The organism is Solimonas flava DSM 18980 (assembly GCF_000426685.1).
GTDB classification, from domain to species: Bacteria; Pseudomonadota; Gammaproteobacteria; order Nevskiales; family Nevskiaceae; genus Solimonas; species Solimonas flava.
Genome location: NZ_AUFV01000014.1, coordinates 55,816 through 112,312 on the forward strand (window position 1 = coordinate 55,816; position 56,497 = coordinate 112,312).

Genomic DNA, 56,497 nt, shown 5'->3' on the forward strand with positions numbered 1-56,497 from the left:
CGGCGGCCAGCGCCAGCGTCACGACGTCGGCATCGAGGCCGTCGATGACGGCGCGCGCCTGCTTGCCCGAGCCGCCGTGCGACTGCTGGATCGTCACCGTGTCGCCGGTCTTGACCTTGTAGTCGGCGGCGAACGCGGCATTGACGGCCTTGTACAGCTCGCGGGTCGGATCGTAGGAGACGTTCAGCAGCTGGTAGCTGGCGGCGAACGAAGTCGCCGGCACGGCGACGGCCAGCGCGGCCGCGGCGAGGATTTTCTTGATCATGACAAGCTCCTGGCGTTCGTCGGGTTCAGAACGCGATCTGGAAACGGGTGAGCAGCAGTTTTTCGTCTTCGCGGTCACCGCTCGCGGCGCCGCCGTCGAAGCCGGTCTGCGCGTAGCTCAGGGCGACCTTCAGGTTGTTGACCGGATACCAGTTGGCGCCGGCCGCCCAGGTCGTGGCCTTGCTCGCCGACTTGCTCGGGTCGGCGAAGATCGGGAAGGCGTCGTCGTCGATGTCGAGCACGCCGTAGCGCGCGACCAGCTCCCAGGCGCCGAAGCCGCCCTTGTCGATCGGGTTCTTCGGCTTGCCCAGGCCCGAGAAGCTGGCGTCCTCGCCGGTCAGGACGTAGCTGGCGACCGCCTGCCAGGCCTTGTTGTCGAGCTTCTCGCGGCTGGCGCCGAGCACCACTTCCTGGCGCGCGACGATGTACTCGGCGAGCAGGCCGAAGCCGTTGCGGTAGAAGTACGCCTGCGGGCTGATGCGCGTTTCGGCGCCGTCGTAGCCGACCGTGCTGCCGGTCGCCGCCCGATAGCTGAAGAAGGTGTTCTGGCCCGGCGAACGGTACTTGAGCTGCGTCGCTTCGGCGCTGCCCTGCTTGTCGCCATACGAGGCGCCGACGCCGAAGCCCAGACCCTGGAAGAAGCCCGGGTCGTTCTTGAACGGCTCGGCGAACAGGCGCGCGGCGAGTTCCTTGCGGTTGTCGCTGTCCGGCTGCTGCTTGCCGTCGCGGCCGTCCGGCGCGCCATTGAACACGCCGATCGCGTAGCTCGTGGTGCCCGACAGGAACGTGCCGCCGAGCTGCACACCGTAGTCGCGGTTCGGGCCGAGTTCGTTCGGAAAGCCGCGTTCGTTGAACTCGATCGCGGCGCTGGCCTGCAGGTTCTCGAGCACGACCGGCGCCTTGAACTTGCCGGCGCGGATGTTGAAGGCCGGCGACAGGCGCAGTTCGCCGTAGACGTCGGAGACCGTCGCACTGTCCGGCGCGAAGTTCGGCTGGATGCGGAAGAACAGCGACTTGCCGAGCGTCAGCTCGAAGGTCGGCTCGACGCGGCGCAACAGGAAGCCGTCGTTAGTGCGCGGTGCCTGATCGCCGAAGTACCAGCGGCTGTCGGCCTGCAGCAGGCCGCGGAACTTGAATTCGTAGTCGCCCTTGGCCGACTTGATGCTGAAGCCTTTCTCGCTGGCCGACACGGTCGCCGCGGCTTTGGCCCTGGCGTCGCTTTCTTCCTTCTGGATCTCGAGCTGGCGCTCGAGCACGCGGATGCGCTGGTCGAGCTGTTCGGTGCTCGGCGCCTCCTGGGCCTGGGCGCCGACCGCCGCCGCCAGCAGCGGCACGACGCTGAGCCGCGGAATGCTCCGCTTGATGTGCGTATTGAGGTGCTTCGGCATGAACGCGACTCCCTGGTCACGAGGTCTGAAAGTGCGCACATGCTGCCGGGCCGAAGTCGGCCAGTAAAAGAATATGTGGAGACTTTTATAGTTCTGTAAGTTTTAAGAGTGCCAATGGAACACCCGCTCCGGCGTCCGCAGCGGTCTGCGCCGTGGCGGCGGTGATCGAGGGTGGTTTCGGCCGCAGCGGCCGATTCGCGGCCTGCGCGGCCGGTTTCAGGCTGGGCCGCGGGGCAGGGCGTGGTCGCGCGCCGGATCGTCGCCGCGCGGCGCCGGGCGTGGTGCCGGGCACGGCGCCGGGGAGGGTGCCGGCGGGGCGGCAAGTGTGCGGACCGTCGGACGCGGGGCCGGCCGGCCGGTTCCGCCGCTTGCCGCGGGCCAGGCGCGCGGCTGCGGCGAGCGCTTCAGTAGCGCGGCACGCCGGGGTCGACGTCGGTCGACCACGCGTCGATGCCGCCGGCGACGCTGGCGACGTCGGCGAAGCCGTTCTTTTCCAGGAAGCGGCCCGCCATTTCCGAACGCACGCCGTGGTGGCACAGCACGGCGATCGGCGCCGCCGGGTCGAGCTCGCCGAGCCGCTGCGGCAGCTCGTGCATCGGCATGTGCCGGGCGCCGGCGATCGCCGCGAGGGCGAGTTCGTCGGCGCTGCGCACGTCGATCAGCGTGACGGCCTGCGCCGCCAGCTGCGCTTTCAGTTCGGTGACGGAAATGATCTTCATGGCGGCAGTGTAGGGCGGGCGCGTGCGATGCCGGTAGGGGGCGTTCGGCGCGGCGGCCGCGCGGCTACTCGACGCGGAAACGCACGACGCCGATCAGCTGGTCGCTCTGCGTGACCACACGCACTTCCCAGCGTCCGCGCGGATCGGGCGGGAACGCGGTCTTGTGCGTCCAGGTCCGGTAGCCGGATTCGCGGCTGCCGCGGATCTCGATCGGAATGCTGTCGATCAGCCGGCCTTCGTGCCACCACTGGTGGACAATGCGTTCCTCGACGCCGCGCGGTGCGTGGATCGGCGTCCACACGTAGAGGCCGTCATCGCGCAGCGCGTCGGCGCCGAGCCGCTCGACGGCCGGGCCGGCGCCGCGGTGCTCGGCATCGAGCGTCTGCGTGGCATGGGCGTCGTAGACGCGCAGCGTCGACGGCGGAATCGCGAAGCGCAGCGCGCTGAGCGTGCCGGCGAGCAGCAGCGCGCCGGCGAGCGCGGCCGGCCAGCGCAGCCAGCGCCCGCACGGCAGCGCCGCAGCGAAGGCCGGCAGCGACAGCAGCGCGGCGGCGCCGATCGCCAGCCACAGGCTGGTCGCGGTGGTGATCTGCCACAGCATCGGCGCCGCCGTCAGCACGGTCGTGAAGCCGGCCGCGGCGTGAAAGCTCCACAGCAGGGGCCGGCTGACGACGACGCGGCCGAAGTACAGCGGGTCGATCATCGACACCAGCGAGAAGGCGGCGAGCAGCAGCACGAACAGCGGCTGCGTGCTGGTCCAGGTGGTCGTCGCCAGGAAGAACGGCAGCGTGAAGAAGAAGGACTCCTGGTGCAGCGCCTGCAGCAGGTAGCGCAGCAGCGCCGGCGAGTAGCGCGCCCAGCGGCCGCGCTCGGCGAGGCGCATCCAGTACGGTTCGGTCAGCGCCGCCAGCCACGACAGCGGCAGCAGGATCACCAGCATCTGCGCGACTTTCTCCTGGCGCTGGATCAGCAGCAGGCTGGCGACGCCGGCGAGAAAGCTGCCCAGCGCGACGAGATGCTTGTAGCGCGCCCACAGCGCGGCGAGCCGCGCGCGGGCGTCGAAGCGGGCGTTCATGAGTCCTGCGTCGGCGCCGCTTGCGGATGCACGAGGTTGGCCAGCTCGGTGCGGCTGTAGACGCCGAGCTTGCGGTAGACGCGGTACAGGTGATTGGCGACCGTCGACGGCGCCACGCCGATCTTCTTCGCCGCCTGCTTGAACGACAGGCCCTGCGCGACGCAGTAGACGATCTCGCGCTCGCGCGCGGTCAGGCGGTCGAGCGGTCCGGCCGGCCACATGACGACCAGGTAGAGATCGCTGAGCCGCTCGCAGCGCACCATCAGGTCCGCGTACGGCGCGATCTCGCCGGGCGCCGGCAGCGCGAACGGCAGGCGCTGCGGCTCGCGGTTCGGCAGGCGCTCGTCGAGCAGGTCGAGAAACCGCGGCTGGGCCTCGTGGAAGATGCCGGCGCCGTCGACCACCGCGCCGGCCGCGCCCGGCGGACGGTCCGCGTGCGTGCGCGCCAGGTGCAGGAAGAACGAGTGCGAGGCGGCGTTGAACAGGTGATAGATGACGCGCTTCTGGCGCTGCCGGTCGAGCTCGCTGAACGGCGCGTCGCGGTCGCGCCGGTACAGCGTCAGCAGCGAATACAGGCCGCTGCGCCGGTCGAGATGGCCGGTCGACAGGATGCGGTGGATGCCGTACGGCGCGAAGGTGCTCGCGTACAACTCGGAGGCGAAGAATTCGGCGTCCGGGAACACGTCGCGCATGTCGACCGGCGTGTCGAGGTTCTGCAGGATCTCGGCGATGATCGGGTTGATCGCGGTGGTCGACTGCAGCTGCCGCGGAAACTCCGCCGGCAGGCCGTGCACGGTGACGGTATGGAAGCGCAGCTGCGAGACGCTGCCGGTGCCCCACAGCGCGCCGTCGCAGGGCACGACGCGCGCGAGCTGCGACAAGGCCCATTCGCGGAACTGGCCGGCCGGCACCTGCAGGCCGGAACGGTAGGCGCGGGCGATCAGTCGATCGACCGGATCGATGGCGTCGACGGGGGAGGGCTTTTGCATGCCGGCTTCGAGCGCTTCCTGCTTTTTTCGGACGACGGGCCTGTCCGATTTCCGTGGGCGGTTTTTACTATCGGGCAGTGCGTGGGCACTGCCCATACTAACAGCATAGGAGACGCGCACTCATGCGCGAGGAGCCAGAACGATGAGAACGCTCGGTCAATGGCTGGACGAGTACAACGCCAGCCACCGCAACCCGGTCAACAAGACGCTGCACTGGATCTGCGTGCCGCTGATCGCCTTCACGATCGCCTGCGCGCTGAAGCTGATTCCGGTCGGCCACGGCTACCTCAACGCGCTGAGCGTGGTCGGCGTGCTGGTGCTGCTCTACTACTTCCGTCTGTCGTGGCAGCTCGCGCTCGGCATGAGCGCGGTGTTCTTCGTCGGTTACCGCCTGGTGCTCGCCGCCGAGGCAGCGTTCGGCGCGCAGCTGATCTGGGTCGCGCTGGCGATCTTCGTCGTCGCCTGGATCGGCCAGTTCATCGGCCATCACGTCGAGCGGGCGCGGCCGTCGTTCTTCAAGGACCTGCAGTTCCTGCTGATCGGGCCGCTGTGGCTGCTCGACGCGGTCTACCGGCGCATGGCGATTCCGACCGGGCGCCGGCTCGCCGCCGGCTGAGGCGCGTCGTTCCCCTCGCCCCGTGACGGCCCGCTCCGGCGGGCCGTTTGCGTTGGCGCCGCCGCGCTTGCGGGCGCGTGCGCCGAACTGAAAGAATCCTGTCACGCCTGTCACGTTCGGAGCCCATGCAAAAGAAGCGCTGCCGCGGCGGGCAGGCCGTGACGATCCGCGAAGTCGCTGCGCGCGCCGGCGTCTCGCCGATGACGGTGTCGCGCGTCATCAACAACGGCGCCAACGTCACCGACGCGACACGCGCCGCGGTCAACGCGGCGATCCGGGAACTGCGCTATGCGCCGAATCCGGCCGCGCGCCGCCTGGCCGGCTCGCAGGCCCACCGCATCGGCCTGCTCTACAACAATCCCAGCAGCGCCTTTCTCAGCGAGTTCCTGCTCGGCGCGCTCGACGCGAGCAGCCGCGGCGGCTGCCAGCTCGTCGTCGAGAAATGCGGCATGACGGCGGCGGCCGAGCGCGCCGCGGTGCAGAAGCTGCTGAACGACGGCATCCGCGGCGTGATCCTGCCGCCGCCGCTGTGCGAGGCGGCCGCCGTGCTCGACGCGCTCCGCGCCGCCGGTGCGATCGCCGTCGAGGTCGGCGCCGGCCGCGCCGGCGCGAGCTTTCCGAGCGTGCGCGTGGACAACTACAAGGCCGCGCGCGAGATGGCCGCGTACCTGATCGGGCTCGGCCATCGCCGCATCGGCTTCATCCGCGGCCATCCGAACCAGTCGGTCAGCGCGCAGCGCCTGCAGGGTTTTGTCGACGCGCTCGCCGCGGCCGGCCTCGACGCCGCCGACGCGCCGGTCGAGGCCGGCCTGTTCAGCTACCGCTCCGGACTCGCCGCCGCCGAAAAGCTGCTCGCGCGTCGGCCGCGGCCGACGGCGATCTTCGCCGCCAACGACGACATGGCGGCGGCGGCGCTCAGCGTCGCGCATCGCATGGGCCTGCAGGTGCCGGCCGAGCTGTCGATCGCCGGGTTCGACGACAGCCTGATCGCCGCGACGGTGTGGCCGGCGTTGACGACGGTGCGCCAGCCGATCGCGGCCATGGCGCGCGCCGCCGTCGAGCTGCTGGTCGACGAGCTGCAGCGGCGTCCGCGCGCCGGCGCCGGCGCCGGACCGGCGCAGCGCCTGCTGCGCCACGCGCTGGTGCGCCGCGAATCGACCGCGGCACCCTGAAGCGTCGCGCCGGCACAAACCAGGACGGCGCCTCGCGGCGCCGTCCGGTGATGAAGCGCGAGACCTGTTACTTGCTCGCGTTCGCCTCCAGCACCGTCAGCGCCGTCATGTTGACGATGCGCCGCACCGTCGCCGACGGCGTCAGGATGTGCACCGGCCGCGCCGCACCGAGCAGGATCGGGCCGATCGCGACGTTGTTGCCGGCGGCGGTCTTGAGCAGGTTGTAGGCGATGTTGGCGGCGTCGAGGTTCGGCAGCACCAGCAGGTTGGCGTCGCCGTGCAGCGTCGTCGCCGGCAGGATGCTCTTGCGCATGTCCTCGTCGAGCGCGCAGTCGCCGTGCATCTCGCCGTCGACTTCGAGCCCCGGCGCGCGCTCGCGCAGCAGCGCCAGCGTTTCGCGCATCTTCACCGCCGACGGCGCGTCGGAGGTGCCGAAGTTCGAGTGCGAGACCAGCGCCGCCTTCGGCTCGATGCCGAAGCGGCGGATCACGTCGGCCGCCATGATCGTGATCTCGGCGAGCTGTGCGGCGCTCGGATCGAGGTTGACGTGCGTGTCGACGAGGAAGACCTGGCGGTCCGGCAGGATCAGCGCGTTCATCGCGCCATAGGTGCAGGCGCCGGCACGGCGGCCGATGACCTGGTCGATGTAGTGCAGGTGGCGGCCGGTCGTCGAGATCGTGCCGCAGATCATGCCGTCGCCTTCGCCCTTCTTCAGCAGCATCGAGGCGATCAGCGTGGTGCGCCGGCGCATCTCGAGGCGCGCGTACTGCTCGGTGATGCCGCGGCGCTGCATCAGCTCGTGGTAGGACTGCCAGTACTCGCGGTAGCGGGTGTCGTGGTCCGGGTTGACGACCTCGTAGTGCTGGCCGGCCTTCAGGCGCAGGCCGAAGTGGGCGATGCGGCTCTCGATGACCGACGGGCGACCGACCAGGATCGGCCTGGCGAGCTTTTCGTCGACGGCGATCTGCACGGCGCGCAGCACGCGCTCTTCCTCGCCCTCGGCAAAGATGATGCGGCTCTTCTCCGGGGCCAGCTTGCGCGCCGCCGAGAAGATCGGCTTCATCAGCGTGCCGCTGTGGTAGACGAACTGCTGCAGCTTCTGGCGGTAGGCGTCGAAGTCCTCGATCGGCCGCGTCGCGACGCCGGCGTCCATCGCCGCCTTCGCCACCGCCGGCGCGATCTGCACGATCAGGCGCGGATCGAAGGGCTTGGGGATGATGTACTCGGGGCCGAACGACAGGTCCTCGATGCCGTAGGCCTGGGCGACGACGTCGCTCTGTTCCTGGCGCGCCAGCTCGGCGATCGCGTGCACCACGGCGATCTCCATCGAACGCGTGATCGTCGTCGCGCCGACGTCGAGCGCGCCGCGGAAGATGAACGGGAAGCAGAGAACGTTGTTGACCTGGTTCGGGTAGTCGGTGCGGCCGGTGGCGATGATCGCGTCGTCGCGCACGGCCTTGACCTCTTCCGGCCTGATCTCCGGCGTCGGGTTGGCGAGCGCGAGGATCAGCGGCTGCGCCGCCATCTGCGCGACCATCTCCGGCTTGAGCACGCCGCCGGCCGAAAGGCCGAGGAACAGATCGGCGCCGCCGATCACCTCGGCCAGCGTGCGCGCGGACGTCGGCTGCGCGTACTGCGCCTTGTTCGGGTCCATCAGCTCGGTGCGGCCCTCGTAGACGACGCCGGCGAGGTCGGTCAGCCAGATGTTCTTCTTCGGCAGGCCGAGATCGACCAGCAGTTCGACGCAGGCCAGCGCCGCGGCGCCGGCGCCGGACACCACCAGCTTCACCTCGTCGATCTTCTTGCCGACCACCTTCAGGCCGTTGGTGACGGCGGCGCCGACGATGATCGCGGTGCCGTGCTGGTCGTCGTGGAAGACCGGGATCTTCATGCGCTTGCGCAGCTCGCGCTCGATGTAGAAGCACTCCGGCGCCTTGATATCCTCGAGGTTGATGCCGCCGAAGGTCGGTTCGAGCGCGGCGACGATCTCGATCAGCTTGTCCGGATCGCGCTGGTCGAGCTCGATGTCGAACACGTCGATGCCGGCAAACTTCTTGAACAGCACCGCCTTGCCTTCCATCACCGGCTTGGCGGCGAGCGGGCCGATCGCGCCGAGGCCGAGCACGGCGGTGCCGTTGCTGATGACGGCGACCAGATTGCCGCGCGCGGTGTAGCGGAAGGCGTTGACCGGATCGGCGACGATCTCCTCGCAGGCGGCCGCGACGCCCGGCGAGTAGGCGAGCGCCAGATCGCTCTGGTTGGTCATCTGCTTGGTCGGCGTGACCGACAGCTTTCCGGGCGTCGGGAACTCGTGGTAATCGAGGGCGGCTTTGCGTAGGGCTTTGAGATCGCGCATGGGTTCTGGGGGAGGCTCTGCGGTAAGGTGGACGCGTACGGCGCCCATCGCGGGGTTCGGGGTGGGCGGATTATAGGCAAGCGGCAGGCACGGGGAGGCTTGCATGGCGCAGGACACAGCGGCCGGCGCGGCGCCGCGCACGGCGGCGTGGCGCCTGCGCTCGATCTTCAGCGGCTCGGCCGGCAATTTGGTCGAGTGGTACGACTGGTACGTCTATTCGGCGTTCTCGCTGTACTTCGCCAAGGCCTTCTTTCCGGCCGGCGACCGCACCACGCAGCTGCTCAACACCGCGGCGATCTTCGCCGTCGGCTTTCTGATGCGCCCGCTCGGCGGCTGGCTGATGGGCTGGTACGCCGACCGCCGCGGCCGCAAGGCGGCGCTGCTGCTGTCGGTGACGATGATGTGCGCCGGCTCGCTGGCGATCGCCTGCACGCCCGGCTATGAAACCATCGGCGTCGCCGCGCCGATCCTGCTGCTGGTCGCGCGGCTGGTGCAGGGTCTGTCGCTCGGCGGCGAATACGGCACTTCGGCGACCTATCTGTCGGAAATGGCGACGCACGAGCATCGCGGCTTCTATTCGAGCTTCCAGTACGTGACGCTGATCGCCGGCCAGCTGCTGGCGATCGGCGTGCTGCTGCTCCTGCAGTTCGTGCTGCTGACGCCCGAGCAACTGGAGCGCTGGGGCTGGCGCGTGCCGTTCGCGATCGGCGCGCTGCTCGCCGTGGTGGCGCTGGTGCTGCGCCGGCACATGGCCGAGACCGAGTCGTTCCGGCGTCAGGCAGCGCCGCGCGGGCACAGCCTGATGCGCGAGCTGCTGCGCCATCCGCGCGAGCTGGCGACCGTCGTCGGCCTGACCATGGGCGGCACGCTGGCCTTCTACACCTACACCACCTACATGCAGAAGTATCTGGTCAACAGTGCCGGTTTCTCGAAGACCGATTCGACGCTGGTCTCGGCGGCGACGCTGTTCTGCTACATGCTGCTGCAGCCGCTGGTCGGCGCGCTGTCCGACCGCATCGGCCGGCGGCCGATCCTGATCGCCTTCGGCGTGCTCGGCACGGTCTGCACGGTGCCGATCCTCGGCGCACTGCAGAACGTGCACGACGTGGCCGGCGCGTTCTGGCTGATCATGGCGGCGCTCGTCATCGTCAGCGGCTATACGGCGATCAACGCGGTCGTCAAGGCGGAGCTGTTCCCGACCGAAATCCGCGCGCTCGGCGTCGGCCTGCCGTACGCGGTGACGGTGTCGGTGTTCGGCGGCACCGCCGAGTACCTGGCGCTGTGGTTCAAGCACATCGGCCACGAGAGCGGGTTCTACTGGTACGTCAGCGCCTGCATCGCGATCTCGCTGCTGGTCTACGCGACCATGCCGGACACCCGCCGGCATTCGCGCATCGTCGAGCACTGACGGCGGAACGAGCGCGCTCAGTGCCCGGCCGGCGCGGCGGCCGGATAGTCGCCGCTGCCCGAACCGGGGCCGTCGAGCTCGCGGCGCAGCTGCGCGACGTCGAGCTCGCGCTCCCAGCGCGACACGACGATGGTCGCGACGCCGTTGCCGATGATGTTGGTGATCGCGCGCGCCTCGCTCATGAAGCGGTCGATGCCGAGGATCAGCGCCAGGCCGGCGACCGGCACGGTCGGCACCACGGCCAGCGTCGCCGCCAGCGTGATGAAGCCGGCGCCGGTGACGCCGGAGGCGCCTTTCGAGGTCAGCATCGCCACCGCCAGCAGCGTGATCTCCTGCATCAGCGTCAGCTCGACGTTGAGCGCCTGAGCGACGAAGATCGCCGCCATCGTCAGGTAGATGTTGGTGCCGTCGAGATTGAACGAATAGCCGCTCGGCACGACCAGGCCGACGACGGCCTTCGGGCAGCCGAGCTTTTCGAGCTTCTGCATCAGCGGCACCAGCGCCGATTCCGACGACGAGGTGCCGAGCACCAGCAGCAGTTCCTCGCGGATGTAGCGCAGGAACTTGAGGATCGAGAAGCCGGTGAGGCGGGCGATCGTGCCGAGCACGATCAGCACGAACAGCGCGCAGGTCAGGTAGAAGCTGCCCATCAGCTTCATCAGCGGGCCGAGGCTGTCGATGCCGTACTTGCCGATCGTGAACGCCATCGCGCCGCCGGCGCCGAGCGGCGCCAGCTTCATCACCATCGCGATCATGCGGAAGAAGGCCTGCGACAGCGAATCGAGCACGGTGACGACCGGTCGCGCCGCCTCGCCGATGTGCATCAGCGCGAAGCCGAACATCAGCGCCAGCAGCAGCACCTGCAGCAGATCGCCGTTGCCGGTGAAGGCATCGACGAAGGTCTTCGGGATGATGTGCAGCAGGAAGGCGACGGTCGACTGCTCGTGCGCGGCCTGCGCGTACTTGGCGACGGCGCCGGCGTCGAGCGTCGCCGGATCGACGTCGAAGCCGTGGCCGGGCTTGAGCGTGTTGACGACGATCAGGCCGATGACCAGCGCCACCGACGACACCACCTCGAAGTAGAGGATCGCCTTGGCGCCGACGCGGCCGACTTTCTTGACGTCGGCGACACCGGCGACGCCGAGCACGACGGTCAGGAAGATCACCGGCGCGATCAGCATCTTGACCAGCGCGATGAACGCATCGCCGAGCGGCTTGAGCTGTACGGCGATGTCCGGCGCGAAATGCCCGAGCAGGCCGCCGGCGACGATCGCCGCCAGCACCAGCAGGTAGAAACGAGAGGCTTTCGAGCTCATGTCGGCGGCGTTCCTCGGCGCGCTTGCGGAGGTCCGGAGCATGGCAGCGGGGCGCCGGCCTGCCTATAACACCTTCGCGCTACGCCGCCGGTCCGTGCGCCGGCAGGGCCCTAGAATGCGGCGATGGGCATTGGCAGGCGAGCGGGACGGTGGCGGGCGCGGCTGCGCACGATGCGCTCGCGCGCCGTCGTCGGCCTGATCGCGCTCGGCGCCGGCGGCACACTGCTGGCGGCGCTCGCCGCCGGGCAGCTGGCGACGCAGCGCGCGCTGCACCAGGACGGCGCCGAGGCCCGCGAACAGCTCGGCCTCTACGCCGACGCGCTGCAGCGCTACATCGACCGCTACCGCACGCTGCCGGCGGTGCTGGCGCTCGATCCCGAACTGCGCGCCGCGCTGGCGGCGCCGGTCGACGCGGCCGCGCAGGCCCGTCTCAACGCGCGCCTCGAGGAGGTCAACGGCGTGACGCGCTCGTCGACGCTGACGCTGCTCGACCGCGACGGCATCAGCGTCGCCGCCAGCAACTGGCGCGAGCCGGCGAGCAACGTTGGCCACGACTACGCGTTCCGCCCGTACTTCCAGCGTGCCGCGGCGCAGGGCAGCGGTCGCTTCTACGGCGTCGGCGCGACCACCAACGTGCCGGGCTACTTCCTGTCCGAGGCGATCCGCGCCGACGACGGCAGCCTGCTCGGCGTCATTGTCATCAAGCTCGATCTGCAGGAACTGGAGGCGCAGTGGGCGGCGGCACGCGACACGGTGCTGGTCAGCGACGAGCACGGCGTCGTGATCCTCGCCAACCGCCCGCGCTGGCGCTATCGCGAGCTGCGTCCGCTGGCCGCCGTCGAGGCGCAGGAGATCGCGCGCACGCGCCAGTACGCCGGCCGCGCGCTGGCGCCGCTGCGCGTCGGCGCGCAGGACTCGCTCGGCGACGACGGCCGCCGCGTGCGGCTCGACGATCCGGCCCGCGCCGGCGCGGGCCGCGACGTGCTGTGGCAGACGCTGCCGCTGTCCGGCGAGACCTGGACGCTGCACCTGCTGCGCGATCCGGCGCCGGCGCTCGGCGCCGGCCGCGTCGCCGCGCTGGCCGCCGCCGGCGCCTGGCTGGCGCTGCTGTTCCTGGCCCTGTTCGCGCAGGGCCGCGTGCGTCTGGCGCGCCTGCGCAAGCGCAGCCGCGAGGAACTGGAGCAGATGGTCAAGCAGCACGCCGCGGCGCTGCGCACCGCGCAGGACAGCGTGGTCGAGGCGGCGCGCCGCGCGGCGCTCGGCCAGAGCGCCAGTCTCGAACACCTGCCGCAGGGCGTCAGCGTGGTCGACGCCGAGCTGCGCCTGGTCGCCTGGAACCGGCGCTACGTCGAGATCTTCCGTTACCCGCCCGAGCTGATGCAGGTCGGCCGTCCGATCGAGGATCTGTTCCGCCACAACGCGCGCCGCGGCCTGCTGGTCGCCGGCGGCAACGAGGAGGAGGCGATCCGCCGCCGCCTCGACCATCTGCGCGCCGGCACCGCCTACCTGCACGAGCGCGAGCGTCCGGACGGCACGGTCATCGAGATTCGCGGCAATCCGCTGCCGGGCGGCGGCTTCGTCACCAGCTACGCCGACATCACGCAGTACAAGAACGCCGCGCGCGATCTGCGCACGCTGGCCGGCACGCTGGAGCGCCGCATCGAGGCGCGCACCCAGGATCTCGAACTCGCCAAGGGCGAGGCCGAGCGCGCCAACCGCTACAAGACGCGCTTCGTCGCCGCCGCCGTGCACGATCTGCTGCAGCCGCTCAATGCCGCGCGCATGTTCGTCTCGGCGCTGCGCGGGCGCGGCACCGACGCCGAGGCGCGCGCGCTGCTCGACAGCATCGACGGCGCGCTGGCCGCGCAGGACGCGATCCTCGGCGGCCTGCTCGACATCTCGCGGCTCGAATCCGGCGCGCTCGAAGTGCGGCGCCGCGACGTCGCGCTCGGCCCGCTGCTCGGCGCGCTGGCGCGCGAGTTCGGCGTGCTGGCGCAGGCGCGCGGCCTGAGACTGCGCGCGGTGCCGACGCGCGCCGTCGTGCACACCGATCCGGACCTGCTGCGCCGCATCGTGCAGAACTTCCTGTCGAACGCGATCCGCTACACGCCGGCCGGCCGCATCCTGCTCGGCGCGCGCCGCGCCGGCGGCGCCGTGCGCATCGAGGTCTGGGATACCGGCATCGGTATTCCGGAGGCGCAGCGCGCGGCGATCTTCGAGGAGTTCCGCCGCCTCGACACCGGGCGCAACGCCCAGGACCGCGGCGCCGGCCTGGGCCTGGCGATCGTCGAGCGCGTCGCGCGCCTGCTCGGCCATCCGGTCGGCCTGCGCTCGTGGCCCGGCCGCGGCAGCGTGTTCTCGGTGACGGTGCCGCGCGGCAGCGTCGCCCAGCTCGACCCTGGCGCCGAAGCGGCGCCGGCCGCCGCCGACGATTCGCCGCTGCACGGCCGCCGGATCTGGTGTCTCGACGACGATCCGGCGGTGCGCGCGGCGACGCGCGCGCTGCTGCAGGGCTGGGGCTGCGCGGTGACGCTCGCCGCCGGCGGCGACGAGGCGCTGGCGCAGGCGGCGCCGGAGACGGCGCCGGATCTGCTGCTGCTCGACTACCGGCTCGGCGACACGATCGGCCCCGATGTGCTGCCGGCGCTGTTCGCGCGCTGGCGGCGCGAACCGCCGGTGATCGTCGTGTCGGCCGATCGCGAGGCGGCGCAGGCGGCGGCGCGCGCCGGCGGCTGGAGCTTTCTCGCCAAGCCGATCCGCCCGGCGGCGCTACGCGCGCTCGTCAGCCGTCTGCTCGTCGCCGGCGCCTGAGTCGCCGCTTTCGCGTTCCGGCGGCGGGTCCGGCTCCAGCGCCTTGACCAGCAGCGCCGCCTGCGTGCGGCTGTGGCAGTCGAGCTTGCGCAGGATCGCGGTGACGTGGACCTTCACGGTGTTTTCGGCCAGGCCCAGCTCGTAGGCGATCTGCTTGTTGAGCAGGCCGTCGGCCAGGCACATCAGCACGCGCACCTGCTGCGGCGTCAGCTGCGCGAGGCGCGCCGCGAGCCGGGCGTCGTCCTCGCTCTTCTCGGCGGCCAGCGGCGGGAACCAGACGCCGCCGTCGAGTACGGTGCGCACCGCCTCCAGCATGCGTCCGACCGGCGCCGACTTGGGGATGAAGCCGGCGGCGCCGAACTGCTGGGCGCGGCGGATCGTGCGCGGATGGTCGTTCGAGGAAATGACGATCACCGGCACTTCCGGCCGCTCGCTGCGCAGGAAGACCAGCGACGAGAAGCCGCGCGCGCCCGGCATGTGCAGATCGAGCAGCACCAGATCGAGCTCGGCCTGCGCGTGCACGGCGTCCTCCAGCGTGCGCAGGCTCGACGCTTCGAGCGGCGCGAGCGCGCCGGTGATCTCGCGCAGCGCATGCGCAACGGCGGAGCGGAACAGCGGGTGGTCGTCGGCGATGACGATCTTCATGGCGGCCTCGTCGCCCTACCTTGTGGCAGCCGCGGCGACGATGCAAGCCGGCCGCTGCGCCGTCGCCTAAGCCTTCAGCGGTGCCTTCAGCGGCGCAGGCCCAGCGTCAGCGCCGCGCCGCTGCCGTCGGCCGGCACGAAGCCGTAGACGCCGCTGCCGTACAGCAGCCAGCCGGCCGGCGTGCCGCTGGCCTGCACGACGCCGGCGACCGGCGTGTCGTAGGCCAGCGTCGCGCTGCCGCTGCCGTCGCTGAAGGCGGTGCCGCTCCAGCTCGCGCTGCCGCTGGCGCCGTTGCTGTCGAGGCTCGCGTAGTCGCCGTCGGCGCTGCCGGCGGCGAGCGCCGCCTGCGGTGCGTAGAGACGCAGGCCGACCTCGGACGCCGACGTGCGCAGCAGCTGCAGCGGCAGCGCCGCGCCGTCGACCAGGCCGATCACCATCGAGCCGGCCAGCGTGCCGCCGCTGGTGCTGGCGCCGCCGGCCGGGTCGGTGGCGTAGAGATCGAAGGCGCCGCGCGTGGCGTTGTAGTTCAGATAACCCTTGGCGGTGTTCGCGCAGCCGGCGTCGTAGCTCATGAAGCCGCCGTTGGCGGTATCGACGCAGAGCTGGAAGGTGCCGGCGTTGCGGATGCGGCCGGCGCCGCCGTACGGCGCGTCGCTGGCGCCGCTGCGCGTCACGCCGATGACGTCGTAGATGGCCGCGACCGGATTGAACACGGTCGGCGTGTCGGCGTTGCTGAAGGTCGTCGCGAACGCCAGCAGCGGCGTCGCCGCCGAACCCTGCGGCGCCGCGATGCCGCCGAGCAGCACGCCGCCGGTGCCGATCGTGAAGCGCGCGCCGTTCTCGGCGCTTTCGTAAGTGCAGCCGTCGACCGCGACCAGCGTGCCGCTGCGCTGCGTGCCGGCGCTGCGCTGCAGGCTGGCGTCGACGGTGATGGTGTAGGCGAGCGTCGCCGGATCGAGCGCGACGCTCAGCTCCTCGCCGAGCGCATCGCCGCCCTTGTAAGTGGTGGCCGCGGCCGGCAGTGCGGCGCAGACGCCCGGGTCGGTGCTGCCGCCGCCAGTCGTTTCGCCGCCGGTGCTGCCGCCGGTGCTGCCGCCGTCGGTGCCGGCCGGGCCGTCGCGCTCGATGCAGCCGTGCAGGCCGAGGCAGAGGCCGGCGAGCGCGGCGATCGGCAGCAGGCGGGTCCGCAGGGTGTGGGTGTCCTTCATCGTTGTGCTCCTCGTGCCGCCGCTCACCAGACGACCTGCGCGCGCACGCCGATCGATTTGCCGGAGTCCGGCCCCTTGTAGTCGCCGACGCGGTTGTCGGTGCTCCAGTCGACGTAGTCGAACATCAGGCGCGACCAGTCGTTGAGATACCAGTTGATGCCGATCGTGCTGCCGCGGCCGTTGCCGCCCTTGGGCAGATCGCGGAAGTCGTAGCGGTCGAAGCGCGCGGCGAGCTCCCAGGCGCCCCAGCCGCCGGAGGTCACCGGGTTCAGCACCTTGGTGCCGGCCCAGATGCCGGAGCGGCGCGAGAAGCCGGGCTTCTCGCCGGTCAGCAGCCAGCCGGCCGAGACCGAGGTGGCGACGCGTTCGCTGACGTCGGTGGTCGCCGAGTCGATCGTGCGCTTGGTGTATTCGCCGAACGTCCAGAAGCTGCGCCACACGCCGCCGAGTTCGTAGCCGTAGGCCTCGTCCTGGGTCGGGCTGGCGATCGAGCTGGCCGACACGCGCAGGTTGTCGTTGAAGTCCTGGCCGATGCGCGGCGTGTTGTTGATCGAGGTGACGTCGTCGGCGAGCTTTTCGTACCAGTACCAGCTGCCGACGTGCACGAAGCCCTGCGCGCCCTTGAGCGGGTTCCAGTGAGCGCGCACGGCGTACATGATCGAATCGCTGTCGGTGCCGGTGTTGTCGAGATCGTCGCCGGTGATGCTGGCGCCGAGGTGCCAGCCGTCGCCGTACAGCTTCACGAAGCCGCCGACGCCGTAGTAGCCGTTGACGCCCTGGCCGACCGAGGCGACCGCGTTGCGCTCCATGAACGGCTGCCGCGACAGCGTGCCGGAGCCGTCGATGCTGCGGTCCTTGAGGCGGTTGCCGAGCGTGAACGTCGCCGGGATGCCGAGCAGGCGCGTGTCGTAGGCGATCCAGGCGTCCTTGACCGAGGTCGTCTGGTCGGAGAAGTCGACGTCGATCTTGTAGTCGAGCGCGCCCATCGAGCCTTCGGCGCCGAGGCGCAGGTCGCGCGCTTCGGTGCCGCTGATGTTGCGCGCGTCGTAGGCCGAGCCGTCGGTGTGCGAGAAGTCGAGCAGCACGCGGCCGCGCGGATGGAAGCTGAAGAAGCCGTCGGCGCTGCGGAACTCGGGACCGCCGGCGGTCCAGCGCACGTTGCCGCCGCCACCGCTGACCCCGCCGGCGGCGAGCTGCGCGACCTGCGCCTGCAGCGCGTCGAGCTGGTTCTGCCGGGTGTCGGCGATCGCCGCGTCGATCTGCGCCTGCGTGCTCGCGGCCTGCGTCGCCGGTGCATCAGCGGCGGGCGCCGCGGCGCTGGCGGTCGCGGCGCCATGCGCCTGGGCCTCGACGGCGGCGAGCCGCGCTTCGAGCTGCTGGATCTGTGCGGCCTGCTGCCGGACCAGCCGGAGCAGTTCGGCGTTGCTGACGTCGGCGGCGTGCGCCGGCAGCGTGCACGCCAGCAGCGTGCCGCCGATCGTCGCGGCCAGCGCGGTCTTGCGAAAGGGAATCATCGGAATGCCTGGTCTGGTGAATGCGGTCGATGTGCGGACGAGCGTCACTCGTCGCGCAGCGCGCTGCGGTCGTCGTGGACCTGCGCCTTGGCGGCGGGCGCGAGCGGCACGGCGTAGCCCGTGCCGGCCATGAAGCCGTGGCTGCGGGCCCAGGTCGCGAACAGGCGCGGCCACTGCGCGACCAGCGTGCCCGGCATGCCGAGCCCCCAGCCGTGGCCGCCGGCTTCGAACACGTGCAGCTCGGCCGGCACCGAGGCCGCGTGCAGGGCCTTGAACATCGCCAGGCTGTGGCCGACGTCGGCGATCGGATCGTCGGCGGCGTGCGCGAGGAAGGTCGGCGGCGTGTCGTGGGTGACATGCCGCTCGGCCGAGTAGGCCTCGACGGCGTCCTTTTGCGTCGACAGCTCGCGCTTGCTGCGCGTGGTGTCGAGCGGCGCCTGCAGCGAAATCACCGGGAAGATCAGCGCCGCGAAATCGGGCCGCGCCGAGACCTGGTCGATCGCGTCGAGCGGCGCGTAGAACGGATCGGCGAAACGCGTTGCGGTGATCGCCGCGAGGTGGCCGCCGGCCGACATGCCGAGCATGCCGATCTGCCGCGGGTCGATGCCGAGCTCGCCGGCGCGGCTGCGCAGGATGCGCATCGCGCGCTGCGCGTCGGCGAACGGTGCGCTGGCCGGCCAGCCGTCGGCCGGCAGCCGGTAGTAGAGCACCGCGGCGGTGACGCCGAGCGCCGCCAGCCACTTCGCGGTCGGCGCCGCTTCGTTGCCGATCTGGATGCGGAAGTAGCCGCCGCCGCCGGCGATCAGCACCGCCGTGCCGTTCGGCGTGGCCGGGCGGTAGAGCTCCAGGCGCGGCGTGCGGATGTTGGAAATGGCGCCGGTGCCCTTGCCGTCGCGGCCGACACGCTCGGGGCCGCGCACCGGCGCGTCGGCGAGCGCCGCGTCCGGCCACAGCGGGATGACCGTCGGCGCGGCGCCGGCGGCGGCGACCGCCGGGCCGGCGCCGCCCGCGAGCACGAGGATCGCGAGCGCGCGGCAGGCGCGGGAAATCGAAGGCATGGTGACGCTCCTCCTGCGCCGCGGACGGCGCGTTTGTGGTTCTTGTCTCCGCCGCGGGGCGGGGGCCGCACGTGGCGCGCTGTGCGCCCGATCGGCATGCGGCTTTGTAACGCGCGCGCCGCTGCCGACCCAATAACACCTTGGTGTTAGGGCCTTGGTGTTAGGGCCTTGGTCTTAGGGACGGTCTGAAGCAGCCCTGTCCCGTCATGGCGAGGCGCCGCCGGCGACGAAGCCATCCAGTAGCGCCCTGCGCAAGCGATATATCTGGATCGCCGCGGCCGCTGCGCGGCCTCGCGATGACGGCGTTATTCAGCGGCTCCTTGGGCCTTGGCGCCCGGGGGCCGGCGGCGACGCCGGCGTGAGGGCTGCGGCGCGGCCGGCTGCGGCGCGGGCCTGGCCGGCGGTCTTCAGGTCTGGCGTTGCCAGAACGCGCGCAGGCGCGGCAGATCGAGGATCTCGATGCGGTTGTACGACAGCGCCAGCAGGCCCTGCGTTTCGAGCGCGCGCAGCGCGCGGTTGACGCGCTGTCGCGACAGGCCGGTCAGCAGGCCGAGTTCTTCCTGCGACAGTTCCAGCACCGTCGCGGTGAACGGATACAGCTGCGGATTGAACAGCTGCGCGAGCGCGCCGGCGACCTGGCCTTCGACCGACAGCAGGCGCTGGTTCTGGATCGCGGCGATGAACTCGCCCATGCGCTCGTTGAGCTGGCGGATCACGAAGCCCGAAAACGGCAGGCTGGCGGCGAGCAGCTGGTGGAAAGTCTCGGTCGGCACCAGGATCACGTCGGACGGCCGCACGGCGATGACGTCGTAGCGGCGCAGCTCGCGCTTGAGCACGCTGCCTTCGCCGAACCAGCCGCCGGCCGGCACGCCGGAGAACGTGCAGCTGTCGCCGGCGGCGTTGTAGACGGCGAGCTTGACGAGGCCGCGATGCACGCCGATCCAGTCGGCCGACGGCGCGTTGCGGCGCGCGACGAACTCGCCGGCGTCGAAGTGCACGAGCCGCGCCGTGTCGAGGACCAGCGCGCGGTGCGCGTCGGCCAGCTCGCCGAACCACGGATGGGTCCGGAGGGCGGCGGACAGGCTGGCGGGGGACGCTTCGGACATGGACCGGATCGGCGCTCGGGGAGCTTCGATTGTCGTCCAGATGACAGAGCAGGGGGTAGCCTTGTCGCTAAGCTCGCCGCGCCCGGCGCGCCGCACGCAGCGGCGGCGGGCCATGACATCGAAACCGTTCCCGCGCCTGCGGGACATGCCAAGCGCCGGCCGCGGCCGGGGAGAGAGACGCAGATGACCACTGCCTACGAACAGGGGCTCGCGCGCAGCGAAGCCAACTATGCGGCGCTGACGCCGATCGATTTCATCGCCCGCGCCGCCGCCGTCTACGGCGAGCGCACGGCGGTCGTCTACGGCGCCGAGCGGCGCAGCTGGGCCGAGACCTATACGCGCGCACGGCGTCTGGCGAGCGCGCTGCAGAAGGCCGGCATCGCCCGCGGCGAGACCGTCGCCGTGCTGCTGCCGAACACGCCGCCGATGGTCGAGGCGCACTTCGGCGTGCCGATGGCCGGCGCCGTGCTCAACACCCTCAACACGCGCCTCGACGAGGCCAGCCTGCGCTTCATGCTGAGCCACGGCGAGGCGCGCGCGCTGATCGTCGATACCGAATTCGCGCCGCAGGTGCGGCGCATGCTCGGCGAGCTGCGCGGCCTGCAGATCATCGCCGTGCACGATGCCGAATCCGGCGCCGCGCCGGTGCCGGAATGGACGCAGTACGAGGATTTCCTCGCCGGCGGCGATCCGGCGTTCGCCTGGCAGCTGCCGGCCGACGAGTGGGACGCGATCGCGCTGAACTACACCTCGGGCACCACCGGCGACCCGAAGGGCGTCGTCTACCACCATCGCGGTGCGGCGCTGAACGCGGTCAGCAACGTGCTCGAATGGGACATGGGCAAGCACCCGGTCTATCTGTGGACGCTGCCGATGTTCCACTGCAACGGCTGGTGCTTTCCGTGGACGGTCGCGGCGCGCGCCGGCGTCAACGTCTGCCTGCGCAAGTTCGAGGCCAGGAAAGTTTTCGAGCTGATCTGCGATGAGCGCGTCACGCACTACTGCGGCGCGCCGATCGTGCAGAGCGCGCTCGCCAACGCCCCGGCCGAATGGCGCGAGGGCATCACGCACACGGTGCGCACGATGGTCGCCGGCGCTCCGCCGTCGCCGTCGGTGATCGCGCAGATGGCGGCGATGGGCTTCGAGCTGACGCACGTCTACGGTCTCACCGAGGTCTACGGACCGGCCGCGGTCTGCGCGCAGCAGGAGCGCTGGCAGGCGCTCGACGGCGAGGAGCGCGCGCGACTCAACGCCCGTCAGGGCGTGCGTTACCACCTGCAGCGCGAAGTCAGCGTGCTTGACCCGACCACCCTGCAGCCGGTGCCGGCCGACGGCCGCACGATGGGCGAGATCGTGTTCCGCGGCAACATCTGCATGAAGGGCTACCTGAAGAACCCGCGCGCGACCGAGGAAGCGTTTCGCGGCGGCTGGTTCCATACCGGCGACCTCGGTGTGATGGCGCCGGACGGCTACGTGCAGATCCGCGACCGCAGCAAGGACATCATCATCTCCGGCGGCGAGAACATCTCCAGCATCGAGGTCGAGGACGCGCTGTACCGCCATCCGGCGGTGTCGGCGGTCGCCGTGGTGGCGATGCCGGATCCGAAGTGGGGCGAGGCGCCGTGCGCGTTCGTCGAGCTCAAGCCGGGCGCCGAGGTCAGCGCCGAGGCGCTGATCGCGCACTGCCGCGAATGGCTGGCCGGCTACAAGCTGCCGCGCGCGGTGCGCTTCGGCGAGCTGCCGAAGACCTCGACCGGCAAGATCCAGAAGTTCGAGCTGCGCAAGCTGGCCGGCTCGCAGCAGGCGATCGATCTCGCCGGCAAGCCTCAGTCCTGAGTGTCGCGCCGTGCCGCCGCCGCGTCCTGCGCGCGGGCGTCGCGGCGGGCCAGCCAGCGGCCGCTCGTCACCACCAGCAGCGCGCCGGCGAGCGACGAGACGTAGTGCGTCCACGCCGGCAGCGCGGCGGCGTGCGTCGCCAGCGCGCGGTCGCCGAGCCACATCTCGCCGGCGATCCAGCCGAGCAGCGCGGCGCCGAGCGTGATGACGGCCGGGAAGCGGTCCATCAGGCGCAGCACCAGCTTGCTGCCCCAGACGATGATCGGCACGCTGATCAGGATGCCGGCGGCGACCAGCGCGATGTGTCCATCGGCGGCGCCGGCGATCGCGACCACGTTGTCGAGGCTCATCACCGCGTCGGCGACGATGATGGTGCGGATCGCGCCGAGCAGATGCGTGCTCGCCGGCACCTCGGCGTGGTCTTCGTCCTGCGGGCGCAGCAGCTTGACGCCGATCCACAGCAGCAGCAGCGCGCCGGCGATGCGCAGGAACGGCAGCGCCAGCAGTTCGAGCGCGAAAAACACCAGCAGCGTGCGCAGGCCGATCGCGCCGAACACGCCCCAGAAGATGCCGCGGTTGCGCAGATCGGGCGGCAGCTTGCGGCAGGCCAGCGCGATGACGACGGCGTTGTCGCCGCCGAGCAGGACGTCGATGGCGATGATCTGCAGGATCGTGACCAGCAGTTCGCTGTCGAGGACGATGTCGGGCATGGCGCTCACGGCGCGCCGGGCGGCGTGACCGCGTGTGGAAATGTCGGCCGATTGTACGGGAGCGCCGCGGCGCCCGGCGTCCTCAGGCGAACAGCCGGCCGGCGTAGACGCCGAGGCCGCGCGCGACGCTCGCGAACTTGTCGCCGTTGACCAGCGCGCTCGACGGGAAGGCCGCGGCGATCGCCTCGCGCAGCGCGCGGACGCCGGTCGAGCCGCCGGTGAAGTAGATCGCGTCGATCGCCGCCGGCGCGACGCCGGCGCGGCGCGCGGTCTGCAGGCCGGCGTCGACGATGCGGGCGACGCCGGCGGCGATCGCGTCGCCGAGCCGCGCGGCGTCGAGCGGCGCGGCCAGCGCTGCGGCGATGAAGCCGAGATCGATCATCGTGTGGCCGCCGTCGGCGACCTCGACCTTGGCGTCTTCGACGAGGCCGGCGATGCGATGGCCCTCGCGCTCGCGCAGCACGCGCATCAGGCGCTCATGCAGCGCGGCGTCGGCGAAGAACGGCCGCAGCGTCTGCGCCTCGGACAAGGCGCGCGGCGTGTAGAGGAAGTTGATGCGGTGCCAGGTCGCCAGTTCGAAGTAGACGTGCGAGGGCACCGGCTTGCCGCTGGCGGCGACGTGGCCGAGGCCGAGCACCGGCATCACGCTGGCGAGGCTCAGCTGCTGGTCGAAGTCGGTGCCGGCGATGTGCACGCCGCCGCTGGCGAGCACGTCGGCGCTGCGCTCGTCGCGCTGCGCCCGCGCCGGGCCGAGGCGGACCAGCGAGAAATCCGAGGTGCCGCCGCCGATGTCGGCGACCAGCACCAGCGCCTCGCGATCGAGGGCGCGCTCGTAGTCCATCGCCGCGGCGATCGGCTCGTACTGGAAGTGCACCTCGCCGAAGCCGGCCTCGCGCGCGATCTCGGCGAGCGTGCTTTCGGCGAGACGGTCGCGTTCGGCGTTGTCGTCGACGAAGTGCACCGGCCGGCCGAGCACCAGCCGCTCCGGCGCCGCTTCGCTCTCGGCCTGCGCGGCGTCGCGCAGGTGGCGCAGGAAGCCGGCGATGATCTCGCGGTAGGCGACCGCCTTGCCGTTGATCTGCGTCGTCTCGTCGAGCAGTTCGCTGCCGAGCAGGCTCTTCAGCGAGCGCATCAGGCGGCCGGCGTAGCCGGCCTGGTACTCGTGGATCGCCTGGCGGCCGAACGCCGTGTGGCGCTCGTCGGCGTTGTAGAACACCGCGGTCGGCATCGTCTCGCGGCCCTGTTCGAGCGCGACCAGCTGGCCGTGCGGGCCGCTGCCGACGCAGACGGCGGAGTTGGAAGTGCCGAAGTCGATCGCGGTGTAGGCGCGCATGGGCAAAAGAGAGCGCGCGGGGCGCGGCGGCGAAAATGGGGGCGCGAGTCTACTGGCTCGCGCGGCGGGCACAAGAGGCCCGGGCTGCGAGGCATAATGTGGCGCATGTCGATTCGTACGCTGTTCCTGTCGCTGGGGCTGTTGCTGTCGTCCGCCGCCTGGTGTGCCGATCCGCCGCCCGCCGCGCCTGCCGCGCCGGCACCGGCACCGGCGGCCGAGCCCGCACCGGCGCCGCAACCGGTATTCCCGCGCCTGATGAGCGAACGCGAGGCCGCGCAGCCGCCGGCGGCGCCGGCGCGGGTCGATGAATCCGCGGCGCTGCGCGAGCGCGTGCTGGCCGCGGCGCGCTCGCTGCGCAACATGGGCATGCTGACGCTGTCGGCGGTGCTCGGCCTGTTCGGCTCGGCGCTGGCCGGCGTGCTGATCGCGCTCGCCGTGCACCTGACGCGCGAACGGCGCGCCGCCCGCAAGGCTGCCGGCTGAACGGCGCGCGGCGGAAAACCCGTATGGCCCGACGGGGCGTGCCGCGCCACACTGGCGGCGATCCCGGCGCCGCGGCGGATATCCGCTCCTTCGACGAGGCGCCGTGCGCGATGCCGCCCCGGCCGCTCGCCCGGACGCGCGGCGCGCGCGCCATTTCCCTGGAGTCCGCATGAACGATGCAAGCATTTCCGCGCCGGCCGTCAGCGCCGGCACGCTGTCCGCCCTGTTCGCGGCGCGCGTCGCGGCGACGCCGGACGCGCCGGCTTATCGGCAGTTCGACGCTGCGCGCGGGCAGTGGCAGGCGCTGAGCTGGTCGACGATGGCGGCGCGCGTCGACGGCTGGCGCCGCGCGCTCGGCGGCCTGCAGCTGGCGGCCGGCGCGCGCGTCGCGATCCTGCTGCCGAACGGTCTCGATGCGGTCGCCGTCGACCAGGCCTGTCTGGCCTGCGGCTACGTGCCGGTGCCGATGCACGCGATCGACAATCCGGCGAGCATCGCCTACATCCTCGGCGACAGCGATGCGTCGGCGCTGATCGTCGCCAGCGCCGCGCAATGGGCGGCGATCGCCGCCGCCGGCGGGGCGACACCGCAGCTGCGCCAGGTCGTGCTCGCCGGCGCCGATGAGACCGTGCCGGACGGCGCCGCGGTGCCGGTCACGCGCGCCGCCGACTGGCTGACGGCGGCTGCCGCGCTGCCGCTGCCGCCGTCGCCGGCGCAGCCCGACGATCTGGCGGCGATCGTCTACACCTCCGGCACCACCGGGCGGCCGAAGGGCGTGATGCTGACGCACCGCAACGTGCTGTCGAACGTCGAGGCGGTGATGGCGCATTTCCGCGTTGAGGCCGGCGATGTGTTCCTGTCGATCCTGCCGCTGTCGCACACCTTCGAGCGCACGATCGGCTATTACCTGCCGGTCGCCGCCGGCGCCGAAGTGGTCTACGTACGTTCGATCGCCAAGATCGCCGAGGACCTGAGGACCGTGCGGCCGACGATCGTCGTCGCCGTGCCGCGCATCTACGAGCGTCTCTACGCCGCGGTGCAGGACGCGCAGTCGCGCTCGAGCGCGCTGGCGCGCTGGCTGTTCGCGCGCACCGAGGCGGTCGGCTGGCGTCGGCATGCGCCGAACACGAGCGGTGCCGCGCGGCGCGCGCTCGACGCGGCGCTGTGGCCGCTGCTCGACCGTCTGGTGGCGCGCCGGCTGCGCGCCGTGCTCGGCGGCCGCGTGCGCATCGCCGTCAGCGGCGGCGCGCCGCTGGCGCCGGCCGTCGAGCACTGCTTTGTCGGCATGGGCGTGCCGCTGCGCCAGGGTTACGGCATGACCGAGAGCAGCCCGGTGGTCGCCGCGAACACGGTCGACGACTACCGGCCGGGCACGGTCGGCCGGCCGCTGGCCGGCGTCGAGGTCCGCCTCGGCGAGCGCGACGAGCTGCAGGTGCGCGGTCCGAACGTGATGCGCGGCTATTGGAAGCGGCCGGAGGACACGCAGCGCACGCTGCTCGACGGCGGCTGGCTGCGCACCGGCGATCAGGCGGCGCTCGAGGACGGCCGCGTGCGCATCGTCGGCCGCATCAAGGAAATCATCGTCACCTCGACCGGCGAGAAGATCGCGCCCGGCGATCTGGAGACGGCGATCATCGCCGACCCGCTGTTCGAGCAGGCTTTCGTGATCGGCGACAACCGTCCGTTCATCGCCGCGTTCGTGGTGCTCGAGCCGGGTCGCTGGCAGGCGCTCGCCGCCGAGCTCGGCGTGCCGGCCGACGCGAGCGGGCTGGCGTCGAAGGCGGCACGCGACGCGGCGCTGCAGCGCATTCACGCGGCGACCACGTCGTTCCCGCGCTACGCGATGCCGCGCCAGGTGCGTCTGACGCTCGACAAGTGGACGATCGAGAACGGCCTGATGACGCCGACGCTCAAGCTCAAGCGCAACGCGCTCGAGGCGCGGCTGGCCGACGCGATCGCCGACGTTTACCGCGCCGGCTGAGCGCGCGCCTCAGCTCACCGACACGCCGAACAGCATGCCGGCGCCGTAGGTCACGGCCGCCGCCGCACAGCCGATCAGCACCTGGCGCAGCGCCGAGTACAGCGGCGTGCGGCCGCTGAACAGCGAAGTGACGAAGCCGATGGCGGCGAGCGCGACGGCGCTCAACGCGATGCTGATACCGATCGCCGTCGCGCCGCCGCTCCACAGGAACGGCAGCACCGGGCAGATCGCGCCGGCCGCGAACAGCGCGAACGAGGTGATCGCCGCACGCCACGGATTGCCGCCGCGCTCGGCGGGATCGATGCCGAGTTCCTCGCGCGCCAGCGTGTCGAGCGCGACGGTCTTGTCGCGCATCAGCTCGGCGGCGATGCGCTGGGCGTCGGCGCGGTCGATGCCCTTGGCCTGGAAGATCAGCGCCAGTTCCTTCTGCTCGGCCTCCGGCGTCTGTTCGATTTCCTCGCGCTCGCGCGCGATCTGCGTCTCGGCGAGTTCGCGCGCGTTGGTCACCGACAGCCATTCGCCGAGCGCCATCGAGCAGGCGCCGGCGGCGAGTCCGGCGAGGCCGGTCAGCAGAATCTCGCGGCCGCCGGTGCCGGCGCCGGCGACGCCCATCACCAGACAGAAGTTCGAGACCAGACCGTCGTTGGCGCCGAGCACGGCGGCGCGCAAATCGTTGCCGGAACCGCCGCGATGCCAGGGCTCGGCGCGCGCGATCTCGCTGCCGGCGATGCCCTTGCCGCCGGCGCCGGCGGCCGCGGCCTGGACCACGGCGGCATGGCCGCGTTCCTCGCTCGACAGCGCCGCGGCGTCGGCCTGGCCGGCGTATTTGTCGCGGTCGGCGAACTCGGCGGCGGCGATCGACGGCAGCACGAAGCGCGGTCCGAAGCGGCGCGCGAGGCGCGTGAGCAGGCGCGTGCGCAGGCTCGGCGCATAGGCCGGATCCTTGATGCCGAGCGCGGCGAGCTTGGCGTGCCAGACCTGGGCGTGTTCGGCCTCGGCCTGCGACAGCTGGGTGAACAGATCCTTGCGCACCGGATCGGATTCGGCGGCGGCCAGCGCCGCGTACAGGCTCGCGCCGTCGCGCTCGTCCTGAAGATTGCGCCGGTACCGTTCGACCTCGCTGTCGCTCACGCACATGCTCCCGGGATGGTGGCCGCGGCGCCGGACGAGGGCCGCAGGCGGTGATGCCATAATGTCGCATGCCGATGCCTTCCGTCGCCTCTCCCGCTCTTCAGCCCTGCGCGCACGCGCGCGGCGGCCGCCTGCGTCACTGAGCGGGGCGCGCGATGCAGCTGGCGCTGGCACCGATGGAAGGCTTCGTCGACGATCTGCTGCGCGACGTGCTGACGCGCGTCGGCGGCATCGACTGGTGCGTCAGCGAATTCATCCGTGTCAACGACCGCCGCCTGCCGGCCTCGGTGTTCCGCCGCTATGCGCCGGAACTCGCGCACGGCGCGCGCACGCCGGCCGGTACGCCGATGCGCGTACAGCTGCTCGGCTCCGATCCGGCCTGCCTGGCCGACAACGCGGCGTTGGCATGCGCGCTCGGCGCGCCGGTCATCGATCTGAACTTCGGCTGCCCGGCCAAGACCGTCAACCGCTCGCGCGGCGGCGCGGTGCTGCTCAAGGAGCCGGAGCTGATGGGACGCATCGTCGGCGCCGTGCGCGCGGCGGTGCCGGCGGCGATTCCGGTGACGGCGAAGATGCGGCTCGGCTACGAGAACGCCGACGCCGCGCTCGACTGCGCGCGCGCGCTGGTCGACGGCGGCGTCGCGCAGATCGTCGTGCACGCGCGCACCAAGGTCGACGGTTACCGGCCGCCGGCGCACTGGGAATGGGTCGCGCGCGTTCGCGACTGCGTGCCGGCGGCGATCGACGTCTACGCCAACGGCGAGATCTGGTCGGTCGAGGACTGGCAGCGCTGCCGCGCGGCGAGCGGCGTCGAGCACTTCATGCTCGGCCGCGGTCTGGTCGCGCGGCCGGATCTGGCGCGGCAGATCGCCGAAGCGCGCGCCGGCCGCGTGCCGCAGCCCATGGCCTGGAGCGAGGTGCTGGCGCTGCTGCAGGACTTCTGGCAGCAGCTGCGTCACCGCGCGCCGCCGCGCTTCGCGGCCGGACGGCTCAAGCAATGGCTGGTCTGGCTGGCGCGCGGCTATCCGGCCGCCGATGCGCTGTGGCAGCGCGTGCGCGCCGAAGCGGACTGCCGCGCGCTCGACGCCCTGCTCGGCGTCAGTCTGGATCGCCCGCAGCGGCCGGCGCCGACGGCGCAACGGCATGCGCTGCCGCCCACACCAGCTTCTGCGCTCGACGCAGCCGCTTGAGCCGGTACTCGGCGCTCGACGCCTGCGCCCGTGAGGCATGCGCCTGCTGCGCGACGAGGCGCTGCGGCCGGTGCGCTCGCGTGTAACGGGCGCCGCGCCCGTCGAGGTGCTGCTGCAGGCGCCGCCGCGGATCGGGGCTGATGCCGGCGTAGAGACTGCCATCCTCGCATTCGAGCAGGTACAGGAACCAGATGCGGTCGGTTTCGGCAGCGTCGGCCATGCGGGACGAAAGGGTGGGCAGCGCGCAGTATGCCGGCTGGCATCGTCCTGGGGGGAGAGTTTTCCTACGCGCGAATCGGATTTTCCGGCGTTGCCCGGTCGCCCGCGCGGCGTGCACGCTGGTCTGTCCGCGGCGGCGACCGCGCGTTCGTCTGTCACGGACGATCCATTACGACAGGAGAGCAGGCATGGACGCTGGAAAACTCGTTGCACGCAGTAGCGGCATCGCGCTGGCGCTGGCGCTCGCGGTCGGCAGCATCGACGGTCACGCCGGCCTGTTGAAGACGACGACCGGCACCGTGCTGCGCACGCTCGCCGATATCTCCGGTACCGTCACCAGCCCGATCGGCGATGTGCTGGTCGGCCTGACGCAGAACGCCGGCTCGCTGATCGCGCATACCGTCGTGCGCATCCAGGGACGCTACCTGCTGCTGACGCGCGGCACCTCGGCCTTCGACATGACCTTCACGCATGATGGCCAGATGCGGCGCGTGCTGGTCGTGCGCCCGCAGAATCCGGTCGCCGGCGCGCCGATCCTGATGATGCTGCACGGCAACGGCGGCACCGCGGAGAACCAGTCCAATCTCAGCGAAGCGCCGGATCTGGTCGCCGCCAAGGGCGTCTGGGTGGTGCTGCCCGAAGCGCTCAACGGCACCTGGAACGACGATCCCGGCAACTCGATCGGCATCGACGACGTCGGCTTCCTGTCCGACGTCGTCGACGTCATGACCGGCGTCTTTCAGGCCGATGCCTCGCGCATCTATGTCAGCGGCCTGTCGAACGGCGCGTTCATGAGCGAGCGTTTCGCCTGCGAGCGGTCCGATCTGGTCGCCGCCGCGGCGCTGATCTCCGGCACCATCAGCGGCGGCCTGATGAACGCCTGTGCGCCGGCGACGCCGCGGCCGATCATGTTCATGGATGGCACCGCCGATCCGATCGTGCCCTACGACGGCAGCCGCCTCGGCGTGCGCTCGGCACCGGACACGTTCAACTTCTGGCTCGGCCGTCTCAACTGCAGCGCCTCGGCGACGCTGACCACGGCGCTGCCGGATTCGACCGCCGACGGCACGACCGTCAGCCTGGCGCGCAATACCGGCTGCGGCAGCGGCGGCGAAGTACGGCTCTACACCGTCCAGGGCGGCGGCCACGCCTGGCCGGGCGGCTGGCAGTACCTGCCGGTGCCGATCATCGGCACGACCAGCACCGACGTCGATGCGACGACGGAGATCTGGAACTTCGCGAGCCTGTACCACCGCTGAGTGCGGCGCCGCGCGGACTCGGCGCGTCATCGCAAGGCGCGCAGCGAGGAGGCTGCCCCGCCGCAGCGCCGGATCGGTGCTGCGGCGGGGAATGCTCGGGTTGTCTTCAGCAGGCCTTAGCCTGCTCCGCCGACCCGTTCCAGGATTCGCAGCAGCTGGGCGAGATCCTCTGCCGGCAGGCTGGCCAGGCTGGGCGGCGGCTCGTCGGTGATCTTGCGCAGTGCGGCAACGCGCTTGCGCCCTTCGGCGGTGAGCGAGACGAGCTTGGAGCGGCGATCTTCCGGGTGCGCGCGGCGCTCCACGAGTCCGCGTTCCTCGAGGTCGTTGATGATCACCGTCGCGGCCGGCGCGTCGGTGCCCATCTCCCAGGCGAGATCGCGCAGGCTGCGATCCTGATCCTTCAAGCGCCGCAGGGCGCGCACGCGACTGAACGGCAGGCCGGTGGCTTCGGCGGCCTTGCGGCGCCAGTCGCCGCGCGACTCCATGACCAGCGCGACGAGAATCTGCCAGATGCGCTCGGCATCACGCTGTGCGGGTTTCACTGGGGCTCCTCCAGCAGGTGTGCAACGCGTTCGGCGCTGGCGCGTCCACGCGCGCCGGTCGCGAGCAGGGCGAGGCCGACGATGAGCGCGCCGCTGCCCGCGAGTATCCACCACACACGATGCGTCGCGGCCGCGAAATCGGCCACGCGATCGCCGGTCAGCGATCCGGCGAGCGCGACGCCCAGCGACACGCCGATCTGCCGGCTGGTGCTGGCGACGGCCGAGGCGAGGCCGGCCTGTGCACGTGGCAGGCCGGACACGGCGGCATAAGTGATCGGCGCATTGACCATGCCGAAGCCGCAGCCGAAAACGAAGAACGCGGTCAGCACCATCGGCAGCGGCGTGTCGGCGGCGAGTCGCGTCAGCATCAACGTGCTGAGCACCAGCGCGACGCCGCTGATCAGCAGCGAGGGTCGCGCGCCGCGCACGGCGACCATGCGGCCCGACAGCGGCGACAGGCCGATCACCGCAACCGCCATCGGCAGGAGGCACAGGCCTGCGAGCGGCGCCGACAGGCCTCGCGTTTCCTGCAGATAGATCGAGCCGAGAAACAGGAATGCGCCCATCGCCGCGAACATGCTGATCGCGATCAGCGTGGCAGTACTGAACGGCAGGCTCCTGAAGAAGCGCAGATCGAGCAGCGGCTCGTGCCGGCGCGGTTCGTAGATCAGCAGGGCGATGAAGGCCGCCGCCGCGAGCAGCGCCGCGCCGCCGGCTTCGACGCCGTCGGCCCGCGGGGCTTCGATCAGCGTGTAGATCAGTGCCGCGAGGCCGGTCAGCAGCAGGATCTGGCCGACCGTGTCCGGCCGTCGCGGCGTCGGCGCGCGCGACTCGGGGACGTAGCGCGAGGTGAGCCACAGCGCGAGCAGGCCGATCGGCAGATTGATCCAGAACACCGATCGCCAGCCAAAGGCCTGCGTGAGCACGCCGCCGGCCAGCGGGCCCAGGGCCATCGCGATGCCGGCGACCGCGCCCCAGATGCCGATGGCGCGCGCGCGATCGGCTGGCGCAGGGAAGGTGTGCACGACGATCGCCATCGCGACCGGATTGAGCATCGAGCCGCCCAGTGCCTGCACGATGCGCGCCATCACCAGGACGGCGGTGCTGTCGGCAAAGCTGCACAGCACGGAGCCGAAGGTGAACAGCGCCATACCCCACCGGAAGACCCGCCGCCGTCCGAGCCGATCGGCCGTCGCGCCGCCCAGCATCAGAAAGCTGGCGAGGACGATCGTGTACGCATCCACCACCCACTGCAGATCGGCAACAGACGCGCCGAGCTCGCGCCGGATGGCCGGCAGCGCGACATTGACGATGGTGACGTCCATCGATACCACCAGCAGACTCAGGCAGCAGGTAGCGAGGATGAGCTTGCTTCGCGCGGGTGGCGAAGGGGAATTAGTTGTAATCATACAATAATTGTATAAATGCAACTAAAAGAGGTCAAGGGGACGGCGCGCGGCCGCGCGCCAACGAAGAAGGGCCGCTGGCGCGGCCCTTCTTCGTTGCGTGCGGCGGGGGTTCTACAGGCCCCAGGCTTTCAGCTTCATCTTGATCATCAGCACGATGAAGTGCCAGGCGGTCTTGATCTTCTCCCAGGCCGTCGGCTGGTAGCGCGCGCGCTCGCGGATGTAGTGCTGCAGCGCGAGCAGCTGCTCGTCGGACAGTTCGCCGAACGCCGGCATGCCGCGCGCGAGCAGCCCGCCGTCGCGGACGATCGCCGTGAACGCCGGCGTCGACAGCGGAATCTGCGAAGCGCGCAGGTCCGGGGCGTAGCCGCCGGCGACCGCGGACACGCCGTGGCAGATCACGCAGCGGGTGTAGATCAGCTTGCCCTGCTCGGCGAGCGCCATGTCGAGCTTGAACTCGGGTGCGTCGAGCGGCGTCACCTGCGACGGCGGCGCCGTCGGCGGCAGCGCCGCCTGGCCGTCGAGCACGAAAGTCAGCAGGCGCCGCGGATGGTTGCGGCCGACCCAGCCGTGCTGTGCGGACAGCGAGCCGAGCAGCATCTGTCCGCCGGCCCAGCCGGCCGGCACGGTGATGTACTGCTTGCCGTCGACCTCGTAGCTGATCGGCGCGCCCATCGAGCCGACGCCCATGTCGAAGCTCCAGACGATCTTGCCGGTCCGCGCATCGTGCGCGACGAACCTGCCGTCGGCCTGGCCCTGGAAGACGAGGCCGCCGGCGGTCGCCATCACGCCGCCGTTGTTGGCGCCGGGCACCGGTTCTTCCCAGGCTTTCTTCTGCGCGGCCGGATTCCAGGCAATCAGCGACGAGGTGCCGGCGTTCTTCGGCACGTCGTCGAAGAAGCCGCGCAGGCCCATGACGTCGTTCGGCGTCATCGTCCAGGTCTTCGGGTCGCGACCCTCGTCGTTGTAGTAGCCGGCCATCTCATGCGCCGGGATGTAGACGAGGCCGGTCTTCGGGCTGTACGACATCGGCGGCCAGTTGTGCAGGCCGGCCGAGCCGGGCCAGATCAGCGCCTCGCCGTCCTCATAGCGCGCGCCGGGTACTTCGACCGGGCGGCCCGTATTGAGATCGACGTACTTCGCCCAGGTGACCTTGCCGAGCTTCTCGGCAGAAATCAGTTTGCCGGTGGCGCGATCGATGACGTAGAAGAAGCCGTTCTTCGGCGCGTGCAGGATGACGTCGCGCGGCTGGCCATCAATGGCGATCGTCGCCAGCGTGATGTCCATCGTCGAGTTGAAGTCCCAGGTCTCGCCCGGCGTGGTCTGGTAGTGCCAGACGTACTCGCCGGTGTCGGCGTCGAGCGCGACGACCGAGCACAGGAACAGGTTGTCGCCGCCGCCCGGCGAGCGCAGCTTGGCGTTCCACGGGCCGCCGTTGCCGGTGCCGATGTAGACGCGGTTGTACTTGGGGTCGTAGGTCATCGCGTTCCACGCGGTGCCGCCGCCGCCGTACTTCCACCATTCGCCGTTCCAGGTCTTCGCGGCCATTTCCATGGCCTTGTTCTCGAAGCCGTCGGCCGGATTGCCAGGCACGATCCACCAGCGCCAGATCTGCGCGCCGGTCTCGGCGTCGTAGGTCGTCACGTAGCCGCGCACGTGGCCGAAGTCGGCGCCGCCGTGGCCGATGATCACGCGCGCGCGGCCGTCGCTGCCTTGCCAGACGCGCGGCGCGCCGGTGATGTAGCGGTTGTCGCCGGGTTCGGTGGTCTGCGTTTCCCAGACGAGCCGGCCGGTCTTCGCGTCGAGCGCGAACAGGCGGCCGTCCTGCACGCCGGCGTAGACCTTGCCGTTCCAGTAGGTGAGACCGCGGATGCCCCAGGCCATGCGCATCTTCTGGACGTCGACCTTGGGGTCGTACTTCCACAGCAGCTGGCCGCTGCGCGCGTCAATGGCATGGATCACCGAATAGCCGGCGGCGACGTAGACGACGCCGTCGACAGCGACCGGCATCGTCGCCAGGTTCCAGACATCGTCGAAATCCAGCGCCCAGGCGAGCCCCAGGCGTCCGACGTTCTGCGCGTTGATCTGTTCGAGCGGGCTGTAGTGCTGCTCGCTGAAGGTACGGCCGTTGGCGGCCCAGTTGGTGCCATCGGCTTCGTTCGACAGCGCCGCATTGTCGATCTGCGCCGCCGCCTGCGCGGCGAGGCCGAGGCTGACGGCCGCAACGAGGCCCGCGAGTGCGCGGCGGCCCAGCGCCGCCATGCCCGACTGCTTCATGGATCTCCTCCCGTGGACGGCCGGCTCGCGATCCGCGGCCGGCGTTGGCGCCGACTCTAGCGGCTCGACCGGGGCGCGACCGTCATCCGGACAGACGAGGGACGCGCGCGGGCGCCGGCGTGCGCGATCTGCGATGCTGGCCGGCCTCATCCACCGTCCGTCGCGCCATGTCGAACGCTGATTTCCGCCCCGGCGTCTACCGTCACTACAAGGGCCGCTACTACCTCGCGCTGGGTCTGGCGCGTGAGGACGAGAGCAACGAAACCGTGGTGGTCTACACGCGCCTGTATCCGCGCGACGGTCTGCCGATGAGCACGCGCCGTTTGTCGGTCTGGAACGAGGCGGTGGTTGTCGCGCCAGGCGCGGCACCGGTGCCGCGCTTCGTCTACGTCGGTCACGAACAGCCGGCCGACTGATTCCGGAGCGGTCCAGCGCCGGTCGCCGCGCGCGCCTGCCGGCGTGGCGAGGTCGGCACCGGGCGGTGCGCTGCTCTATCCGCTGGCGGCGTCGAGGCGATCGCGCAGCGCGATCAGCTCGTCCTTGAGCTTCAGCAGCGTCGGCGTCGACAGGCCGCAGGCGGCGAAGATGCCTTGCGGCACCGCCTTGGCGCGCTCGCGCAGCGCACGGCCGGCCTCGGTCAGCGTGATCCGCACCTGCCGCTCGTCGCGGGCGCTGCGCTGGCGCGACACCAGACCGGCGGCTTCGAGCCGCTTGAGCAGCGGCGTCAGCGTGCCGGAATCCAGGTGCAGCAGCTGACCGATGTCCTTGACCGGCACATCGTCGCGCTCCCACAGCACCAGCATCACGAGGTACTGGGGGTAGGTCAGGCCCAGCCCGTCGAGCAGCGGCTTGTAGACGCCATTGAAGGCCAGCGCCGTCGAATAGACGGCGAAACACAGCTGATTCGACAGCGCGAGCAGGGCGTCGTCGTCGGCATTCCGGTTCGGCATGGCGGGCTCTCCGTGGCCAGATGGTTCTGACGCCAGGCCTGTGGAGGCCTGGCGGCGCAATTCAATTGTACGCAATCAAAGGGCATAAGCGCCGCCTTTTTAATTTCGAACAAATATTTTGCAAGCAATTTAATTGTTCGTAATATTCCTTCCGTCGATTCCATCCGGTCGCTTCTCCACACACCGACAGAAGGAACTTACGTCATGAGCCCTATTGCCAGAACTGCCAGGATCGCTGCGGCCGCCGGCGCGCTGAGCGCCGCTTCGGCGAGCTTCGCCGCCTCCGTCGAACCCGGCACGCAGGCCTTCCTCGATGCCGTCGCCGCCCAAGGCGGCAAGCCGATCTACACGCTGTCGCCCGCCGACGCCCGGCAGGTACTGTCCGGTGCCCAGTCCGGCGCGGTCGCCACGCTGGCGGCCGAGATCGAGGATCGCGTGCTGAAGACCGGGCCGACCGGTCAGGTGCGCGTGCGCATCATGCGCCCGGCCGGCAAGAAGACCGAGCTGCTGCCGGTCATCGTCTACTTCCACGGCGGCGGCTGGGTGCTCGGCGGCACCGATACGCACGATCGCCTGATCCGCGAACTCGCCAACGGCGCGCAGGCGGCGGTGGTGTTCGTCGACTACGACCGCTCGCCGGAGGCGCAGTATCCGGTACCGCTGGAGCAGGGCTATGCGGCGCTGAAATACGTCGCCGAGCACGCCGCCGAGCTCAAGGTCGACGCCTCGCGGCTGGCCGTCGCCGGCGACAGCGTCGGCGGCAACATGGCGGCGGCGAACACCTTGCTTGCCAAGCAGCGCGGCGGTCCGCAGATCGATTTCCAGCTGCTGTTCTATCCGGTCACCGACGCCGATTTCGACACGGGCTCGTACCGCGAATTCGCCAACGGTCCGTGGCTGACCCGGGCGGCGATGGCGTGGTTCTGGGACGCCTACCTGCCCGACGCCGCCAAGCGACGCGAGCCGACGGCCTCGCCGCTGCGGGCTTCGCTGGAGCAACTCAAGGGCCTGCCGCCGGCGCTCGTCATCACCGACGAGAACGACGTGCTGCGCGACGAAGGCGAGGCCTACGCCGCCAAGCTGGCGCGCGCCGGCGTCCCGGTCACGCAGGTCCGCTATCTCGGCACGATTCACGACTTCGTGATGCTCAACGGCCTCGCCGCGTCGCCGGCGACGCGTGCCGCGATCGATCAGGCCAATGCCGCGTTGCGCCGGGCGCTGGCCCGCTGAGCGGCCATCACGCGCTTTTCTTAGTTCCTCAACCCGACTTTTATCCAATCCAATCAGGAGTCATGCCATGAGCACCCAGGTTCTTTATCGCACCAGCGCCACCGCCACCGGCGGCCGTGACGGCCGCAGCGTCGTCGAGGACGGCAGCCTCGACATCAAGCTGACGACGCCCCGCGAGCTGGGCGGCGCCGGCGGCGCCGGCAACAATCCGGAGCAGCTGTTCGCCGCCGGCTACTCGGCCTGCTTCATCGGCGCGATGAAGTTCGTCGCCTCGCAGGGCGGCCCGAAGGTGCCGGTCGACACCACGGTCAAGGCGATCGTCGGCATCGGCCCGCGCTCGGAGGGCGGCTTCGGGCTCGACATCGAGCTGCAGGTGGCGCTGCCGGGCTTGGCCCGCGCCGACGCCGAGGCGCTGGTCGCCAAGGCCCATCAGGTCTGCCCGTACTCGAACGCGACGCGCGGCAACATCGACGTGCGGCTGACGGTGCTCTGAGTCGACCGCCGACGTAAAGGCCCCGGTCCCGCGCAGGCGGGCCGGGGTTTCTGTCGTCCGGGTGGCGTGCGCTCTGACGACGCTTCAGGTCCGCGGCGCGGTGTCCTGCCAGTAGCCCGGATCGCCGAAGGTTTTCTTCAGATGTTCGACGAATAGCCGCGTCCGCAGCGGCAGGTGGCGGCGTTCGAGGAACAGCGCGTAGATGCCGTTTGCGGGCGCGGCGTAGTCGGCCAGCACTTCGACGAGGCGGCCTTGCGCTAGGTCGTCGCCGACTTCCCACATCGAGCGCCAGGCGAGGCCGCGGCCGGCCAGGGCCCACTCGTGCAGCACGGCGCCGTCGTTGCAGTCGAAGCGGCCGCGCGGGCGGACGCTGCGCAATTGACCGTCGACGATGAAGCTCCAGCCGCGCGCCTGGCCGCCGGTCTCGCCGAGACTCAGGCCGTCGTGCTGGGTCAGCTCGTCGGGATGGCGCGGCGCGCCGCGCCGCGCCAGATAGGCGGGGCTCGTCACCACGACGCGGCGGTTCTCGGCGAGGCGCACGCGCACGAGGCGCGAATCGGTCAGCTCGCCGACGCGGATCGCGCAATCGATGTTCTCGTTGGCGAGATCGACGATGCGATCGGACAGGTCGAGCGAGACGGCCAGCTCCGGATGCTGGTCGAGGAAATCGGCGACCGCCGGTGCGACGTGGCGCCGGCCGAAGCCGGCCGGCGCGGTGATGCGCAGATGGCCGCTGGCGCTGCGGCCGCCGTGGCTGACCGCGGCCTCGGCGGTGGCGAGGTCGTCGAGGATGCGCTGGCAGTCCTCGAGAAAGGCGCTGCCCTCGGCGGTCAGCGTCAGGCTGCGCGTGGTCCGCGTCATCAGGCGCACGCCGAGCCGCGCCTCGAGGGCGTCGATGCGACGGCCGATCATGGCCGGCGTGAGGTCGAGCGCGCGGGCGGCCGCCGACAGGCTGCCGCGCTGCGCGACCTGCACGAAGGTCTCGATCTCACGTAAAGGGTTCACGGTGAGGGCGGCCTTATTTCATACATAAAGTAAAAGATGATTTGCAGTGTAGTGCATTCAATCGCGGGGCGCGGGGGCCTATCATGCGCGGCATTCGAAAACCCACCGGAGCCTTCCCATGACGCTCAAACTGCCCGCCGGGATGCAGATCAACGCACCGATCCATCCGCGCTTCGACGAGATCCTGACGCCGGACGCGCTGGAGTTCGTCGCCAAGCTGCACCGCGCGTTCGAAGCGCGCCGCCAGGAGCTGCTGAAGAAGCGCGTCGAACGTCAGGCGCGCATCGACGCCGGTGAGCTGCCGGACTTCCTGCCGGAAACGAAGCATGTCCGCGAGGGCGACTGGAAGGTCGCGCCGCTGCCGAAGGCGCTGGAGAACCGCCGCGTCGAAATCACCGGGCCGGTCGAACGCAAGATGATCATCAATGCGTTCAACTCGGGTGCCGATTCGTACATGACGGACTTCGAGGACTCGAACAGCCCGAACTGGTTCAACCAGATCCAGGGCCAGGTGAATCTGTACGACGCGATCCGCCGCCAGATCAGCTTCACCAACGAGAAGGGCAAGGAATACCGGCTCAACGACAAGATCGCGACGCTGCAGATCCGTCCGCGCGGCTGGCATCTCGACGAGAAGCACGTGCTGGTCGACGGCGCGCGCGTGTCCGGCGGCATCTTCGATTTCGCGCTGGTGTTCTTCCACAACGCCAAGGAACAGATCGCGCGCGGCGCCGGTCCGTTCTACTACCTGCCGAAGATGGAGAGCCATCTCGAAGCGCGCCTGTGGAACGACATCTTCGTGATGGCCCAGGAGCACATCGGTCTGCCGAAGGGCACGATCAAGGCGACGGTGCTGGTCGAGACCATTCTCGCCACGTTCGAGATGGAAGAAATCCTGTTCGAACTGCGTGACCACAGCGCCGGCCTCAACGCCGGCCGCTGGGACTACATCTTCTCGTGCATCAAGAAGTTCAAGCGCAACACCGATTTCTGCCTCGCGCAGCGCAGCGTCATCACGATGGAAGTGCCGTTCATGCGCGCCTACGCGCTGGCGCTGGTTAAGGCCTGCCACAAGCGCGGCGCACCGGCGATGGGCGGCATGAGCGCGCTGATTCCGATCAAGAACGATCCGGTCGCCAACGACAAGGCGATGGCCGGCATCCGCAACGACAAGGCGCGCGACGCGCGCGACGGCTTCGACGGCGGCTGGGTCGCGCACCCGGGCCTCGTGTCGCTCGCGCAGGAAGAGTTCCAGAAGGTGCTCGGCGACCGCCCGAACCAGTGGGACAAGCAGCGCGACGACACCTACGGCCCGAAGGACTGGCTGAACTTCCAGCCGGAGCAGCCGATCACCGAGGCCGGCGTGCGCAACAACATCAACGTTGGCATCCACTATCTCGGCGCCTGGCTCGCAGGCAACGGTTGCGTGCCGATCCACAATCTGATGGAAGACGCCGCCACCGCCGAGATCAGCCGCTCGCAGATCTGGCAGTGGGTGGTCAGCCCGAAGGGCAAGCTCGACGACGGCCGCAAGGTCGACGCAGCGATGGTCCGCGCGATCATTCCGGAGGAGCTTGCCAAGGTGAAGGCGACCGTCACCGCGGCTGGCGAAGACACCGCGACCTACGATCAGGCCGCCAAGATCTTCGAGGAGATGTCACTGTCGCAGAACTTCCCGGAGTTCCTGACGCTGCCGCTGTACGAGGCCATGGCGTAAGACGCGATCGCGTCGATCAGCCTGCTGAACTGAAAAGGCCGCGCGGAGCACCGCGCGGCCTTTTTCGTTGCCGGCGCTTTGAGCGCGCCGGGGGCTTCAGAGCGGCTGCAGCTGCTCCGCGAAGCGCCGGGCGTTGTCGACGTAGTGCAGCGCCTGCATCCTGAGGATCTGCACTTCCTGATCGGACAGCGTGCGCACGACCTTGGCCGGTGAGCCGACGATCAGCGAGTTGTCCGGAAAGCTTTTGCCCTCGGTGACCAGCGACTGCGCGCCGACGATGCAGTTGCGGCCGATCTTCGCGCGGTTCAGCACCACCGCGCCGATGCCGATCAGCGTGTTGTCGCCGATCTCGCAGCCGTGCAGCATCACCATGTGGCCGATCGTGCAGTTGGCGCCGACCACGAGCTTCAGACCAGGATCGGTATGCAGCACCGAGCCTTCCTGGATATTGCTGTTCTCGCCGATGCGGACCTCGTCGTTGTCGCCGCGGATCGTCACGTTGAACCAGATGCTGACGTTGGCGGCGCAGTGCACCGAGCCGATGACGGTGGCGTTCGGCGCGATCCAGTGCGGACCGTCGAATTGCGGACGGCGGTCGCCGAGGCGGTAGAGCATGCGGGTCTCCAGCGAAAAAGGGCAGGCGCGCATTGTCGGCGAAGCGGCCGGCATTTGCCGATGTCTCGGCGCGTTACGCCCGGCCTCTCAGAACTCGACGACGGCGGGTTCGCGCAGCAGCGCGGCGAGGCGCTCCGACGGGATCGCCGGATAGAACAGGAAGCCTTGCGCGTAGTCGACGCCGATGCGCTGCAGCAGCGCGAGCTTGCGCGGGTCGTCGACGAACTCGGCGACGGTCTTCTTGCCGGCGGCGTGGGCGACCTGGCGGATCGCGCGCACGATCTCCTGGGCGAGCGGATCGTCGACGATGTCGCGCACGAAGCGGCCGTCGATCTTCACCTCGCTGACCGGCAGGCGGTGCAGGTAGCCGAACGAACACAGGCCGGAGCCGAAGTCATCGAGGCTGAAGGTGCAGCCGATCGCACGGAAGTCGGCGATGATGTCGGCGGCGACATCGAGCTGCTCGATCGCGGCCGTCTCGGTGATTTCGAAGCCGAGCTTGCCGGGCGGCGGGCGCAGCGCGCGCACGTCGGCGAACAGCTTCTGCATGAAGCGTGCGTCGGCGACCGAGCGCGCCGACAGGTTCATCGTCAGGCCGTCGAGACGGCGCACCAGGTCCGCGTTCTGATCGATCCAGCCGAGCACGGACTGCGCGGTGAAGGCGTCGAGTTCCGGCGTCAGGCCGAAGTACTCGAGCGTTTCGATCGTGCCCGCCGGCAGCGGCAGGAACTCGCCGCGCTGTTCCATGCGCAGCAGAAACTCGGCCTTGGCGAGGCGCGGCTTGGTGCCGCGGATGTCCATCACCGGTTGCGGAAATAACGCCAGACGCTGCTCCTGGCGCAGGCGCCGGAAGTTCAGGACGGCGCCGGCGTCGCGGTGCGCGGCGGTAGGCGCGGCCAGGCCGCGATTGCCGCTGACGATCTGGTTCAGGCCCCGGCGCTTGGCCTCCTGGCAGGCGTCGCTGGCCTGCGTGAGCAGCTGACGCCAGTCCGGCTTGCGGATCTGTGTGGTGACGAGTCCGATCGACACGCCCAGCGCGCTTTCACCGAGGATGGACGGGTAGCGGATCGCGCAAAGGCGCTCGCGCAGCGCGTGGCTCTCGTCGATCGCAGTCTGGCCATGGTCGATCGGCTTGGCGGCGACGAATTCATTGCTCCACAGGCGGCATGCCAGGCCGTGCCGGCCGGCCCAGTCGCGCAGCTCCGTCAGCGTGCGGCCGATCAGCTCGTCGCCGATGCCGGGCGCCGCCCACTGGTTGATGCTGCGCATCTGGCGGATGTCGACGTGCACCAGCACGGCGCCGGGGAAGGCGTTCCATTCGCTGAGCTGACGGCAGAACCGTTCGAAGTTGGAGTTGGACATGGCGGGGCCATCAACGGCTTACGTCTCCCTTAGCGGCGTCCATGACGGCTTCCTGAAGGCGTCTGCCGTCGGTCGGGGCCGAACGGCGATGCATCCGTTGATCCGGCGCACAAAAGAAAAGCCCCGCCGGAGCGGGGCTTTCGAAGTAAGCCGCAGCGTGTCTTATTCGACGACGTGGAGCTCGACGCGACGGTTGTTCTCGCGTCCGGTCTCGGTTTCGTTCGAATCGATCGGGCGGGTTTCGCCATAGCCGACCGGCGTCATGCGCTTGGCGGCGACGGCATGGTCGCCCAGATACTTCTTGACCGCGATCGCACGGCGCTCGGACAGGCCGAGGTTGTACGAATCCGAGCCGATGCTGTCGGTATGGCCTTCGACCTCGACGTTGACGTTCGGGTAGGCCTGCAGGGTCGTGGCCACCTGGGCGAGAATGCGCTTGGCTTCTTCGGTCAGGCGATCCGAGTCGAACTCGAACTTCACGCCCTTGAGCACGAAGTTCTTGTCGATCGCACAACCGTTGGCGTCGACCTGTTCGCCAGGACGCGGCTTGCGGCAGTCGCCGACCAGCGCGCAGCCGTTCGGCAGCACCTTGGCGCCCGGCGGCGAGTGCGGGCACTCGTCGAGGTAGTCAGGGATGCCGTCGCCGTCGGAGTCGAGCGGGCAGCCGTCCGGACCGACGGCGACGCCCTTCGGCGTGTTCGCGCAGCGGTCGAGGTCGTCCGGAATGCCGTCGCCATCCGAGTCGTTCGACGAGCAGCCGTCGGCGTTGACCTTGGTGCCGGGCGGCGTGTTCGGGCACTTGTCGAGATAGTCCGGTACGCCGTCGCCGTCGGAGTCGAGCGGGCAGCCGTTGACGTCGACCTGCACGCCCTTCGGCGTGTTCGGGCAGCGGTCACGGACGTCCGGCACGCCGTCGGCGTCGGAGTCGAGCTCGCAGCCGTCGGCGCCGACCTGCACGCCCTTCGGCGTGTTCGGGCACTTGTCGAGATAGTCCGGCACGCCGTCGCCGTCGAGGTCGGTCGGGCAGCCGTCCGAGTACACGGTCACGCCCTTCGGCGTGCCCGGGCACTTGTCGCGCGAGTTGGGCACGCCGTCGCCGTCGTCGTCGTTCGGATCGGCGCCGAACTTCCAGCGCAGGCCGACGCCGGCGGTCCACACGTAGAACGTGTCGTCCTGGACGGCGCCCTTGCCGCTGATGAAGTCGAGGTTGTAACGGCCTTCGAGGCGCAGGTCGAGGTTCTGCGTCAGGTTGAAGAACGTGCCGAGGCCGACGCCAACGCCGGCGCCGCCGATGTTCTCATCGAGGAAGTTGATGTAGTGGCCGTTGAGGTTGCCGAGCAGGTACGGACGCACCGTCGCCTTCTCGCCGGCCAGGTACTGCATGACGTTGAAGCCGAGCACCGCGCGGCTGTAGTCGTTGCTCGACGACAGGTCGGACACGTCGAGCTTGCTGTAGCCGCCCTCGATTTCGATGCCGAGCCAGGGCGCGATCGACCGACCGACGGCGATCGAGCCCATCGGCCCGACGTCGACGTCGTTCTTGTCAGAGAAGATCACGCCGACGGACGGCGATACGTACCAGCGCCCGTCGTACTCCACCTCTGCTGCCGCGGCGCCCGACCACAGCGCGCCGGCCAGCATGAGCCATCCGAACTTCCGCATTAGTTGTCTCCCATCCCTAGAACCGCTCTCGGCATCCCTGCACGCGTCTTCTACCCGATTTGAAAAGACGCCATCGCGACGAATCGCACACCGCGATTTCGTTGTCCGCGCTCTCTTTCGTGAGGCGTTCTCGATTATGATTGCGAAAAGGAACGCAGTAAACATGGGGCGGGCTGGGGATCGCCGTCCAGACACGGAAGTTGTAGGAAGAGGGAGTTTCGAAATGAAGGCAGTTCGCTTACTGGCCGCGCTATTCGCGCTCGCGTTGGCGGCTTGCGGGGATGGCAGCATCAAGAGTCCCGATTTCACCGCGGAGCTCGAGTCGATCTCGATCGAGCCGGCCACGGGATCGGTCGCTCTGGGCGAGACCGTGCAGTTCCGCGCCTACGGGCTTTATTCGGCGCCGCCGGGACAGACCGGCGAGACGCGCGAGATCACTTCGTCGGTGAGCTGGGCGAGCAACGACACCAGCGTCGCGACGATCAACGCCAGCGGCGTGGCGACCGGCACGCAGGTCGGCACCGCCGGCATCACCGCCAGCCTCGGCGACCATCAGGCCAGCGCCCAGCTGAACGTCGGCGCGGCAGTGATTCGCAACATGGTGGTGCGCACGCTCAGTGGCGCGACGCAGGCGTCGGTCGCGGTCGGCCAGTCCGTGCAGATCTACGCCTACGGCGTCTATTCCGACGGCTCCGAGCGTCTGATTTCCAGCGCCGACAATCTGGTGCCGTGGACCTCCGGTAACGATACGAGCGTTGCCGTGGCGCCGACCGAAGGGCCGACGACCACCGCTTCGGCCCTGCAGGTCAGCGCTGCGCCGGTGCTGGTGACGGCGGCGCTCAAGACGCTCGGCGGTGATCCGGTGCTGCAGCGTGACGGCTCGACGCCGATCACCGCCAGTTTCGCGGTGACGGTCAGCAGTGCCGCGATCGTCAGTCTCAAGCAGGTGCAGTGGGAGAGCGATGCGGTGCCGGCGGCCGCCGATCCGGCGCCGACCACGGCTCTGAAGCTGACCCAGGGCGCGACGCTGAAGGCGGTGGCGATCGCCGTCTACACGGACGGGACGACCGGCATCGTCGCCGACGACAAGCTGAACTGGACCAAGGAGCCGGCCGACAGCACGCTGGCCGACATCGACGCCAGCGGCAATGTCAGCGGTACGGCCAAGGGCACGCTGAAGATTCGCGCGACGCTGAAGGTCGCGCCGGTCGGTGGCGGCAGTGCGACGGCGGCGCGCGACGTGATCGTCGCCGACGCCAGCTGCACGAACCCGGCGCGCGATGATCAGTTCGTCGCCAGCGGCTGGTTCGTGCCGGTGCTGTGCCTGATCTGCTCGGCGAACGACGCCGGCAACGTGATCGACGCCGACGACAGCAACTATGCGACGCTGACTAATAACGTGGCGCTGCTCGGCGGCGAGACCGCGATCAACGTCGCGCTGAAGGACGACGCTGCGCCGGCGCTCAACACCGGCCCGGCGCCGAAGGAAGTCAGCTTCCTGATCGCCATCGATCAGGGCACTTTCCCGGTGCTGAACCTCGGGCTGTTCAACATTCTCTACATCTCGCTGCACTCGGATGCCGGCGGTGACGATTCGCTGACCGGTCGCGTCGCAGCTTCGAATGGCGGCATCAACGCGCTTGACCTGACGCTGCTCGGGCTGAATCTGGTCCCGGGCTACGACACGGTGAAGGTGTCCTACGTGCCGCCGGCCAATGTCGAGTACCGCCGTTTCCGCCTCGGCAACAACGCCGGCGTCGCGCAGGTGAATCTGAGCGGCAAGGCGATCCGGGTGTCGAACGCCTGCCTGCCGGAATAAGGCGCGTCAGCTGCAGATGTGAAAAGGGCGCCGCAAGGCGCCCTTTTCGTTTGCGGCGGGAGGCCGCGGCCCGCCGGGCCGGGCGTCCGAAGTGCGAGCTCAGCTGCGGACGACGAGGTTGTCGCGGTGGACCAGTTCCGGCTCGCCGACGTGGCCGAGCCGTTCGGCGATCTCGTTGCCCTTGGCGCCGGCGATGCGGGCTGCGTCATTGGCGTCGTAGTTGCTGAGTCCGCGCGCGATTTCGTGCCCGTCCGGATCGAGCAGCGCGACCAGATCGCCGCGCGAGAAGTGCCCTTCGACCCGGCGGACGCCGACCGGCAGCAGGCTGCGGCCCTGCTCGCGCAGCACGCGCGCCGCGCCCGCATCGAGATGCAGCCGGCCGCGCACCTGCAGCTGGCCGGCGATCCAGCGCTTGCGCGCCGTCATCACCCCCTGTGCCGGCGTCAGCAGCGTGCCGATCATCGCGCCCTGCGCGATCTGTAGCAGCGCATCCGGCTTGCGGCCGTGGGCGATCACCGTCGCGGCGCCGGAGCGCGCGGCCGTGTAGGCGGCGTTGAGCTTGGTGCGCATGCCGCCGCGGCCGAGCACGCCCTTGCTGTCACCCGCCATGTCGACGAGGCGCGGGTCGGTCAGCGAAGCCTCACTGACCAGGCGTGCGTCGGGTTGTACCCGGGGATCGGCTTCGAACAGGCCTTCCTGGTCGGTCAGCAGGACCAGCAGGTCGGCCTCGATCAGGTTGACGGTCAGGGCGCCGAGCGTGTCGTTGTCGCCGAGGCGGATCTCGTCGGTGGCGACGGTGTCGTTCTCGTTGACGACCGGCACCACGCCGAATTCGAGCAGCGTGTTCAGCGTGCCGCGGGCATTGAGGTAGCGGCCGCGATCGGCGACGTCCTCATGGGTCAGCAGGATCTGCGCAGCTTCGATGCCATGGCGGTGGAATTCGGCCTCGTAGGCCCGTACCAGTCCCATCTGGCCGACCGCGGCCGTAGCCTGCAGTTCATGCAGCGCGCCCGGCCGCTTCTTGATGCCGAGTCGCGCCATGCCTTCGGCGACCGCGCCGGACGACACCAGCACGATCTGCTTGCCGGCGGCGCGAAGCGCGGCGATTTGCGAGCACCAGTCGCGAATGGCGTCATGGTCGAGGCCGCGGCCCTTGGCGGTCACCAGCGAGCTGCCGACCTTGATGACCCAACGATGCGTTTCGACGAGCTTGCCGCGGGCAGCGCCGGCGGCGGGGGCGGGGGAGACCGTCATGGCAGAGCGGAGAAACGAAAATTCAGTCGAGGGGGCGCTTGCTCGCCTTCGAGCGGCGGGCGCGCGTGCTGCGCGTGACGTTGCGGCCGAGGTCCTTGTTCGGCACCGGCTCTGCGCTCGTGCGGCGCGGCGCCGCGCGGTTGCGCTTGACCGGAGTGGCGGCCACGGGCGCCGACGCTTCGGCGGACAGCGTCGGCGTCGCCGACGGTGCGTGCGTCTCGACCCATTGCATCGCGGCTTCGGCCAGCTCGTCGCAGCCGGCGTGCGAAGCAGCCGATATCGCGAACCAGCGGCCCTTCCAGCGCAGCTTCTTCAGTGCCTGCTTGACGAGCGCCTGCCATTCGGCCTCCGGCATCACGTCGATCTTGTTGAACACCAGCCACTGTTCGCGCGCGGCGAGTTCGTCGCTGAAGGCTTTGAGCTCGGCGTTGATGGTGCGGATGTTGGCGACGATGTCCGAGCCATCCGGCGGCATGACGTCGACCAGATGCAGCATCAGGCGCGTGCGCTGCAGATGCTTCAGGAAGCGGATGCCGAGGCCGGCGCCTTCGGCGGCGCCCTCGATCAGGCCCGGGATGTCGACCATCACGAACGAGCGCGACGGGCCGACCGCGACCACGCCCGGCTGCGGATACAGCGTCGTGAACGGATAGTCGGCGATCTTCGGGCGTGCCGCCGACACCGAGGCGAGCAGCGTCGACTTGCCGGCGTTCGGCAGGCCGAGCAGGCCGACGTCGGCCATCAGCGACAGTTCGAGGCGCAGCTCGCGTACGTCGCCGGGCGAACCCTTCGTGGCCTTGTAAGGCGTACGGTTGACCGACGACTTGAAGTGCGGGTTGCCGAGGCCGCGGCTGCCGCCCTGGGCGACCTTCACGCGCTGGCCGTCGCGGGTCAGCTCGCCGATCAGCTCCTCGGTGCCGTCGTCGAAGATGCGCGTGCCGAGCGGCACGCGGATGTCGAGATCGGCGCCGGCAGCGCCGGTGCAGTTCGAGCCCTGGCCGTTGACGCCCGGCTGCGCCTTGAACAGGCGCGTGTAGCGGAAATCGGCGAGGGTGTTCAGATTGGCGTCGGCCACCGCCCAGACGCTGCCGCCATCGCCGCCGTCGCCGCCGTCGGGGCCACCGAACGGCATGTACTTGAGGCGCAGGAAGCTGATGCAGCCATTGCCGCCCTTGCCGCCTTCGACGCGGATCTTGGCCTCGTCAACAAACTTCATCGTTCAGTCCCTGCTGGGTGCGCAAGAGAGTAGCGCACAAAAAAGCCCCGTTTCCGGGGCTCTTTTGCGAAAAAGCGCAATGCTTCAGGCCGGAACGATGTCGACGTGGAGCTTGCCGGCCGGACCGCGCTGGCGGAACTGCACCTTGCCCTCGACCAGCGCGAAGATCGTGTGATCCTTGCCGAGGCCCGCGCCGACGCCGGCGTGGTACTGCGTGCCGCGCTGGCGGATGATGATGTTGCCTGCGACGACGTTCTCGCCGCCGAACTTCTTGACGCCGAGTCGCTTGGCCTCGGAGTCGCGGCCGTTGCGAGTGCTGCCGCCTGCCTTTTTGTGTGCCATGTTGGGTGCTCCTGAATCCTGGGAAAGGGTGGCCGGCTTAGGCGCCGACGATCTCGGTGATCTTCACTTCGGTGAAGTTCTGACGATGGCCCTGTTCCTTGTGATAATGCTTGCGGCGGCGGTGCTTGACGATGCGGATCTTGTCGCCGCGGCCGTGGCCGAGCACTTCCGCCTTGACGGCGCTGCCGGCGACGGTCGGCGTGCCGACCTTGATCTGCTCGCCTTCGCCGACCATCAGCACTTCGTCGAACGACACGACGCTGCCGACTTCCGCCGTCAGCGATTCGATCTTTAGCGTATCGCCCTGGGCGACCTTGTACTGCTTGCCACCCGTCTTGATCACGGCGTACATCGTTGACTCCAAATCTAATTTTGATTGTAAGCCGCGGCGATTACGCTGCCCGGCCCGAATGAAGCGCGTGATTGTAGGGATGCCCCCTTGAAACGTCAACAGATTCTCACTGCGTGGCGCGCTGCAGCGCGACCCGGGCGGCCCTCCGGCGGAGATTCCTAAGTCATTGACGGCCAAGCGTAACTCCGCCTAGCATCGCGCCGCCCCTATGGACCTCAAGAACATCCTAGCTCCCATCGCCGACGACATGCGGCAGGTGGACGAGACGATACACGCCCGGCTGCGCTCGGAAGTCGCGCTCATCAGCGAAATCGGCCACTACATCACCTCGGCCGGCGGCAAGCGTCTGCGCCCGGCGCTCGTGCTGATGGCGGCGCGCGCGCTCGGCTGCAAGACCGACGAGCCGGTGCTGCATGCGGCGATGATCGAGTTCATCCACACCTCGACGCTGCTGCACGACGACGTCGTCGACGAATCCGGTCTGCGCCGCGGCCGCAAGACGGCCAATGCCGTCTGGGGCAACGCTGGCGCCGTGCTGTCCGGCGACTTCCTCTATTCGCGCGCCTTCCAGATGATGGTCGAGTCGCGGCGCATGCAGGTCATGGACGTCATGGCCAACGCCACCAATGCGATCGCCGAAGGTGAGGTCCTGCAGCTGCTGAACTGCGGCGACCCGGATACCGACGAGGCGCGCTACATGCGCGTGATCGAACTGAAGACTGCGCGACTGTTCGAAGCCGGTTGCCGGCTCGGTGCGATCGCCGCCGGGCAGGATGAATCCGTCCAGCAACGCCTGCACGATTATGGTCATCATCTGGGGCTGGCCTTCCAGCTGGTTGACGACGTGCTCGATTACACCGCGGATGCCGCTGTCAGCGGCAAGAACGTCGGCACGGACCTCGCCGAAGGCAAGCCGACGCTGCCGCTGATCCATGCGATGAAGAACGGCGGCGACGAACAACGCACGCTGATTCGCGATGCCATCTCGCACGGTCGGGTCGACCAGCTCGCCGAGGTGCTGAAAGCAGTTGAATCCACCGGGGCGATTCCTTACACTCGCGCCCTCGCTGAACGGCACAGCCGAAAAGCGATCGATTCGCTCGGTGATCTTCCCGATTCACCTCACAAGGCGGCGATGATCGAGTTGGCCCGGTTCAATACGAACCGCGCCGCCTGATCCGAAAACGGGGTGTAGCTCAGCTTGGTAGAGCGCTTGCTTCGGGAGCAAGAGGTCGCAGGTTCGAATCCTGTCACCCCGACCAGACAGACAAAAGGCCGCTGATCTTCAGCGGCCTTTTCGTTTTTGCGCATCCGCCACGCCGCAGAACCTGACCTTGCTCGGGTGACGGCGTCTCCCCGTGTGGCCGCGGGAGGCGCCGCGGACCGGACAGCTCGCTTCGCGGTCGTCGCCAAGGACGTGCGCCGTGCGGAACTCGGCATGAAGTCCGGACTCGGCGCCCGTGGGGCAGGCAGTCCTTGGTCTCGCTGTCCCAGCCCCGGCTTGCCGCGGCGGTGTGACCCGTTCCGGGGGTGGCGGGGCTCTGGACCGTGACGCGGCGTGGCAGAGACACTAGGCTCAGCAAAAGGCGCTTACGGTGCCAGGGGCCACGGCCGATTGCCGCCCCCGGCAGGCGTTCCGCTCATCACGAGAAAGGTTCGGGGGAGAATCACCTGTGACAACGGACGCAGCCGGATTCGCTTGGCCCATGCCCCCATTCTTTCGCGCCGGGCTGCCGCCTCCCGAGGTTCGAGGTCGTTGCACGGTCGAACTCACCTCGGGCGAGGTGCGCGCCGGCCAGCTCGTCGCCATTTCCGCCGAACGACGCGTGGCCGAGCTGCTGCCGGCGGCGACGTCGGCCCCGATTTCGATTCGTCTGGCCGACATTCACCTGTTGCGACTGGATGTGCCGCGACAGCTCAGCCTCGACGAGGACGCGCTGCGTCAACTGGGCGTTCAAGACAGCGCGGTGGCGCTGGAGACGGCGTTCACCGTGCAGTTCCCCGACGGCCAGCATCTCGACGGCAAGACGCGCGGCTTCGTCAAGAATCCGGAGGGTGTGTACCTCAACCTGATCGTGCCCGGATCTTCGCTGACGACCGCGTGCTTCGTGCCGAGCGAGCAACTCGCCGATCTGCGTATCGGTGCGCTGATCGGTGAGACGCTCTCCAGTCGACATGCCATCGATCGCAAGGTCATCGGCGATGCGCTGGATCTGCAGGCGAGGTTGCGTAGCCGGCGGCTCGGCGAGTATCTGACCGATTACGCCGTGGTCTCGGTCGACGACCTGCTGCGCGCCCTCGATCAGCAAAAGCGCGTGCCGAATATCAAGCTCGGCGAGTTCCTCGTGCGCGAGCACCTGGTGACGCGCGAGCAGCTGGATCGGGCGCTCGCCGTGCAGCGCGAGAACCGCAGCCGCCGCCTCGGCGACATCCTGGTCGAAATGGGAGTCGTCAGCCAGCGCGAGATTCAGGTCTCGCTGTCGGAGAAGCTCGGTATTCCGTTCGTGAACGTCCGCGATTTCGCTGTCGATCAGCAGACGCTGCACTCGATCAGCAGTGCTACCGCGATGGCAGGGCAAGTGCTTCCGCTCCTGCATTCGGCCGATCAGCTGGTCGTTGCCGTCGAGAATCCGCTCTCGGTCGATCTGCGCCGGGTCCGTTTCGAGACCGGACTGAACATCGTGCCCGTCATCGCCAACGGCGCCGATCTGCGCCTGCGCATCGCCCAGGAATACGGCGACAGTGCGACAGGCGCGGCGGCCGACGGCGAGTATCCGGGCTTCGACAACGAGGCCGAGGAAAATCTGGCGGAGCTTGTCTCGCAGGTCGCGCGCGAGGCGCCGCGCATGCAGGGCGCGCCGCACGCCGACGCGGCGGTGACGGACAGCGCGCTGGTCCGGCTCGTTCACAAAATCATCGTCGACGCCCATGCCAAGGGCGCCTCCGACATTCACATCGAGAGCAATCCGCGCAATCAGGAAACGCGCGTTCGTTTCCGTCGCGATGGCGACCTCGAGGACTATCTGCAGCTGCAGCCGTCGTTCCGCAACGCGCTGGTGTCGCGCATCAAGATCATGGCGGGCCTCGACACCTCCGAGCACTGGCACGCGCAGGACGGCAAGATCGATTTCGGCCGGTTCGGGCCGGTCCCGATCGAATTGCGCGTGGCGATCATCCCGACCGCGAACGGCTTGCAGGACGTCGTCATGCGCATTCTGGGGGGTGTCGATCCGCTGCCGCTCCCGGAACTCGGGCTTGGCGAGCGCGATCTGTCCGTGCTGCGGGAAATGGTCACGCACAGCTACGGACTGATCCTGGTTTGTGGACCGACGGGCTCGGGCAAGACCACGACGCTGCACTCGGTGCTGCGTCACATCAACCGGCCGGACATCAAGATCTGGACCGCGGAAGACCCGATCGAGATCACCCAGCACGGCCTGCGCCAGGTGCAGATCAACGCCAAGACCGGCTGGACTTTTGCGTCCGCCATGCGCGCATTCCTGCGCGCCGACCCGGACGTGATCATGGTCGGCGAGATGCGCGATGCGGAAACCGTCAAGATCGGCATCGAAGCCTCGCTGACGGGTCATCTCGTGCTGTCGACGCTGCATACCAACAGTGCGGCCGAAAGCGTGGTGCGCCTGCTCGAACTCGGCATGGATCCGTTCAATTTCTCGGACGCGCTGATCGGTGTGCTTTCGCAGCGACTCGCGCACAAGCTGTGCATGCACTGCCGCAAGCCTCGCATCATCAGCGACGCGGAGATCGGCCAGCTGGCACGCGAATACTGCGTCGGCACCGCGGAACGTGCGGCCGATGTCATTGCGCGCTGGACCCACGGCGGATCCGCACAGGTCACGCTCTACGAGGCACAGGGCTGCCAGGTTTGCCGCAACGGTTATCACGGCCGCATCGGTTTCTACGAGCTGTTGCCGGCGACGCCCAAGGTCAAGGATCTGATTCGAGCTCACGGCACCGTCCCGCAGATCGTTGCTGCAGCCCAGGAGGCCGGCATGCGCATGCTGCGTCAGGACGGCATCGACAAGGTGCTGGCGGGCATCGTAGACCTGCCGAGCGCGCGCGCCGCTTTCACCTGAAGCGCTGTCGCGGCCTCGCGGCGCAGCGAACGCCAGAGGAATCTCCCGCCGGCAGGTCGGCAGGCCGGGCCTGGCGGCCCATCGCCGCTTCGGAGGCGATGCGGCTTTGCGAGGGCATACGGCATACGTCACGCACGGCGCACGCGCGTCGCCGGAAATGCCGGCGTTATTCGTGGCGCAATGCTTCGATCGGATTGAGTCGCGCGGCGCGCTTGGCCGGCGTGTAGCCGAAGGCGACACCGATCGCCGCCGAGAACACGAAGGCGAGCAGGTTGATGCCGACGTCGAAGCTGTACGGCAGATCCATGAACTGCGAGAGCGTGATCGAGGCGACCGTCGCCAGGAGGATGCCGAGCAGGCCACCGACCGCCGACAGCGTGACGGCTTCGACCAGGAACTGCAGCAGCACTTCGCGTTCCAGGGCGCCGATCGCCAGGCGAATGCCGACTTCGCGGGTGCGCTCGGTGACGCTGACCAGCATGATGTTCATGATGCCGATGCCGCCGACCAGCAGGCTCACCGCCGCCACCGCGCCAAGCAGCAGCGTGAGGATCTGCATCGTGCCGGACAGCGTGTCGGAGATCTGCTTGGTGTCGAGCACGTTGAAATTGTCGTCCTGTCCCTCGCGGACGTTGCGCCGTTCCCGCATCAGCAGCGTGATGCGCTCCTTGATGCGCTCGGTCGAGGCGCCGTCGCGGGCCGAGACCATGACCATGTTGACGTCGGTGTTGCCGGCCAGGCGTCGCTGCGCCGTGCGCAGCGGGATCAGTACGAAGTCGTCCTGGTCGTTGCCCATCGAGCCTTGGCCCTTGGCCTTGAGCAGACCGATCACCTGACAGCTGAAGCTTTGCAGGCGCAGCTCGCTGCCGAGCGGGTCGCTGCTGCCGAACAACTCGCGGCGCACGCGGTCGCCGATGATGCAGACCGATTTGCCGCCGCGTTCCTCGGCCTCGCTGAACTCTCGGCCATTGACGAGTTCCCAGCGTGCGACGCCGAGGTACGTGTTGCCGGCGCCCGTCACCGAGGTCTTCCAGTTCTTGGCGCCCACCACGGCCGTCACCGATTTCGACACCACCGGCGAGACGCGCTCGACGCCGGTGATCTGCGTGTCGATCGCGTCGGCGTCGGACAGCCTCAGGTTCGGTGCGACGCTGCCGCTGGTCGGGCGCCCCATGCGCTGGCCGGGCATCACCAGGATCAGATTGCTGCCGAGGCTGGCGATTTGCGCGGCGACCGAAGCGGTCGCGCCATTGCCGAGCGTCACCATCGTCACTACGGCGGCGACGCCAATGACGATGCCGAGCATCGTCAGCGCCGAGCGCATCAGGTTGCGGCGGATCTCGCGCGCCGCGAGCAGCAGCGTATTCCATAACATCGTGGTGTTCACGCGCGGGCTCTGGCGAGGGCTGCGGCATCGCTCGCCGACGCATCGGCGGCGATGCGGCCGTCGATGAAGTGCACGATGCGCCGCGCCATCGCCGCCATATCCGGCTCGTGCGTGACCATCACCACGGTGATGCCGCGTTCGGTGTTCAGGCGCTTGATCAGCTCCATGATTTCGCGGCTGCGCTGTGTGTCGAGGTTGCCGGTCGGCTCGTCGGCGAGCAGCACCGCCGGGCGTGTGACGATCGCGCGAGCGATCGCGACGCGCTGCTGCTGGCCGCCGGACAGCTCGGCGGACGTATGCTGCTCCCAGCCGGACAGGCCGACATCGGCGAGCGCCTCACGGGCGAGCCGGGCGCGTGTCGCCGCGCTCTCGCCGCGGTACAGCAGCGGCAGCTCGACGTTTTCCAGCGCCGAAGTCCGCCGCAGCAGGTTGAAGCCCTGGAAGACGAAGCCGAGATAGCTGCGCCGCAGGCGCGCGCACTGGTCGCGCGTCAGTGTCTCCACCGGCACGCCGCAGAAGCGGTAACTGCCACTACTTAGGGTATCGAGGCAGCCGATGATGTTCATCGCCGTCGATTTGCCGGAGCCGCTCGGTCCCATCACGGCAACGAACTCGCCTCGCTCGATGCTCAGGTCGATGCCAGCCAGCGCCTGGAACGCGGCCTGACCCTGACCGTAGGTTTTGGTGACCTGCCGCAGCTCGATCAGCGCCGGCTGGCCGTCGGCGCTCACGGTGCGACCTCACTGTCGACAACCGCGAGGTCGCCGGGTTTGAGAGCGCCGGAAACGACCTCGGTTTGCCGACCATCGCTTGCGCCGACCGTGATCTTCACCGCGTGCGGAGTCTGATCAGCGTCGAGTATCCATACGGTTTGTTCGCTGCCCTGGGCGATGACGGTGGTTGCGGTCTTGGCGGCGTCCTGCCGCATGCGGGGCATCAGCAGGCTGGTGACCGAGCTGCCCTGCTGGCTGGCGGCAGCGCTGGTCTGTGGGGCGTAGCGCAGCGCCGCATTGGGGACCAGCAGGACCTGCTGACGCTGCTGCGTGATGATGCTGGCCGAGCCGGTCATGCCGGGGCGCAAGCTGAGGTCTTCGTTGGCGACCTGCAGCACGCCCTGGTAGGTGACGACGCCGTTGGTCGTCTCGGCGCCGTAGCGCACCCTTTTGATCGTCGCCGGGTAACGTCGATCCGGATAAGCGTCCACGGTGAACGAGGCGGCCTGTCCGGCCTGCACCTGGCCGACGTCGGCTTCGTCGATATCGGCATGCAGCTCCATCTGCGTCAGGCTCTGCGCCAGCGTGAACAGTACCGGCGCCTGCAGCGTGGCGGCGACGGTCTGGCCCGGCTCGACGTCGCGCAGCAGCACGACGCCGTCGATCGGCGAACGGATCACGGCCTTGCGCAAATTGGTGCGATCGGCGCGCAGCGTCGCCTGCGCTTCGGCGATCGCCGCTTTCGCGGCCGCTTCGCTGGCGACCGCCTTGGCCAGCGTCGCTTCGGCGGCGGCGAGATCGCTTTTCGACGGCAGCTTGCCGGCGGACAGCTGCCAGGCCTGCTGCGCGCGCTCGAAATCGCCGCGCGCCTGCAAGGTCGCCGCCTGATTCATCTGCAGCGTGGCCTGCGCAGCCAGCACGGCTGCTTCGCTGTTGGCGACCTGGTCCTCGAGCTTGGACGTGTCGAGTCGCGCCAGTTCCTGGCCCTTGCTGACGCGGTCGTTGTCTTCGACCGAGACCGTCTCGATGATGCCCGACAACTCGCTGCCGACATCGACCTGCGTCGTCGGCTGCAGCTTACCGGTCGCCGAGACTTTGACGACCAGATCTCCGCGCGTGACCGCTTCGGTTTCATAGCGCAGCGGCGTAGTGCCGAAAGCCAGATGCCAGATCCACCACGCAAGTGGAGCCATGACGATCAGCGCCAGCGGCCAAAAGCGGCGGGCGCGTTTGCGCCAGTTGCTGCTGCTGCCGGCGGCGACGCCGATCTGGGCCGCGACGGCGGACGGGCTGGTGTCTTGCGTGTCGTTCATGAATCGCCCGTGGTGTCCGAGGGAGGGGTGCGCTCGCGGCTGGTGTCCCAGCCGCCGCCGAGTCCCTTGTAGAGGCGGATCACGGCCGCCAGCGCGTCGCCTTGCGCCGTCGCCAGCGAGTCCTCGATGCTGAGCTGGCTTTGCTCGGCCGTGAGCACATCGGAGAAGTCGGTGAGCCCGGCCTGATAGCCGATGCGCGCGACGCGCGAGGCCTCGCGTGCGCGGTCGGCGGCGGTGCTCAGGGTCGTGCTGCGTTCGCGTGCGGTGCGCAGCTCGACAAGGGCGGCCTCGACGTCGGCCAAGGCGTTCAGCACGGTCTGTTCGTACGCCACCGCCGCTTGTTGCTGCACTGCCGCCTGCGCCCGCCACTGCGCACGCAGGCGGCCGCCGTCCAACAGCGGCGAGCTGACCGCGGCGGCCAGCGCAGTGGTCGTCGCCTCGCCGCCGGTCAGTGCGCCGAGCGTCAGCGCCTGCAGGCCGAGCGAGCCGCTGAGCGTCAGTTGCGGCCACAGCGCAGCGCGCGCCTGCGCGGTCCGCGCCGCCTCGGCTACGAACTGCTGCTCGGCGGCGCGCACGTCGGCACGCTGGCGCAAGACGTCGGCCGGAATGCCGACCGCAAGCTGCTCGGGCAGGCGCGGCAGCACGATCGTCGCGCCGAGGCGTGCGTCGAGCGCCGCAGGGGGCTGGCCGATCAGAATGGCGAGACTTTGCCGCGTCTGCGTGAGCGTGTTGCTCAGCACAGGGAGCTGCGCGCGCGTCTTTTCCAGCGTCGCTTCCGATTGCAGCGCATCGAGTTCGCTGCCGAGGCCGGCACGTGCCCGCCATTCGGCAAGCTCGGTGACGCCGCGCTGGGTCTCGACGGAGGATTCGGCGACGGCCGTCCGCTGCATCAGGACCGCGATTTCGCAGTACAGCCGGGCGACTTCGGCGAGCACGGTCACGTGGACGTCGTCGAGGT

49 protein-coding genes and 1 tRNA gene (2 of these 50 running past the window's edge) are annotated in these 56,497 nt (G+C 69.7%); 18 read left to right on the forward strand and 32 right to left on the reverse strand.

The genetic code is table 11. The annotated features are described in order from the left end of the window. The 5 genes from K343_RS0115090 to K343_RS0115110 all read right to left on the reverse strand — a co-directional run. A protein-coding gene (locus K343_RS0115090; protein WP_028008785.1) for a sulfate ABC transporter substrate-binding protein crosses the window boundary here: on the reverse strand, positions 1-265 show its start. Its footprint begins 734 nt before the window's first position; 265 of the gene's 999 nt are visible here — the first part of the coding sequence; its start codon is at positions 263-265; its stop codon lies beyond the left edge, outside the window. A gap of 25 nt (positions 266-290) precedes the next feature. Further along, positions 291-1,652: an OprO/OprP family phosphate-selective porin gene (locus K343_RS22395; RefSeq protein WP_051278514.1), complete on the reverse strand. Its 1,362-nt coding sequence runs from the start codon at positions 1,650-1,652 to the stop codon at positions 291-293. Between the two features lie 404 nt (positions 1,653-2,056). After that, positions 2,057-2,371, reverse strand: coding sequence for a rhodanese-like domain-containing protein (locus K343_RS0115100; RefSeq protein WP_028008786.1), 315 nt, complete (start codon positions 2,369-2,371; stop codon positions 2,057-2,059). 64 nt (positions 2,372-2,435) lie between these two features. Continuing rightward, positions 2,436-3,446, reverse strand: a complete 1,011-nt coding sequence (locus K343_RS0115105) for a DUF5924 family protein (RefSeq protein WP_028008787.1) — start codon at positions 3,444-3,446, stop codon at positions 2,436-2,438. Then, complete coding sequence (locus K343_RS0115110; RefSeq protein ID WP_043112883.1) at positions 3,443-4,435, reverse strand: helix-turn-helix transcriptional regulator; 993 nt, start codon at positions 4,433-4,435, stop codon at positions 3,443-3,445. The genes K343_RS0115105 and K343_RS0115110 overlap by 4 nt, the downstream gene beginning before the upstream one ends. A gap of 142 nt (positions 4,436-4,577) precedes the next feature. On the opposite strand from K343_RS0115110, the gene K343_RS0115115 reads away from it, so the two are divergent. Next, entirely contained in the window at positions 4,578-5,051 is a 474-nt protein-coding gene (locus tag K343_RS0115115; RefSeq protein WP_028008789.1) for an Mpo1 family 2-hydroxy fatty acid dioxygenase, read from the forward strand. Between the two features lie 125 nt (positions 5,052-5,176). Continuing rightward, positions 5,177-6,223: a LacI family DNA-binding transcriptional regulator gene (locus tag K343_RS0115120; RefSeq protein ID WP_028008790.1), complete on the forward strand. Its 1,047-nt coding sequence runs from the start codon at positions 5,177-5,179 to the stop codon at positions 6,221-6,223. Positions 6,224-6,290: 67 nt separating this feature from the next. Here the strand turns inward: K343_RS0115120 and K343_RS0115125 are convergent, their stop codons facing one another. Further along, a complete protein-coding gene (locus K343_RS0115125; RefSeq protein WP_028008791.1) occupies positions 6,291-8,579 on the reverse strand; it encodes an NADP-dependent malic enzyme in 2,289 nt (762 codons plus the stop codon). Between the two features lie 103 nt (positions 8,580-8,682). Between K343_RS0115125 and K343_RS0115130 the strand changes: the two genes are divergently transcribed. Continuing rightward, complete coding sequence (locus K343_RS0115130; RefSeq protein ID WP_028008792.1) at positions 8,683-9,987, forward strand: MFS transporter; 1,305 nt, start codon at positions 8,683-8,685, stop codon at positions 9,985-9,987. A 17-nt stretch (positions 9,988-10,004) separates the two neighbouring features. Here the strand turns inward: K343_RS0115130 and K343_RS0115135 are convergent, their stop codons facing one another. Beyond that, the gene (locus K343_RS0115135) at positions 10,005-11,303 is read right to left on the reverse strand and encodes a dicarboxylate/amino acid:cation symporter (protein ID WP_028008793.1); all 1,299 of its coding nucleotides are present in this window, start codon (positions 11,301-11,303) and stop codon (positions 10,005-10,007) included. Between the two features lie 162 nt (positions 11,304-11,465). Here K343_RS0115135 and K343_RS0115140 point away from each other — a divergent pair, with 162 nt between their 5' ends. Next, complete coding sequence (locus K343_RS0115140) at positions 11,466-14,114, forward strand: hybrid sensor histidine kinase/response regulator (RefSeq protein ID WP_161628906.1); 2,649 nt, start codon at positions 11,466-11,468, stop codon at positions 14,112-14,114. Here the strand turns inward: K343_RS0115140 and K343_RS0115145 are convergent. The 5 genes from K343_RS0115145 to K343_RS0115165 form a co-directional block, all read right to left on the reverse strand. After that, a complete protein-coding gene (locus tag K343_RS0115145) occupies positions 14,073-14,759 on the reverse strand; it encodes a LuxR C-terminal-related transcriptional regulator (RefSeq protein WP_028008795.1) in 687 nt (228 codons plus the stop codon). The genes K343_RS0115140 and K343_RS0115145 overlap by 42 nt on opposite strands. Before the next feature lie 86 nt (positions 14,760-14,845). Further along, positions 14,846-15,967, reverse strand: coding sequence for a hypothetical protein (locus tag K343_RS0115150; RefSeq protein WP_043112885.1), 1,122 nt, complete (start codon positions 15,965-15,967; stop codon positions 14,846-14,848). A gap of 23 nt (positions 15,968-15,990) precedes the next feature. Beyond that, positions 15,991-17,481, reverse strand: coding sequence for an OprO/OprP family phosphate-selective porin (locus K343_RS0115155; RefSeq protein WP_028008797.1), 1,491 nt, complete (start codon positions 17,479-17,481; stop codon positions 15,991-15,993). A 44-nt stretch (positions 17,482-17,525) separates the two neighbouring features. Then, positions 17,526-18,539 (reverse strand): alpha/beta hydrolase, encoded by a 1,014-nt coding sequence (locus K343_RS22400; RefSeq protein ID WP_051278516.1) that lies wholly within the window; start codon positions 18,537-18,539, stop codon positions 17,526-17,528. A 407-nt stretch (positions 18,540-18,946) separates the two neighbouring features. Continuing rightward, the gene (locus K343_RS0115165; RefSeq protein WP_028008798.1) at positions 18,947-19,645 is read right to left on the reverse strand and encodes a Crp/Fnr family transcriptional regulator; all 699 of its coding nucleotides are present in this window, start codon (positions 19,643-19,645) and stop codon (positions 18,947-18,949) included. 183 nt (positions 19,646-19,828) lie between these two features. On the opposite strand from K343_RS0115165, the gene K343_RS0115170 reads away from it, so the two are divergent. Continuing rightward, complete coding sequence (locus K343_RS0115170; RefSeq protein ID WP_028008799.1) at positions 19,829-21,481, forward strand: acyl-CoA synthetase; 1,653 nt, start codon at positions 19,829-19,831, stop codon at positions 21,479-21,481. Here K343_RS0115170 and K343_RS0115175 read toward each other — a convergent pair. Both K343_RS0115175 and K343_RS0115180 read right to left on the reverse strand, forming a co-directional pair. Beyond that, positions 21,472-22,191 carry a TerC family protein gene (locus K343_RS0115175; protein WP_028008800.1) on the reverse strand — a complete coding sequence of 240 codons (720 nt, stop codon included), beginning with the start codon at positions 22,189-22,191 and terminating at the stop codon, positions 21,472-21,474. The two genes, K343_RS0115170 and K343_RS0115175, sit on opposite strands and share 10 nt — an antisense overlap. Positions 22,192-22,273: 82 nt before the next feature. After that, positions 22,274-23,524, reverse strand: a complete 1,251-nt coding sequence (locus K343_RS0115180; protein ID WP_028008801.1) for an Hsp70 family protein — start codon at positions 23,522-23,524, stop codon at positions 22,274-22,276. Positions 23,525-23,629: 105 nt separating this feature from the next. Here K343_RS0115180 and K343_RS23590 point away from each other — a divergent pair, with 105 nt between their 5' ends. Continuing rightward, positions 23,630-24,007, forward strand: a complete 378-nt coding sequence (locus K343_RS23590) for a hypothetical protein (RefSeq protein WP_154662600.1) — start codon at positions 23,630-23,632, stop codon at positions 24,005-24,007. 169 nt (positions 24,008-24,176) lie between these two features. Continuing rightward, the gene (locus K343_RS0115190; RefSeq protein WP_028008803.1) at positions 24,177-25,988 is read left to right on the forward strand and encodes an AMP-dependent synthetase/ligase; all 1,812 of its coding nucleotides are present in this window, start codon (positions 24,177-24,179) and stop codon (positions 25,986-25,988) included. A gap of 9 nt (positions 25,989-25,997) precedes the next feature. Here K343_RS0115190 and K343_RS0115195 read toward each other — a convergent pair whose 3' ends face one another. Beyond that, entirely contained in the window at positions 25,998-27,119 is a 1,122-nt protein-coding gene (locus K343_RS0115195; protein WP_028008804.1) for a VIT1/CCC1 transporter family protein, read from the reverse strand. Between the two features lie 155 nt (positions 27,120-27,274). On the opposite strand from K343_RS0115195, the gene K343_RS0115200 reads away from it, so the two are divergent. Next, a complete protein-coding gene (locus tag K343_RS0115200; protein ID WP_028008805.1) occupies positions 27,275-28,309 on the forward strand; it encodes a tRNA dihydrouridine synthase in 1,035 nt (344 codons plus the stop codon). Here K343_RS0115200 and K343_RS0115205 read toward each other — a convergent pair. Then, entirely contained in the window at positions 28,218-28,451 is a 234-nt protein-coding gene (locus K343_RS0115205; protein WP_245585209.1) for a GIY-YIG nuclease family protein, read from the reverse strand. The genes K343_RS0115200 and K343_RS0115205 overlap by 92 nt on opposite strands. Between K343_RS0115205 and K343_RS25070 the strand changes: the two genes are divergently transcribed. Both K343_RS25070 and K343_RS0115210 read left to right on the forward strand, forming a co-directional pair. Further along, positions 28,347-28,748 carry a hypothetical protein gene (locus tag K343_RS25070; protein ID WP_245585210.1) on the forward strand — a complete coding sequence of 134 codons (402 nt, stop codon included), beginning with the start codon at positions 28,347-28,349 and terminating at the stop codon, positions 28,746-28,748. The two genes, K343_RS0115205 and K343_RS25070, sit on opposite strands and share 105 nt — an antisense overlap. Further along, the gene (locus tag K343_RS0115210; protein ID WP_084615920.1) at positions 28,717-29,787 is read left to right on the forward strand and encodes a CE1 family esterase; all 1,071 of its coding nucleotides are present in this window, start codon (positions 28,717-28,719) and stop codon (positions 29,785-29,787) included. Before K343_RS25070 ends, K343_RS0115210 begins: the two co-directional genes overlap by 32 nt. 116 nt (positions 29,788-29,903) lie before the next feature. On the opposite strand, the gene K343_RS0115215 is transcribed toward K343_RS0115210, so the two are convergent. From K343_RS0115215 to K343_RS0115225, 3 genes are all read right to left on the reverse strand, one after another. Beyond that, on the reverse strand, positions 29,904-30,329 hold the full coding sequence (locus K343_RS0115215; protein WP_028008808.1) for a MarR family winged helix-turn-helix transcriptional regulator: 426 nt from the start codon (positions 30,327-30,329) through the stop codon (positions 29,904-29,906). Further along, the gene (locus tag K343_RS0115220) at positions 30,326-31,738 is read right to left on the reverse strand and encodes an MFS transporter (RefSeq protein WP_051278518.1); all 1,413 of its coding nucleotides are present in this window, start codon (positions 31,736-31,738) and stop codon (positions 30,326-30,328) included. Before K343_RS0115220 ends, K343_RS0115215 begins: the two co-directional genes overlap by 4 nt. Positions 31,739-31,849: 111 nt before the next feature. Next, positions 31,850-34,012 (reverse strand): PQQ-dependent dehydrogenase, methanol/ethanol family, encoded by a 2,163-nt coding sequence (locus K343_RS0115225; protein WP_028008810.1) that lies wholly within the window; start codon positions 34,010-34,012, stop codon positions 31,850-31,852. A gap of 167 nt (positions 34,013-34,179) precedes the next feature. Here K343_RS0115225 and K343_RS0115230 point away from each other — a divergent pair, with 167 nt between their 5' ends. Beyond that, entirely contained in the window at positions 34,180-34,428 is a 249-nt protein-coding gene (locus K343_RS0115230; RefSeq protein ID WP_028008811.1) for a DUF1653 domain-containing protein, read from the forward strand. Between the two features lie 75 nt (positions 34,429-34,503). Here K343_RS0115230 and K343_RS0115235 read toward each other — a convergent pair whose 3' ends face one another. After that, on the reverse strand, positions 34,504-34,962 hold the full coding sequence (locus tag K343_RS0115235) for a MarR family winged helix-turn-helix transcriptional regulator (protein WP_028008812.1): 459 nt from the start codon (positions 34,960-34,962) through the stop codon (positions 34,504-34,506). 204 nt (positions 34,963-35,166) lie between these two features. Here K343_RS0115235 and K343_RS0115240 point away from each other — a divergent pair, with 204 nt between their 5' ends. Together K343_RS0115240 and K343_RS0115245 are read left to right on the forward strand one after the other, a co-directional pair. Beyond that, entirely contained in the window at positions 35,167-36,192 is a 1,026-nt protein-coding gene (locus K343_RS0115240; protein WP_028008813.1) for an alpha/beta hydrolase, read from the forward strand. Positions 36,193-36,259: 67 nt separating this feature from the next. After that, positions 36,260-36,685: an organic hydroperoxide resistance protein gene (locus K343_RS0115245; RefSeq protein WP_028008814.1), complete on the forward strand. Its 426-nt coding sequence runs from the start codon at positions 36,260-36,262 to the stop codon at positions 36,683-36,685. Positions 36,686-36,769: 84 nt separating this feature from the next. On the opposite strand, the gene K343_RS0115250 is transcribed toward K343_RS0115245, so the two are convergent. Continuing rightward, positions 36,770-37,690, reverse strand: coding sequence for a LysR family transcriptional regulator (locus K343_RS0115250; RefSeq protein ID WP_043112889.1), 921 nt, complete (start codon positions 37,688-37,690; stop codon positions 36,770-36,772). A gap of 118 nt (positions 37,691-37,808) precedes the next feature. Between K343_RS0115250 and aceB the strand changes: the two genes are divergently transcribed. Continuing rightward, positions 37,809-39,407, forward strand: coding sequence for a malate synthase A (gene aceB, locus K343_RS0115255; protein ID WP_028008816.1), 1,599 nt, complete (start codon positions 37,809-37,811; stop codon positions 39,405-39,407). 96 nt (positions 39,408-39,503) lie between these two features. Here the strand turns inward: aceB and K343_RS0115260 are convergent, their stop codons facing one another. The 3 genes from K343_RS0115260 to K343_RS0115270 all read right to left on the reverse strand — a co-directional run bounded on the left by K343_RS0115260 (position 39,504) and on the right by K343_RS0115270 (position 43,046). Continuing rightward, positions 39,504-40,022: a gamma carbonic anhydrase family protein gene (locus K343_RS0115260; RefSeq protein WP_028008817.1), complete on the reverse strand. Its 519-nt coding sequence runs from the start codon at positions 40,020-40,022 to the stop codon at positions 39,504-39,506. A gap of 87 nt (positions 40,023-40,109) precedes the next feature. Then, the gene (locus tag K343_RS0115265; RefSeq protein ID WP_028008818.1) at positions 40,110-41,384 is read right to left on the reverse strand and encodes an EAL domain-containing protein; all 1,275 of its coding nucleotides are present in this window, start codon (positions 41,382-41,384) and stop codon (positions 40,110-40,112) included. Between the two features lie 162 nt (positions 41,385-41,546). Further along, positions 41,547-43,046 (reverse strand): OmpA family protein, encoded by a 1,500-nt coding sequence (locus tag K343_RS0115270; protein WP_028008819.1) that lies wholly within the window; start codon positions 43,044-43,046, stop codon positions 41,547-41,549. 223 nt (positions 43,047-43,269) lie between these two features. On the opposite strand from K343_RS0115270, the gene K343_RS0115275 reads away from it, so the two are divergent. Continuing rightward, on the forward strand, positions 43,270-44,865 hold the full coding sequence (locus K343_RS0115275) for an Ig-like domain-containing protein (protein WP_028008820.1): 1,596 nt from the start codon (positions 43,270-43,272) through the stop codon (positions 44,863-44,865). A gap of 99 nt (positions 44,866-44,964) precedes the next feature. Here K343_RS0115275 and proB read toward each other — a convergent pair whose 3' ends face one another. The 4 genes from proB to rplU all read right to left on the reverse strand — a co-directional run bounded on the left by proB (position 44,965) and on the right by rplU (position 48,029). Continuing rightward, positions 44,965-46,119 (reverse strand): glutamate 5-kinase, encoded by a 1,155-nt coding sequence (proB, locus tag K343_RS0115280; protein ID WP_028008821.1) that lies wholly within the window; start codon positions 46,117-46,119, stop codon positions 44,965-44,967. A 22-nt stretch (positions 46,120-46,141) separates the two neighbouring features. Beyond that, on the reverse strand, positions 46,142-47,335 hold the full coding sequence (cgtA, locus tag K343_RS0115285) for an Obg family GTPase CgtA (protein ID WP_028008822.1): 1,194 nt from the start codon (positions 47,333-47,335) through the stop codon (positions 46,142-46,144). 84 nt (positions 47,336-47,419) lie between these two features. Next, positions 47,420-47,677 (reverse strand): 50S ribosomal protein L27, encoded by a 258-nt coding sequence (rpmA, locus tag K343_RS0115290; RefSeq protein ID WP_028008823.1) that lies wholly within the window; start codon positions 47,675-47,677, stop codon positions 47,420-47,422. A gap of 37 nt (positions 47,678-47,714) precedes the next feature. Beyond that, entirely contained in the window at positions 47,715-48,029 is a 315-nt protein-coding gene (gene rplU / locus K343_RS0115295) for a 50S ribosomal protein L21 (RefSeq protein WP_020649167.1), read from the reverse strand. Positions 48,030-48,237: 208 nt separating this feature from the next. Between rplU and K343_RS0115300 the strand changes: the two genes are divergently transcribed. The 3 genes from K343_RS0115300 (at position 48,238) to K343_RS22410 (ending at position 52,126) form a co-directional block, all read left to right on the forward strand. Further along, positions 48,238-49,206, forward strand: coding sequence for a polyprenyl synthetase family protein (locus K343_RS0115300; protein ID WP_028008824.1), 969 nt, complete (start codon positions 48,238-48,240; stop codon positions 49,204-49,206). Positions 49,207-49,214: 8 nt separating this feature from the next. Beyond that, a tRNA-Pro gene (locus K343_RS0115305) sits at positions 49,215-49,291 on the forward strand. Positions 49,292-49,855: 564 nt separating this feature from the next. Next, positions 49,856-52,126, forward strand: a complete 2,271-nt coding sequence (locus K343_RS22410; protein WP_161628905.1) for a GspE/PulE family protein — start codon at positions 49,856-49,858, stop codon at positions 52,124-52,126. A gap of 166 nt (positions 52,127-52,292) precedes the next feature. On the opposite strand, the gene K343_RS0115315 is transcribed toward K343_RS22410, so the two are convergent. The 4 genes in view from K343_RS0115315 to K343_RS0115330 are tightly spaced (at most 8 nt apart) and all read right to left on the reverse strand, a layout consistent with a single transcriptional unit that may run on beyond the window. Continuing rightward, a complete protein-coding gene (locus K343_RS0115315) occupies positions 52,293-53,501 on the reverse strand; it encodes an ABC transporter permease (protein WP_028008825.1) in 1,209 nt (402 codons plus the stop codon). An 8-nt stretch (positions 53,502-53,509) separates the two neighbouring features. After that, entirely contained in the window at positions 53,510-54,244 is a 735-nt protein-coding gene (locus tag K343_RS0115320; protein ID WP_028008826.1) for an ABC transporter ATP-binding protein, read from the reverse strand. Then, on the reverse strand, positions 54,241-55,539 hold the full coding sequence (locus tag K343_RS0115325) for an efflux RND transporter periplasmic adaptor subunit (RefSeq protein ID WP_028008827.1): 1,299 nt from the start codon (positions 55,537-55,539) through the stop codon (positions 54,241-54,243). Before K343_RS0115325 ends, K343_RS0115320 begins: the two co-directional genes overlap by 4 nt. Next, positions 55,536-56,497, reverse strand: partial view of an efflux transporter outer membrane subunit gene (locus K343_RS0115330; RefSeq protein WP_154662603.1) — the 3' portion only. 631 nt of this gene lie beyond the right edge of the window; only the last 962 of its 1,593 coding nucleotides appear in the window; its start codon lies beyond the right edge, outside the window; its stop codon occupies positions 55,536-55,538. The genes K343_RS0115325 and K343_RS0115330 overlap by 4 nt, the downstream gene beginning before the upstream one ends.

Coding starts and splice junctions, on each gene's coding strand:
- K343_RS22395 (WP_051278514.1), bottom strand. CDS start 1,652: ATGCCGAAGCACCTCAATACGCACATCAAGCGGAGCATTCCGCGGCTC.
- K343_RS0115100 (WP_028008786.1), bottom strand. CDS start 2,371: ATGAAGATCATTTCCGTCACCGAACTGAAAGCGCAGCTGGCGGCGCAG.
- K343_RS0115105 (WP_028008787.1), bottom strand. CDS start 3,446: ATGAACGCCCGCTTCGACGCCCGCGCGCGGCTCGCCGCGCTGTGGGCG.
- K343_RS0115110 (WP_043112883.1), bottom strand. CDS start 4,435: ATGCAAAAGCCCTCCCCCGTCGACGCCATCGATCCGGTCGATCGACTG.
- K343_RS0115115 (WP_028008789.1), top strand. CDS start 4,578: ATGAGAACGCTCGGTCAATGGCTGGACGAGTACAACGCCAGCCACCGC.
- K343_RS0115120 (WP_028008790.1), top strand. CDS start 5,177: ATGCAAAAGAAGCGCTGCCGCGGCGGGCAGGCCGTGACGATCCGCGAA.
- K343_RS0115125 (WP_028008791.1), bottom strand. CDS start 8,579: ATGCGCGATCTCAAAGCCCTACGCAAAGCCGCCCTCGATTACCACGAG.
- K343_RS0115130 (WP_028008792.1), top strand. CDS start 8,683: ATGGCGCAGGACACAGCGGCCGGCGCGGCGCCGCGCACGGCGGCGTGG.
- K343_RS0115135 (WP_028008793.1), bottom strand. CDS start 11,303: ATGAGCTCGAAAGCCTCTCGTTTCTACCTGCTGGTGCTGGCGGCGATC.
- K343_RS0115145 (WP_028008795.1), bottom strand. CDS start 14,759: ATGAAGATCGTCATCGCCGACGACCACCCGCTGTTCCGCTCCGCCGTT.
- K343_RS0115150 (WP_043112885.1), bottom strand. CDS start 15,967: ATGAAGGACACCCACACCCTGCGGACCCGCCTGCTGCCGATCGCCGCG.
- K343_RS0115155 (WP_028008797.1), bottom strand. CDS start 17,481: ATGATTCCCTTTCGCAAGACCGCGCTGGCCGCGACGATCGGCGGCACG.
- K343_RS22400 (WP_051278516.1), bottom strand. CDS start 18,539: ATGCCTTCGATTTCCCGCGCCTGCCGCGCGCTCGCGATCCTCGTGCTC.
- K343_RS0115165 (WP_028008798.1), bottom strand. CDS start 19,645: ATGTCCGAAGCGTCCCCCGCCAGCCTGTCCGCCGCCCTCCGGACCCAT.
- K343_RS0115170 (WP_028008799.1), top strand. CDS start 19,829: ATGACCACTGCCTACGAACAGGGGCTCGCGCGCAGCGAAGCCAACTAT.
- K343_RS0115175 (WP_028008800.1), bottom strand. CDS start 22,191: ATGCCCGACATCGTCCTCGACAGCGAACTGCTGGTCACGATCCTGCAG.
- K343_RS0115180 (WP_028008801.1), bottom strand. CDS start 23,524: ATGCGCGCCTACACCGCGATCGACTTCGGCACTTCCAACTCCGCCGTC.
- K343_RS23590 (WP_154662600.1), top strand. CDS start 23,630: ATGTCGATTCGTACGCTGTTCCTGTCGCTGGGGCTGTTGCTGTCGTCC.
- K343_RS0115190 (WP_028008803.1), top strand. CDS start 24,177: ATGAACGATGCAAGCATTTCCGCGCCGGCCGTCAGCGCCGGCACGCTG.
- K343_RS0115200 (WP_028008805.1), top strand. CDS start 27,275: ATGCAGCTGGCGCTGGCACCGATGGAAGGCTTCGTCGACGATCTGCTG.
- K343_RS25070 (WP_245585210.1), top strand. CDS start 28,347: ATGCGCCTGCTGCGCGACGAGGCGCTGCGGCCGGTGCGCTCGCGTGTA.
- K343_RS0115210 (WP_084615920.1), top strand. CDS start 28,717: ATGGACGCTGGAAAACTCGTTGCACGCAGTAGCGGCATCGCGCTGGCG.
- K343_RS0115220 (WP_051278518.1), bottom strand. CDS start 31,738: ATGATTACAACTAATTCCCCTTCGCCACCCGCGCGAAGCAAGCTCATC.
- K343_RS0115225 (WP_028008810.1), bottom strand. CDS start 34,012: ATGAAGCAGTCGGGCATGGCGGCGCTGGGCCGCCGCGCACTCGCGGGC.
- K343_RS0115230 (WP_028008811.1), top strand. CDS start 34,180: ATGTCGAACGCTGATTTCCGCCCCGGCGTCTACCGTCACTACAAGGGC.
- K343_RS0115235 (WP_028008812.1), bottom strand. CDS start 34,962: ATGCCGAACCGGAATGCCGACGACGACGCCCTGCTCGCGCTGTCGAAT.
- K343_RS0115240 (WP_028008813.1), top strand. CDS start 35,167: ATGAGCCCTATTGCCAGAACTGCCAGGATCGCTGCGGCCGCCGGCGCG.
- K343_RS0115245 (WP_028008814.1), top strand. CDS start 36,260: ATGAGCACCCAGGTTCTTTATCGCACCAGCGCCACCGCCACCGGCGGC.
- aceB (WP_028008816.1), top strand. CDS start 37,809: ATGACGCTCAAACTGCCCGCCGGGATGCAGATCAACGCACCGATCCAT.
- K343_RS0115260 (WP_028008817.1), bottom strand. CDS start 40,022: ATGCTCTACCGCCTCGGCGACCGCCGTCCGCAATTCGACGGTCCGCAC.
- K343_RS0115265 (WP_028008818.1), bottom strand. CDS start 41,384: ATGTCCAACTCCAACTTCGAACGGTTCTGCCGTCAGCTCAGCGAATGG.
- K343_RS0115270 (WP_028008819.1), bottom strand. CDS start 43,046: ATGCGGAAGTTCGGATGGCTCATGCTGGCCGGCGCGCTGTGGTCGGGC.
- K343_RS0115275 (WP_028008820.1), top strand. CDS start 43,270: ATGAAGGCAGTTCGCTTACTGGCCGCGCTATTCGCGCTCGCGTTGGCG.
- proB (WP_028008821.1), bottom strand. CDS start 46,119: ATGACGGTCTCCCCCGCCCCCGCCGCCGGCGCTGCCCGCGGCAAGCTC.
- cgtA (WP_028008822.1), bottom strand. CDS start 47,335: ATGAAGTTTGTTGACGAGGCCAAGATCCGCGTCGAAGGCGGCAAGGGC.
- rpmA (WP_028008823.1), bottom strand. CDS start 47,677: ATGGCACACAAAAAGGCAGGCGGCAGCACTCGCAACGGCCGCGACTCC.
- rplU (WP_020649167.1), bottom strand. CDS start 48,029: ATGTACGCCGTGATCAAGACGGGTGGCAAGCAGTACAAGGTCGCCCAG.
- K343_RS0115300 (WP_028008824.1), top strand. CDS start 48,238: ATGGACCTCAAGAACATCCTAGCTCCCATCGCCGACGACATGCGGCAG.
- K343_RS0115315 (WP_028008825.1), bottom strand. CDS start 53,501: ATGTTATGGAATACGCTGCTGCTCGCGGCGCGCGAGATCCGCCGCAAC.
- K343_RS0115325 (WP_028008827.1), bottom strand. CDS start 55,539: ATGAACGACACGCAAGACACCAGCCCGTCCGCCGTCGCGGCCCAGATC.